This is a genomic window from Inconstantimicrobium porci (assembly GCF_009696465.1).
Classification (GTDB): Bacteria; Bacillota; Clostridia; order Clostridiales; family Clostridiaceae; genus Inconstantimicrobium; species Inconstantimicrobium porci.
In genome coordinates this window covers 1-57,671 of sequence record NZ_VULX01000012.1, presented here as the reverse complement: position 1 = coordinate 57,671, position 57,671 = coordinate 1, and the positions used below count along the sequence as shown (strand labels likewise).

Below are 57,671 nucleotides of genomic sequence, written 5' to 3'. Positions count from 1 at the left end.
TTTAAAATACACCTTTCTATTTTTCTTAATAAGATTAATACATAAGCCGCTTAAACCATAAAAAATAAGGAAAATTGATATTATTGCCAAAGCAGCTGCAATCTTTAAATTCTTACTCTGCATATCTCTGCCTGTTATCTTTACCAGGTAACATTCAGTTGCTATAAATGCTATGCCGAGAATAAAAATGATAAATGAAACAGCATTTTTTTTAATCTTCATTTCCTCATTTTTTCTTGAAGCATTAATCATATCTATAAGTTTGTATTTTGATATCATAAATGAATTAAAGATTATTACAAGTATGAAAATGATAGCAAAGTACAGTGAAGTCTTGATAAGTGCTTTTATAGAAAATACAAATTTATACGCACTCATATCAATCTGAAACATCTTGATTGTAAAAGCTGAAAGCCCCTGTGAGATAAATATGCCTATAGCTAGTCCTGCTACCAGCGATAAGATACCTACAAGAAATGTCTCCATAAAAAGTATAATGGATATCTTTTTCTTTGGCATCCCTAAAGTAAAATATATACCAAATTCCTTTTTGCGCTTTTTAATGAGGAAGTTGTTAGCATAAATTATCAGGCAGCCTAAGATTATTGATACAAATACAGATACAATATCTATGATACTCATCATGCTCTGCATTATCTTGTTTTGGCTTTTACCAAGTTCAATGAACGCTTTCTGCGCTTCAATAGAATTAAAGCTGTAAAAGATACAGACTGCAAATGAAAGTGTCAGAAAATATATTGCATAATCCTTAAAACTCTTTTTAACATTACTCAATGCTATTTTATAGTACATTTTCTGAGTCACCTCCAAGAAGGGTTACCACTTCGATAATCCTGTCAAAGAATTCTTTTCTTAAGTCATTGCCTCTTACTACTTCATTAAATATTCTGCCATCTTTAATAAATAGTATTCTGTGAGCATAGCTTGCAGTAAATGCATCATGTGTAACCATTAAGATAGTTGCTGATAATTCCTTATTAAGTTTCTCAAATGACTCAAGCAGCATTCTTGATGATTTGGAATCAAGTGCTCCTGTAGGTTCATCTGCAAGAATAAGTGAAGGTGATGTTACTATTGCTCTGGCACATGCTACCTTCTGTTTCTGGCCTCCAGAAATCTGGTATGGATATTTTTCTAAAATATCTTCTATGCCAAGCCTTAAAGCAACTCTCTTAACTTTTTTGTCTATCTCTGAGTGCTGCTCACCTTTTATAGTAAGTGCTAAAGCTATATTTTCATATGATGTTAAAGTATCAAGGAGGTTAAAATCCTGAAACACAAATCCAAGCTCATCTCTCCTGAATTTTTCAATCTGTTTAGCTTTCATTTTAGTAATATCAGAACCATTTATATTAATGCTGCCTGTTGTTACTTTGTCTATAGTTGATATACAGTTTAAAAGAGTTGTCTTGCCGCTTCCTGAAGGCCCCATTATCCCAACAAACTCCCCTTTGCGCACATTAAAACTAATATTGTTGATTGCCTTTGTTATAGACCCTTTATTACCATAATACTTATCTAAATTTTCTACTTTTAATATATTATCATTCATTATTTTTCCTCCATCACATGTCTTTTATCATTTTCCTTTATAATTTTAACAGAATAGGTTCATATTACATATTGATTTAACTTTCTGTAAACTTACGAATTTGTAAGTTTGAATACAAAATATACTTATGTCATAAGCATAAAACTCTCATATTTTTCTTATTAATTATAAAAGCCGATACATAAAATGTATCAGCTTTTATGAAAATATCTCATCTATTAAACATGACTTTGGAAAGATAACCACTACCCTGGTTCCTCTGTTTTCTTCAGATGAAATCATTATATTAAGTCCGAGCTTATCACATAGCTTCCTGCATAAATAAAGACCTATTCCTGTAGACTTTCCTGTCTTTCTGCCATTATCCCCTGTAAAGCCTTTTTCAAATACTCTATCTATATCCTTTTCATTTATGCCTATACCGTTATCTTCAATTATAAGTTCAACGCTGTCTTTCTTCTTATGAGAATATATCTTTATAATCCCATCATCTTCATGAGAGTACTTTACTGCATTAACAAGTATCTGATTAATGATAAATATTATCCATTTTTCATCACTATATATCTGCTCACTAATTTCACCAAAGTCCAGCTTTATCCTTTTATTAATAAAATATAGCGAATTACTTTTTATGCATTTCATAACTGAACTGCGTAAATCAAACTTTCTTACAACATAGTCTTTCTCGGTATCACTGCTCTTGGCATAATAAAGTACCTGCTCAACATATCTTTCTATACGCTTTATTTCATAACTTATCTTTAAATTGTAAGGATTATCATCACTGTTAGCAACAATCAGCTCTATTGATGAAATAGGTGTTTTTATCTCATGAATCCATGTCTCTATATACTCTTTGTATTCCTTCTGCTCATTTTCATATATTTTCACTTCTTGATGCATAGACTTGTCAGCATCTCTTAAAATGCTGCATATTACCTCTGCTTCCATAAAATCTTCTTCATCTATAATCTCAGGAAGAAGATATTTTCTATCAAGATCTTCGCTGACTGCAACAATATTATCAATATACCTCTTAAACTTTAAGCACTGATAAATCATGTATGTAATCAGCGGTATAAACCAGGCACAAACTAGAGAAACTACAGCAAAATAAGAAAACCCTGCAATAATCATCGTTGCTGAAACAATTATGCATAGTACAACATTAAGAATTATAAAAGGCAGCCTTTCTTTAAAATATCTATTTATACTCATGATATAATGTACCCCAGTCCTCTTCTTGTATCAATGATATTGCTTACACCAATGCTTTCAAGTTTCTTTCTAATTCTTGTCATATTCACAGATAGAGTGTTATCATCAACAAACATCTCACAATCCCATAAATACGTCATCAGAGATTCTCTTGAAACTATTTTCCCTTTGTTTTTAATCATATATGATAATATCTTAAGTTCATTCTTTGTTACTTCAATACTTTTATCATTAAATGATACAGTGCCGTTAAGTACATTAACCTTTATACCATTATATGTAATAACGTCACTCTGCATATTGCTTCTTTTACATCTCTTAAGTACTGCTGATATCCTTGCTAAGAGGATCTGCAAATTATAAGGCTTGGTTATAAAATCATCTGCACCAATATTCATGCTCATCAGTTCATCAAGATCGCTATCTCTACTTGTAACGACTATTATTGGCACATCTGAAATCTTTCTTACTTCCCTGCATACATAATATCCATCAAACATAGGAAGATTTATATCAAGCAATATCAAATCGGCATCAGCTTCTTTTATATAATCAATAATACTGCTGAAATCATCTGGTTTTTCAACATCATAGCCATTTCTTTTTAAAAAAGTATATAATTCATTTCTTATATTTTTATCATCTTCAACAATAACTATTTTAACCATTAGCACACCGCATTTCCTTCGTATATTAAATTTATTTATCTTGATTACCTATAATTTTTGTTATTTTACTCTCTCTAAGAAGTATAAAAGTAGGAATTAAATATATAGGAATAGTAATAAGCTTTATTAGTCCATATGATGATATAGACCCTGTAACTGACTGCATTGTAGATGCTCCTGCCACAAGAAAGGCTGCGAAATCATTTAATCCATGCAAGAAAGCCATTGACCATATATTTCTGCATCTTACATATACAGCTGCCAAATATGATCCTAATGCCATTACACAAATTACCTGCACTATTGTTCCTTGAAAAGACGCTCCTGCTAATATATTAGTAAGATGTATTAGTCCAAAAATAATACCTGCTGTAAATACAGTAATATAAATTTCCTTCTTACTATCCCCATACTTTTCTTTGAGTATGTTTACAACTATACCTCTGAAAACAAATTCTTCACATAACCCCACAGATACAGACATAATTAAAATATTAAATATCTCTGTAATTCCTATTTTATCTGAAAACACACTCATTATAAGTCCAATTGCAAATACATATAATGATAAACAAAGCAAAAACATACCTGTAAACAAACCTTTAAAGAACCCAGTTCCTTTTTCTTTTAAAAAATTTTTCATTTTAAGTTTATACATAATAAACACAGCAAATCCAATACATATCAGTTCTACAAGGGATTGTGACATCATGCTATCAAGCTTTAGAAAAGCTACTGCCAAGCCCACTAAATTAAAAAGTACCATATAAACAAATGCAAATAATACACAGAATACTATGCTGTGATTCTTTCTTAAATTATTTATTAACTTCACAAAGCCGCCCCCTTTTTCCTATATTTTACCATCTAATTGCTATATGCGCAATAGACTTAAGAAAGAGGGAGCTTACTATCAACACTAAATTTATGCAATTACCTGTTTCTTATTGAAAACATGACATAATACTAACATTATAATTATTGCAACAACTGCAAATGTTATTATTATATAAGGATAGATGACTGCTTTTCCAAAAACAGCAAATGAAAGATAACCTCTAAATATTTAGTAGACTTAGTGCTAGTGTATATCCATAATACTGATTCACACTCATATTAAAAATATTATATTCACCAAAACTGTTCATGGCGGCACCACCATTAGGCAGTCCAAGAATCATTGTACTTATCCTATTTATTACAGTTACGAAAGCAAAGATAATTATCGTATATAAAAGCGCTGCTATTATTTTCGCTGTATTTAATGATGTTCTTCCTTTTTTGGTACTCAAATTCAAATATGATACTCTAGTCGTATATTCCTTTGAATATATTGACGCTAGTCCTAATACAAGATATAATCAATAACAAATTTTTCATCTCTGCTTAACTTATCCTCATTTAGCCTTTTTTCCTGTGCTGACTCTAACAATTCCTGACTCTGCGCTGGTGAATATGCACTATTCTTATACTTTTCAACAACAGACAAAAATGTATCCTTACTGCCGAAATACTCATTTATTTTATTGTTGTCCTGATAAAGATTAATCAATATTGTTACACAGAGTGCTGCCATGACTATATAAATAAGCTTATTGCTGAATATCTTTTTAAGTTCAAACTTTATTAGATCTATCGCAGTTTCTCAGCTACCTCTCCAAAGTAATATAAAAACATATCTTCTAAAGTTGGTTTCTGTTCTACAGCTGATGCAGCAGGCTTTTCATCACTTACAATTCTAACTGTCACAAAGCCATTATCCATTGATGTTTTAGATATTTTATATTTATCCATAATATCGCCATACTTTTGTTCATCCACTATTAATGACCATACCTTCCCACGCATTTTATCAGTAATACCAGAAGTAGTATTTTTCTCAACGAGACTGCCCTGCTTCATGATAACGATTTCATTAGCAAGAAATTCTACATCAGAAACTATATGAGTTGAAAGTATAACTATCTTATCCTTAGACAGCCTTGCAATCATATTCTTAAACCTTATGCGCTCATTAGGATCAAGGCCAGCTGTAGGCTCATCAAGAATAAGTATTTTAGGATCATTTAAAAGTGCCTGTGCTATTCCAAGTCTTTCTTTCATTCCTTCTGAAAAACCTTTGATTTTTCTATTCCTGCCATTAATCATTATTATCCCTTCAGTAGGCTTAACAACATCAGCAATCATTCTCATAAGAGTTGTCTTACCAGAACCATTTGGTCCTAAAAGCCCATATATTCCTTCAAAAAGTGTAACATTAAAATTATTTACTGCTGTCTTGTCCTTAAACTTCTTTGTAATATTTTTTATCTCTAACTCCATAATATCTCCCCCTCATATCTGCTGTTAGTGTAAAGTTTCTTCACACTTTTTATTTTAAAATCTATTTATTAATCAAGGTTTCGGAAGTTTTTTTGCAAAAAAACAACGACCCCCTAATTTCATGTTACAATTGAATCGCTACAACCAAAATCCAACATGAAAGGATGTCGTTATTGTGGATTCAATTATAACTTATTTACTACTATATAATCAATATTTAATTAAAACTATTTATCAGCTTATAGGATTTATTGCTCAACATATTCCTCTTAAGCAAATGCAATTTGATGATTCAAACAGTCCTATATCAAAAGTTTAAAGTTGATAAACTGCCTATAATCAAGCGTTTTGAGCAGGTTGATTACAAACTGCTTTTAGCGTATTACAAGCATAAATATAATAAAATTATCAAGCCCGTCCAAAGATGTAACGGTAAAACTATTCCAGACAAAATTATCTGCCCTAAATGTGGTGCCACTCATGAATACATCTATAATAACAATGGTAGTAAAGACCAGTATCAATGTAAAGTCTGTGGCACTTCATTTCAAGAGTCTAATTTTGTTACAAAACCATTAGTTTTTAAATGCCCATACTGTGGTTCGACACTTACGGAACGTAAGGAACGAAAACACTTTAAAGTGCATAAGTGCACTAATGATAAGTGCTCATATTATCTTTCAAATTTAAAGAAACTTGATAAAAATATAAGTCATGCTGAAAAGTCACAATATAAGCTTCGTTATATTTACAGAGAGTTTACTATCAACTTCTTTAAGATGGATTTATACTCACTACCTAAGCGTGCTACAAACTTTAGCTTTAAGAAGTTTAATCCTCATATAATGGGCTTGTGCCTTACTTATCATGTGAATTTAAAACTTTCTACAAGACAGACTGCTCATGCTCTAAAAGAAGTTCACGGCATAGATATATCTCACACCATGGTTGCCAATTATGCATTAACAGCTGCTGCTGTTATAAAGCCGTTTGTAGATACTTTTGACTACAAACCATCAAAGATTCTATCTGCCGATGAAACCTATATCAAAGTTAAAGGTATTAAGCACTATGTGTGGATTGTAATGGATGCTTGTAAGAAATCTATTCTTGGATACCAAGTATCGGACACACGTGCCGTAGGGCCGTGTATTCTTGCTATGCGTATGGCTTTTGACAAGTTTAAAAACTTCCCAAACAAAACTCTTAAGTTCATTGCTGATGGTTATAGTGCATATCCACTTGCAAAACAGCAATTTGAATTAGAAGAAGAGAAATTCTTCGACTTAACTCAAGTCATTGGATTAACAAATGACGATCCTGTTTCAACAGAATTCAGATGGGTAAAACAAGTTGTAGAACGCCTAAACAGAACTTTCAAATCATCCTGTCGTGTTACTTGCGGATACAGCAGTGATGACGGTGCCCTTTACGGTTTTTCTTTATGGACTGCGTATTACAACTTTTTAAGACCTCATCCTTATAATTACTGGAAGCCCTTAAATGAGCTTAAAGAATTAGAGTTTGCCGAAAACATGCCTGCTAAATGGCAGATACTCATTAGCTTAGGTCAACAGACAATTCTTCAAATGAAAGATTAAGTTCATATTTCTAAAATAAGTAAGAAATATTTCTTCTTTATTTTTTCATACGAAACTTTACACTATCATATCTTTTATTATTCTGCTTCAATTGAAATAAATTTAAACTGTGTTACATCAAATAGTCCCATGTCAGTAAGTTTAAGTTCTGGAATTACAGCAAGTGACATAAAACATAGAGTCATCACAGGTTCAACACTTAAATTAACTTTAAGTACTTCATGAGCTATTTTATGGATGTTTCTAAGCTTCTCATCTACATATTCACCACTTTGGTCACTCATAAGTCCACCTATTGGCATCGGCATACTTTCTAATACTTCCTTATCTTTAACAAGTATCATTCCGCCGCTCTGATTTATGAGTTCATTTACAGCAAACTCCATATCATCATCATTTACACCAACAACAATTATGTTGTGAGAATCATGAGCTATTGAAAGCGCTACTGCTCCTTCCTTGATTCCATATCCCTTAAGAAGTGCACAGGCAACATTACCTGTATTCTGATGACGTTCAACAACAGCCACCTTTACAACATCTTCTTCCCGATTGTAAATATAGTTATTATCTTCATCTCTCTTAACTGTAACAACTTCCTTGCTTGTAACAACACCGCCTGGAAGAATATTAATAGCATAAGCTTTATCTGAATTGATAGTTAACTTAAGCTTTTCCTTAGAAAAATCCTTCACATGGAAACTTCCCTTAGTAGATGAGATATCATACTTATTTATTGGTAATCTATACTCACCATTTTCAGCTGCAAGCTTTCCTTCAATAAATACACTGCTTACATTAAAGTCTTTAAGATCATCTAGAAGTACTATATCAGCTCTTAACCCTGGTGCTATAGCTCCCCTGTCCTTAAGTTCATAACATTCAGCTGCATTTAAAGTTGCCATCTGAACTGCAGCAATAGCATCTATATTTTCTTCAACACACATTCTTAAGCTATTATCTAAATGTCCCACGCTTAAGATGGTCTTTGGCTGACAGTCATCAGCACAAAGAAGACATCTTCTGCTATTAGATGGAGTTACACCTTTAGCAAGATTTCTAAGATCATGGCATGCTGAACCCTGACGAAGCATAACATATAGTCCTCTGGCAATTCTGTTATGCATATCCTCCACTGTTGCACATTCATGATCAGTTCTTATTCTAGCTGCTGCATATGCATTAAGTTCATTTCCAGAAAGTCCAGGACTATGTCCATCAATAACTCTGTCTTCATTTTTAGCCGCCAGAAGTTTATTTAAAACTTCATCATCAGCACCAACAACTCCAGGAAAATTCATAAATTCGCCAAGACCATGAAGTTTGCCTGTTCGTAGTGGCTCCTTCATATCTTCTGAACTTATCACCGCTCCTGAATGTTCAAATGGTGTAGCTGGAACACATGATGGAAGCATCATCTTGATATCAAGTGCTGTTCCTTTAGCTGCATTAACCATATAATCAATACCTCTAAAACCACATACATTTGCTATTTCATGAGGATCGGCGATTATCGTTGTAGTACCATGTGGCACGATTAATCTTCCAAGTTCTTCAGGACTTACATAAGAAGATTCTATGTGTATATGACTATCGATAAAACCTGGTGCAGCGTATCTTCCGCATCCATCAACTTCCTTATTACCATGGTACTTTCCAACACCAGCTATTAAGTCATCACTTATTGCGATATCTCCTTCAGATACTGTACCGCTGTATACATCAATAACTTTGCAGTTTTTTATGACTACATCAGCAGGAATTCTTCCTGCTGATACATCTATTAACTTCTTAAGCTTGTTTTTTTCCATGTTAACTCTTTCCCCCTAAATAACTAATTTTCCATAAGTTCTAAAATAGGATCAAATGTATCAAGTGCTATACAGTCTACTGGTCCTACATCTGTAATTGCATAGTCTGGTATAGCTGTAATAGGTAAAAAGAACATGTACATTAATGGTTCTGGCAGTTCACAGCCAAGTTCGTTTGCCGCCTTATTAATAATATTTTCTAATCTTGCAATTTCTGCTGGTTCAAGGTCACTGGCAATTCCCCCAACTGGCAGTGGTAAAAACTCCATAACTTTTCCATCTGCAACAACAACCTGTCCACCACCATTTTCAATAAGGTGATTTACTGCTATTGACATATCTTCTGCATCTGCGCCCATTACGATAATGTTGTTATCATCAGGAGCAGCTGATGATGCCATAGCACCTTTTTTAAGCTTCCATCCTGAGCAGAATGCTAAAGACTTGTTACCATTACGTCCAAAACGTTCTAAAACAGAAACCATTAACACATCTTTATTAATATCAGGCTGAACAATTCCATCCTTAACATCAAGTACAACATCTCTTCTCTTACGCACAAATGGTCCCTTTACGTTCATTGATAATACTTTAGCTTTACCATCTTTAATGTCTACCTTGTATTCAAAGTCTTCCTTAGTAGTCTTCTTGCATTTAAGCTGGCTAGTTAAAACACTGCTTCTCTTAGGAGCTCTCAGTTCGTAACTTAATCTGCCATTTTCAGCTACAAGTTTTCCGTTTGTGATTACTTTTTCTACATTAAATGTATTTATGTCATCAACAAAAAGTATATCTGCTATTCTTCCAGGTGATATAGAACCTACTAAGTGGTCTATTCTATATGCTTCAGCACTATTAATAGTTGCCATCTGGATTGCAGTCATCGGCTCTACGCCTTCTTTTATAGCTAATCTTACAAGATTATCTAAATGACCTTTTTCTAAAACATCTGTTGCAGTCACATCATCTGTACAGAAGCTTACACGTCTTGCCAGATAAGGATTCACCTCTGTAACCGCTCTTATATTTTCTTTAAGGAAATGTGTTACTGAAGATTCACGGATAAGCATATGCATTCCTTTACGCATCTTCTCCACTACTTCTTCATGATCATAGCTTTCATGATCAAGTCTTACACCTGAACAAAGGTAGCCATTTAATTCTTTACCTCTTGCCATTGGTGCACATCCAAACACTGGCAGACGGTTTTTTGAAGCTTCTACAATTGCACCTAATGTATTTTCATCTTCTTCAGTTACTGCTTCACGCACTGTTTCCCATACCCCGAAACACTCTGGCCATTTCTGGACATTTTCATGAACTTCTTTTGTAAAATTATATGATACTGTTGATTGTGGAAATGTATATGGAGTTTTGTAAGGAGCACCCCAGAATACTTTAAGTGGACTTGCTTTGACTTCTTCGAATATTTCGTTAAGCCCTTCTAGACCTGATACTGATATGTATTCATCAAGATCTGATATCATGCTTGTTGTTCCACATGGAACTACTGCCTTTGCAAAGCTTGTTATGCTAAGTTTACTGCATTCGCTGTGTATGTGACCATCGATAAGCCCAGGAACAAGATACTTATTATCTGCATCGATAACTTTTGTATCTTCACCAATATAATCTTTGACTTCTCCTACAGCTACGATTGTATCTTCATAGATAGCAACATCAGCTTTATAGATTTCGCTTGTCATAACATTTACTAGATTACCATTTACTATTACAGTATGAGCCGGAACGATTCCTCTTCCAGCACGGATAAGTTGTTTTAGATTAGTCATTGTTTGTTTCATTTTTTTCCTCCAATAAATATGTAATTAGATACCCCGGCTAATTTAATAGCGAACCAGGTTTCCCGTCCTGCAGTTTGTATCCTGACGAATTTAATGGATTAAAATCAAATAATGAGAAAGAAAAATAACTTCCTATATAACGTTCGTGTTTTTGCTTTTTTTTAATTTTTTACAGTAAATATTTTTATAGATATTACGTATTGCTTATTTATATTTACGATAATTATTAATTTTATAAAGCTTAACATTCGCATTATTTGCTGCTATGATTTTTGCATAGATTATACTCTTATACAACAATTATTTTGTAAAAACTCAAATGTAGTACTTTTTAGTACGGCTTAAGCTCTTAATATTTTATACTTATTTATTTTCTCTACCTTCTAATATAATTCAACAGTGAAAATTAATTTAAAAATAAAGCAATTCATTTTTAACAATATTCAGATGATTCCAAATAGGTTTGCAGCAATATTTTCATTAATATATAATAATGTTGTTAAAATACATAATTTTAGGAGGTAGTTCATTTTGGATAATAATTTTAAACTCAGCACTATTCCTTATAAAAGATTTACTATAGAAGAATTTAAAAAAAGAGGCAGAGAGATTCTTAAGGAATTTAAGGAAGCTTCATCTGGCGAAGAACAATTTTCAGTTCACAAGAAATACTATCAACTGATTCAGGAAATGATGACAACTAAGATACTTGTACAACTTAGACATGACGGTGATGTTACTGATAAGTTCTATGAAGAAGAACAGGACTACTATGATGAGATCTCTCCAAAGGTCGAATCATTTGATACTGAATATAAAAAGCAACTTTACAATTCAAAATTCAGACCATATCTTGAAGAAAAGATAGGCAGCATTGCTTTTAAAGATATAGAATTTAATTTAAAATCATTCAATGACTCAATTATCTCTTTAAAGCAGGAAGAAAACTCTCTTACATCTCAGTATGCAAAATTAATAGCTCAGATAAAAATCGATTTTAGAGGTGAAAATTTAAATCTATCTCTTCTTTCAAAATATAAAACTTCAAAAGATAGAAATGTAAGAATAGAAGCAACTGAAGCCAGAAACAAAGCTTTATCAGAAATTAAGGATAAGTTTGATGACATTTATGACAAACTTGTAAAAAACAGAACAAAACAAGCTCAAATGCTTGGATACAAAAACTATGTAGAACTTGGCTATTATAACATGGGTAGAACTACTTACGGCATCAATGAAGTTCGCAAATTAAGAGACCAGGTAAAAAAATATCTTGTTCCATTTGCAGACAAAATTCATGAAGAAAGAAAAAAGAGACTTGGACTTAACAAACTTGATGCTATAGATGAAGGAATATACTTTAAGGAGGGTAATCCAGCTCCCTATGGTACTGCAGATGATATATTCAAAGCAGGAAAGAAAATGTACAGCGAATTGTCTCCTGAAACTAATGAATTTTTCAATTTCATGTTAGATCATGAGCTTTTTGATGTGCTTGGCAGGACAAACAAAGCTGCTGGTGGATATATGGATATGCTTTTCACATATAAAGCTCCTATAATCTTTGCTAACTTCAATGGTACAAATCATGATGTACATGTTATAACTCATGAAAGCGGCCATGCTTTCCAGGGTTATATCACTAGAAATGATGAAATCATGGAACATAACAATATTAAAATGGAAACTGCAGAAATACACTCAATGTCAATGGAATTCTTTACTGATAAGTGGGCTGAACTGTTCTTTAAAGACAAAGCTAATGACTTTGTAAAACTTCACTTTGAAGATTCTATTACATTTATTCCATATGGCTGTATGGTAGATGAATTCCAAGAAACAATCTATTCTAAGCCTGAGCTTACTAAGGAAGAAAGAAGATCTGTATGGCAGGACCTTGAAAGACAGTATCGTCCATATTTAAACTTTGAACATGATACATTCTCTGGGGAAGGCAGAAGATGGCAGCTTCAGACACATATATTTATGTCACCATTCTATTACATTGATTATGCAATTGCCCAAACTTGTGCACTGCAATTCAAAATCAAAATGGATGAAAATTATGAAGATGCATGGGCAAAATATCTTGCATTCTGTAAGGAATCTGCAAAAGACAGCCTTCAGAACATGCTTCGTAACGTAGGACTTAATAGCCCGTTTGATGAAAACTACATTAAAAATATAATTTCAGTATTAGAAAAAAATATAAAATAAAAAAGGCTCCTCATACAAGGAGTCTTTTTATAATATAGATATATTAATTTAAAGGTATTGTTATTTTGCCAACTTTTTGCCCGTTGTTCTTAACTATAACCTTAATGTTTTTACTATCTGTTGTAATTCCATAAGCCTGTGAAGCCTGACATTTACCACCAACAGGAATTCCTTTCATATGTCTATTGGTATCTGATATAGGGTATGTATCCAAAATATTTCCTTCATCGTCCATAATCTGAAAAGCGCTTGAACCTACGTATAAATCTCTTCCTGACATATCATAACTTTTGTTTTCATAAGTATAATCAAAATAAATAACCTTTTTTACATTTTTCTTGCTGAATTTGTTTCTTTCTTCAGTAGTTCGCACACCATCAAGAGTGAGGTTATAAACACCATACTTAGTTATTACCGCAAAAGGCTTTTTTAATGATATTTCAGTCATTGGAGTCTGAGAATAATCATTAGAAAAAGTACTATTCCTATTTGAATTTCCATAAGAACTACTTAATCCTGATCTTGTTTTACTTTTAATTGAATCTTCTAACTTTTCTATACTAGATGAATCAAAATTTAATACTAATTTAGTAAGCTCATCATTATCCTTTATCTCCCATTTCTTGCCATTCTTTATTAAATTAATATCCATTGTTCTTTCTTTAAATTTCGCTTCCCCTATAACTTCAGCAAAAACTTCATCAAACTTTTCATTTTTTTCTGATATTGTCATGTTTTTACCAAGTATTTGCATAGATAAAGCCTCAGAAAGCATCTTTTCAATAAACTTAGATAACATATTTTCTAAATCTGGTCCTTTTATCGTAACATTAACTTTAGCATTATCCCCATCAATAGTTTCTGAATTAATTTTGTAAGTTATTTTATTAACTGTTTGTACAAGTTTTACTGATGATTCTTTATATTTATCTACGAATTCACTTCCCTTTGAATCCTTATAATTATTAGAACCAAGAATTTCTGTAATATTTTCTTTCTTTAATTTCTGAATACTTTTTAGCCTTTTATCAACTACTCTCTTAGGACTAAGTGTCCCGCATCCTGCAAGCATTACTGTAAATATTACTACAGATAAAACTGCTACTATTTTTTTAGTAATTTTCATTTTTTAAGTTCCCCCCTTTAAAATACCGGCTAAATTAGTATATCATTCTCTTTTTAACCTCTCAAGCAAAAAACATCCATATATTACATTATTATTTCATTAATATGTTCCTGTAAAAAATAAAAAATGCAGAAAATTCAAAGTTTCTGCATTAAAAAAATTATTTTTTATTTTAGTATTGTCAGTTCTACCCTAGCCCCTCCAAGATACTCTGAGTTTGACAGATTAATAATTCCACCATGCTTATTCACAAAAGTCTGTGCTATGTAAAGTCCCATACCATAATGGTCTCTAGAATTTCTGCTTTTATCTCCCTGATAGAACTCTTCAGTTGCCATAGTCAGTTCTTCTTTCGAGAATCCTCTTCCTGAATCTTCGATTATAAAATGCATATATTTATCATCATTATATACAGAAAAAAGAATTCTGCCTCTCTTTGGAGTATACTGCACTGCATTTGATAACACATTCATGACAGCTCTCTTGACACATGAAATGTCTCCATTAAATGTTTCAGATACTTCTTTAACATCACTTGCAAACTTTACATTTTTGTTAAGGCACAGGAACTCTCCCTGCTTTATAATGTCATTGATGAATTCATACGAATTTATACTTTCTTTAACAATAGACTGTGACTGCTGTGATTTATTAATATCAATCAGCAATTTAATGTAAAATTCTATATTGCCTGACTCTTTTAATATAGAATCATTAAATTCCTTCTGTGTCTCAGTAAGATCAAGTTCATTTAACAGTTCTGAATTTCCTTTGATTATAGTAAGCGGTGTTTTTATATCATGAGCCAGTGCTGAAATCTGACTCTTTCTAGCCTCTTCTATTTTCCACTGTTTTTTAAGCGAATCGCTAAGCTCTTCCTTCATCTTATCAAGTGCAGAAATAACGTCGTTGATTTCTGTAATACCTGAGTACTGCACGTTAAAATCAAGGTTTTCCATAGCTACTTTTGCTGTAGTCTGTTTTAAAATATCCATTTCTTTATTAAGTCTTTTCCTGAATAGTCTTGATATAATAAATATTTCTATAATAAATACAACTATAAAACTATAATTATACATAACTTCACAATTTGGCAGATATCTGCGCAGTGTCTCATTAGCAAACTCTGCATTAAGTCTGTACTGAACAATACAAATGCCGTCTTTTCTTTCAATGTATTTATAAAGCTTCTTGCCATCAATTGTCTTATTGTTTTTAATCCTGTTCATCATATCAGTAGCTTTATCATCTGATACATTTGTTTCCATAAGTTTTCCTTTTGCATCATATACAGCATAACTACAACCACTAGGCATTACATCACTAACCTTATCAGCCTTTGAAATAGCCTCACGCTGAGTCTCAATGCTACGTTCGTAATAATTAGCTGGAAGTATCAATCCTGAATTGATAAACATTATAAACATAATAGAATAAAAGCCAACTAAAACAGCTGTAATAACACAGAACAAGATAATATATCCTGCAAATATTTTAGAAATACTTTTCTGCTTTCTTATTCCTGCCATTTGTATCCTATTCCCCATACAGTTTCTATTGGATTTATACACACACTCTTTAGCTTGCTTCTGATATTTTTGATATGCTCAACAATGGCAGAAATATCACTTTCTCCATCAAATCCATAAACCTTCTCGTAAATTCTGTCTTTTGAAAAGACCTGCCCATGATTTATAGCAAGAAGTTCACAAATAATATATTCACTTTTAGTAAATGGCAAAAGTTTATCATTATAATACGCTTCCTTAGCTAATAAGTTAAACTTAACTCCGCATGATAAAAAGACATTCTGCTTTTCTCTATGTTCACGTCTTAAATGTGCATTTACTCTTGCTCTTAATTCATTAATACCAAATGGCTTTGAAATATAGTCATCTCCACCTATGCTGAGACCTGTAACTATATCCTCTTCCATTGTCTTTGCTGTTAGGAATATAATCGGACAGTCTACAATATTTCTTATTTTTCTACATACTGAATAACCGTCAATTCCAGGCATCATCACATCAAGCAGGATAAGATCATATTTTAAATACTTTCCTTCATCAATAGTTAATGGATCAGTAACACATGTAACTTTGTGTCCTTCTCTTTCCAGTGCATGTTTTATAATAGTAAGTATTCCTTTTTCATCATCTATAGCAAGAATATCTGCCAATTTAATCACCTCATATTTTACAGTTAAACTTCTCCTCTTCCTTCAAAATAATTAAACCATATAGCCAGGAAAATTCCAACAACAATTGTAAATATAACACAATTAATAACTGCAGTATTATTTACACTTATGATGCTTCTTAAATTAAGTTTTACCGTATACTTACTAGGATAATTAATAATAAAATAGTTTTTAACAAGTCTTGACGCGAACCCGCAGGGTATATACTGCCAGATTCCTTCACCAAGTCCTGTATCAAGCAGTGTTGCAAAAAGACTTTCAAATACACCCATTCCAACTGAAGCACCGACTCCAAACTTGATGCTGAGCCATAAGTGAAAAATATAGAAAAATATCATAACTGCAAATACAATTAAAGATACTTTCATAAATAATCCAAGGTTTATAATTACCTTTTTATATACATACTTAAGTCCAGTATAAAAAACAAATACAGAAAGATAAAAAGAAATAAAACCGCAACTTACTAAAACAAGCAGCTTACTTAAAAGGCATTTAAACTTTCCATACTTTGAAGAAAGCATTTCTTTAAACCTTCCAGCTGCTACTTCTTTCTCAATAACTAATGAACATACAACTCCTATAATCAGTGGAAACCCCATTGATATTGTTTCTAAAAAACCAATTGCTGATCCAACGCCATCATTAGGCTTTGTTCCATAATAAATTACTAACATAGTTGCTACCACTACAGGTACAAGAGCATGAATATAATAATAAGATGTATTTTTAACTTTCAAGAGATCAGCTCTCATCAATCTAATTAAATCCATATTATCTAGCCTCCTGGTTCTCATACCACTTTGCTGTTAAAAATGAAAATAGAACAAATAGTATAATTGATACTGTTATGCCAAGAAAAATTGCATCTTTATTTAATAGTTCCTGCGAAAATGTAGCACTTTCAGGCACTGCCAACAGTCCATTAGGTAATATTTTGATAACTGGACACATAAGTCTTGCTGTATAAGATGTAGGCAGAAAACACCATGTTTTTTTTACTGCAATTATTATAGATACAACATCAAGAGCAAAACTGATAAGTATAGTAGGAAACATACCAATCTTTTTACCTGCAAACATTAATACTGGTATCTGCCACATAGTTGTTATAATCATAATTACTGCTGATGCAAATCCAGATAATAGTGGAATGTCAGATGCTGATTTAAACGGAAGCAGCGTTCTTGATAGCTGGCCAAATAAGAAAATTATAAAGCATGCTGCTGCGAGATTTTTTATTTCTACTAATATCTTTGACATCCAGACTTTTTTAAGGTCAACAGGAAGTCCAAGCACCGCCCTGTTTTTCTTTAGAACATCTATTCTCACAAGTAGACAGCAGCCTATAGAAAGTACAGCGGTTATGCCGGTAGTATACCACCAGTTATATATATCTACCTGAAAATAATCAACACAAAGAAAAATTGATAATACTATTATAATTATAGGTGCTAAATAAGTCATCTTATTAATAAATGTACGTTTTGTCTTTAAATTCTCTGACTTGAAATACTTATACATGACTATGCCTCCTTCCTGTACTTCTTTGCTACGCTCATAAATGTTTCTTCAAGGTTTTCACCTTTTCTTAGTTCAGATTCATAGCCTAATACTCCGCCAGAAATTATGCCGATATGGTCTGCAACCTGTTCTACTTCACCTAAAATATGACTTGATAAGATTACTGTTATTCCTTTCTTAGGAAAAGAACGTATAAGTTCTCTAAGCTCCTCTATCCCAAATGGATCTAGTCCATTTGTAGGCTCATCGAGAATCAGCAGTTTAGGACTGCTTAAAAGTGCTATAGCAATTCCAAGTCTCTGCTTCATTCCCATCGAAAACTGTCCTGCTTTCTTCTTTCCTGTATTTGTGAGGTTCACAATTTCAAGCACTTCATCTATTCTTAAGTCTGGAAGGTCAAGGACGATTGTCCTTATTTTAAGGTTTTCTCTTGCTGTCAGATTATCATATAATGGAGCTTCCTCAATTAATGATCCGATGTTTCTAAGATCATCTCTGCTCCATTTATGTCCATCAAAGATAATTTCTCCAGATGTTGGTCTGAACATGCCAGTAAGCATTTTAAGAAGTGTGGACTTACCAGCGCCATTAGGTCCTAAAAGTCCATAAATAGAATTTCTCCTAACATGGATAGATACATCTTTATTGGCATCCTGTCCTTTAAATCTCTTACATAAATCTCTTGTTTCTAAAATAATATCACTCATTTTGTATCCTCCTCATAACTTATGTTTAAATGGTAAAACTAAATTATAAGGATTTTATAAGGATTTTATTTCTACACTGAACTATAAGTTTAGTATAATTGCCCAGATTTTTCTCAACAAACTGAGCATCTCTTTCATTCCACATTCCCAGACTCTCAAAATTAGTTCCTTTTAATATATTGGTTATCTTTGGTTCACTGCCACTCCATAAAGGTCTCTCAGTCACCCTGCATTTCTGAAGGCTACTGCTTATAATAATTATGATAAGTAAATAAAGATAAATACTTAAAACATAAAATATCATGGCTATATTTTCACCGCAAAAAACAGCTGTATATGTTATAAAAGTTGGAAACAAACTTGCAATTATCAAAGCCGCCATAGATTTTTTCTTATTTTCAAACAAAATATCAGCTATTAAATATACTATAAAAACTGTTACTGTACTAAATGATATATTGATCATTTTCATTATTAGAATATTATGATATGGTGCAAGAAATTTAATAAACAACATATACTTGACAGTAAAAGTAAGATGAGGAAATCTTGCTATATACCCTAACCCCTTCATACCAGAAAAATCTCCTTTAATCATATCACCAGCTATATCGTACATCACCTTGAAATCTGAATTAGGATAACTACATGTATTTATATTCCATATAATCTTTAAAATCACTGATACAAAATAAATTTAATTGATTTGTCCAGCATTTTATTAATCACATGACTAAAATCACTCATTTTTTACTCCTTTATTAATTAATATAAAGACTCTCTCCTTATACAATTAATTTTAGAGCTCCATGTTATCAATACATATCGATTTTACTTTCTACAAGCTTACAATATCGTAAGAAAAAATCCAGAGTAAACTAATACTCTGGAATCAAAATTTATTATGTTTATTTAATACTATTAAACTCTATAATTCTTTCTCTCATATAAGGTTTTAAATCTGGGCACTGAAGTGCATATCCCAGCCACCTCCTGCTTTTAGCAGTTTCACCTTCATCCTGCAGAAATACTCCCATAAGATAGCATGCAGTCTGCAGTTCAAGACTGTTGCCAACTGGAAATTCTTCATTATTATAGGCAATATCAATATATTCAATAAACATTCTCCTGAATCTTGACATTTCCTCTTCATTCCCAACCAGCTTGTACAGCCAATATAACCTTAATGCAATAATAGCAATTTCCCCATACTTCTTGCTGTTTATGCATTTCTTATTTAGAAGAATCAGCTTATGCACTCTGATTGCAAATTCTGGCGAATACTCCTCAGGTATTTCCCAACCTTTCCAGTTTAGTTTATAAAGAGCTTCATAAAAGGCTTCATTTTCTGTAGGCTTATTAAATAACTGTACTGTATTTGCATATCCGCAGTGGTTGCAAAATCTTGCTTCATAAAGTAATGGATTTATCGTTTTATAATGTCTATATAAATCATAATCTACTTTACTCACTCTAAACGATGATGCTTTGTAATAAGGTTCTTCTGTTTCTTGTCCACAAATTGGACAAACTTCTTTTCTAATCAATATATCTTTGTTCATTTGTATCCCTATCCCTTCTTGTGAAGAATAAATCTTTTATTTTATGAAAAGAAAAATATTGAATTTTTCATAAATACTTCAATATAACTTCAACTAAAATTTTACAACATAATATCGTAAAATAAAAGTCATCAGCTAACTATTACAAATCAGCTGACGGCTTAATTATATATTTAATATTTTTATGATGTTATTTTATAATACTTCATTAAACAAATTATTATTTTTCTTGATATTTTCTTCATTTCCTACTACGCAACATATATTTTTATCCATAATTTCTTTCATCATAGGCGCATAGCTTTTTATTTCTGCAAGTGTAGTACTTAATATTTCATCTTTTTCTTTTTGCTTATATTCATCAGTTATTCCTGTTATATAATCTGTTACTGCTGCTAAAGCTTTCATTTCAGGAGTAAGTGGTTTATAGTTACTTCCAATAGTTCCAATAATGAAGTTATCCATATCATCTTTAGAAAGCTCAAGGTTTTCAAGGAATTTATAAGTTTCATTATAAACTTCAAAAGTCTTCTTTAAATTAGGATCCCTATATGAAGTAACACCTATGTTACCATTTCTACTTAGGAAAGTATAGCATCCATAAGCCCCCCCTTCACGACGAACCTTTGGATAATAATATTCACTATTTAATATATTGCATAATACACGCATACTACCACAGTATTTTCTACCAAGCTTAACTATATTATAACCTTTAACTACATACTGAAGACTGCTTTGTGTAATCACAGCATGAGAACCTGCTTTGCCTGTCTTCTTTATTAAATCATCTTTTAACTCACTAGATTGTAAACCTGTAAGTGCAGAATCTATGTTATCAATAACAGCCTTATTATCTTCCTTTTCACCGCATACAGAAACTATGAGATTCTTTTTATTAAACACTTTTTCAAAGATTGAAGAAAGTTTATTTATTACATCCTTACCACTTGTTTCATAATTCTTGACAATATCAGATATAAAATTAAAATAAGTCATTCCTTGAGTTTCTTCTACAAACTGTGATCCTAAGCTTACCATTGAACATATTCTCTTGATTCCAAATAAATTTCCGTTCTCAATTACACTTAACTCAAGCTTAGATTTAATTTCTCTTAAAACTTCCTTAAGTCTTACTTCATTATCAAATTTAGTTAATGTTATTATTTCATTAACAAGATTTAATGTTTTATCAATGTTGCTGCTTATTGTTTTGGCTCTTACTATAAGCTTTGGAATATACTCTGTATAGCTATCATGCTTCATATATACATCTACATATGATTCTATACCACCTGTAACTTCCGCCACTTCAGCGGATAGCTTAGAGTAATTCTTGTTTTCAGTATCTAGTTCTCCAAGTACATTACATAATAAAGCAATATACTTTACATCATCTTCAGAAAAGCCGCTTATATCAAACAAGAAGTCAATATATTCAATCTTACCAGTAAATAAATCATGACTTAAGAATGTAATATCATCCTTCTTAAAAATACTCTGAGGAAGTTTTTCAATATTCTTATCTACTTCACTTAAATCAAGTTTTGGCAAAGTCTTTTTATCTTCTTCACTATCTTTTCTACTCTGCTCTTTTCTTAAAGTTTCATTCTGAAGCTTTATCTTGTTCAATTCTTCTTCAGATAGGCTGTTCTTATATGCTTCAAGTTTATCTGCAAGCCTTTTTGCGTTTTTAGCAGCTAGTCCTTTTTTAGCACTTAATACAACAAGTGAGCAGTGTTTATTTTGAAGCATATTTTTCTTAATGAAATCTTCAAAATATCCATTCTTAACTTCTTCTTTAAGATGATTAATTACGCTGTCATATTTAAGAAGTGCTGTTGGATCACCATCATAAAGCCAGCTTTCAAGCACAAGTTCATTATATTGAAGTCCCTTGTATGGAGTAATTTCTCTTAATCTAAACTCAATAGTATTTATACATGAAGATAATAAGTCTCTATCTATCCCATCCATTACAAGCTTTTCTAAAGTGCTTAATATAACTTTCTTAAACTTCTCTTCATTTCCTTTAGCTGAATTCTTAACAACTATAGGCATTAAAAGCTGTTTAGTTGGATCCATGTTCATATCATCGCCTGTAACTAGTGATTCACCTATTCCTGCATCAAGAAGTGCCCTTTTTATTGGTGAAGCAGGTGATTCAATGAACATATTGTATAAAATCTTATGAGTAAGATATTCTAAAGGATTGCAGCTCTTGCCATAAGCAAAGTTTAATGCTAAGAATTCCTTATTATCATCTTCTTCATCTTCATTTATTGAATATGAGTTTCTCAAAACAACCATCTTATCACATGCTTCTGCATCATCTATAGCTGAAGACACTTCTATTTTGTCAAATTCATCAAGGTATTCCTCATTTATAAACTTCAGACATTTATCAAGATTCATATCACCATACAAATAAATATAGCTGTTTGATGGATGATAAAATCTGCTGTGGAATTTTTCAAAGTTTTCCTGTGTAAGCTGTGGTATTATATTAGGATCTCCACCAGAAATATTGTCATAAGTAGTTCCAGGGAAGAGGCTTGAATAAATATTATTGATGATTGTTTCTTCTGGAGAAGAAAGTGCTCCCATCATCTCACTATAAACAACTCCTTTGTATGAAAGTGTATTATCATCATTTAATTCATATCTCCAGCCTTCCTGCTTAAGTATGTTGTGATTTTCGTATATTTTTGGATGAAGCACTGCATCAAGATAAACATCCATAAGATTCATAAAATCCTTGTGGTTTCTGCTGCCTACTGGATAAATTGTCTTATCAGTATAAGTCATAGCGTTCATAAATGTATGTAGTGAACTCTTAGCTACATCACTAAACGGGTCACTTGTCCTAAATTTTCTTGAACCACATAGCACTGAATGTTCAAGGATATGTGCAACTCCTGTGCTGTCAAAAGGTGTTGTCCTGAATCCTATTGAAAATAGCTTATCATCATCGCTGTTAGCCAAATTTATCAGTCTAGCACCACTCTTTAAGTGTTCAAATATTTTTACAGTTGATTTTATTTCATCAATTTTTTCTTTTCTTAATAATTTAAATCCATGATATAAATTTCCTATAGTATATTCCATGTTATCAGCCCCCTTTTTTATTCTCAAAATCCAAACAATGGAATATATAAATTATAGATTAAAGGGTATTTTAATGTCAATTAAAATACCCCTCTTATAATTATATACTTTTCTTAAAATAACTAAAATAACTTACTCTTCTATAAATTCAATTACATCTTTATCAAGCTTAGAAATTCTAGCAAGGGAACATATATCATATCCCTTTTCTTCAAGTATTTCTCTTCCTGGCTGAAATGACTTTTCTATTACTATACCAATGCCAGATACCTTAGCTCCAGCTTCCTCAACTAGCCTTGCAGCACCTTTTGCTGCTTCTCCATTTGCTAAAAAGTCATCTATAATAAGCACCTTATCATTGCTATTTATATAATCTTTTGAAAGTGTAAGCTCATAATCACTATCCTTAGTAAATGAATGTACTGTAGTCTGATAAACTTCACCATTAAGTATTTTTGAAGTCTTCTTTTTTAAAGTAACCATTGGTAAATCCATCAAAAATGCTGTCATAACTGCTGGTGCAATACCAGAACTTTCAATAGTAAATATTTTTGTTATATTATGATTTTCAAAGTATTTCTTAAATTCCTCTCCTATATCATACATAAGCTTTGTATCTACCGCATGATTTAAAAAAGAATCAACTTTTAGAACTTCTTTTGAAAGAGCACGTCCCTCTTTTAATATTCTTTCTTCTAACTTTTTCATCAGTAATTCCTCCTACTTTTCTTTATCCTTTAATACAAGATTTAAAACTAAAGCTACAATAGTACCTGTTGATATTCCAGACGAGAAAATCATTTTTATTCCTTCTGGAAGCCCATTTAAGATTTCAGGCCTAAATGTTACGCCTAAACCCAATCCAATTGCAGTTGCAATAATAAGCATATTACGATTTGTCATCTTTACTTTACTTAATGTGTGTATTCCTGCTGCTGCAACAGTTCCAAACATAACAACACCTACTCCTCCAAGTACTGGATTTGGCATTATAGTTATTAATGCACTGAACTTAGGGAAGAATCCTAGAATTATTAATATAATACCAGCCATTACAGCAACAGCTCTGCTTGCTACCTTTGTAAGTGGTATTACTCCTACATTTTGACTGAATGAAGTATTTGGAAATGTTCCAACACATCCAGCAAGAAGACTTCCTATACCATCTGCAAGAACTCCTCGTCCAATAATATCATCATTGTGTTCTACCTTTGATACCTGACAAACAGCCTTAAGACATCCTACTGTCTCAATTGTTGTAACAAGATATGCAGGAATAAATGGAATAACATACTTTGGATTAAAATTTACACCATGTCCAAAGATTTTTGGCATTGAAAACCATGCTGCATTCTTGACAGCTGAAAAATCAACGATACCAAGAGGTATACATACTATGTATCCAACAACCATTCCTATAAGTATTGATGCTGTACTTGTTATTCCCTTTGAATAATGATTAAGCAAAAGTGTAAAAATCATAACTCCAATAGCTATCAAAATATTCATCATACTGCCATAATCAGCTGCACCACTTCCACCTGCTGCCCAGTCAATAGACACAGGAATAAGTGTAAGGCCTATAAGGGTTACTACTGTACCAGTAACTAATGATGGGAATAGCTTCATTAATGGTTTGATAAAGAAGCTTAATATAATTTCTATAAATGATCCTAAAATCGTAGCACCTAAAATTCCCGGAAGTCCTGCTGCTTGTCCAACGGCAATGCTTGGAGATACAAACGTAAAGTCTGTTCCCATAATACATGCAAGCCTTGAGCCTACCCTTCCTATACCTCTAGCTTGTATAACAGTTGCAATACCTGCAGCAAGTATTGTTGCACTCATAAGTGCAGTTGATGTTGCAATGTCAAATTTTAATGTACTTCCTATAACAATTGGAACTACAATTATTCCTCCAAAAGCTGCAAAAATATGCTGCATTCCAAGTAAGATAAGCATTGATAAACCTGGCTTATCATCAATACCATACATAAGTTTGATTTCATCTTTAGGGATTCTTGGTTTTAATTCTGATTCCATTTCTAAGTCTCCTACATTTTATATTACATAAAAAACTTTCACTAATTATTAAAATTTCACCTTTTTCAATGCACTTTCCTATGTAATAAAAAAGCACCTCATTCCTGAGGTGCTATCAATAAATAATCTTTTAATTATCTACTATATCGATTTCCTCATAGTCTGCTATTGTGGCTAGCAGGTAGAAACTTTCCGAGCCATTGAATCGGAATATATACGAAGTTTTATTATGTTAATGCAATTATACCATTGTAATTTTTATTTGTAAAACATAACTGTAGCACTTCAAAAAATTACAATAAATCTTAAGCACAGCTTATACTCAAAAATAATTTTTCAAGGAGTTCAAAATAAAAAACTGCTTACCATTGATTAAAATTCATTAAAATAATATACTTATATTTAGTGAAAATACTCATAAAATGAGAGGTCTAAATATGAATAAAAGAGAAGTAATGGAACTAAAAAAACGTTTTAAAAAAGACGATTGTACTTTTACAAGAATGTCTGGATGTTATGTAAGTGGCGAAAAACATATATTATTAAATTTTAATAGAACTTTTTTAAATCTTGATGAAGATGAATATTTCAAATACCTTGAAATAGCTAAAAAAGTTTTATCAGGTACTGTTGGCAATAACCTTCTTGAACTTGAATTCCCTAACTCTGAGGAAGCTGAAGGCGGAAGACAGCATTCACTTATGGCATTAAAAAGAAGTGCTCTAAAAAATGAAGCTCTCCTAGACAGTTTTTATCAAACAATAATAGATAGTTACGACTATGCTGGCAACTATCTTATAGTATTATTCCATGATGTTTATGATGTAATGACAAAGACAAGTGATAACTCAAAACTTGATGAATCTGAAGAAATATTTGAATATATACTTTGTGCAATATGCCCTGTAGAACTTTCAAAGCCTGGTCTTAGCTACTTTGAAGATGATAACAGAATAGGTGCACGTGTAAGAGACTGGGTAGTCGATGCCCCTGTTAATGGATTCTTATTCCCTGCATTCACAGATAGAAGTGCAGATATTCATTCTGTTATGTATTACACAAAAAATGCAAAAGACTCACATCCTGAATTTATGGAAGAAGGCCTTGGCTGCATATCAAGACAAACTGCAACTGAACAAAAAGAAACATTTAGCAACATAGTACGTACTGCTGTTGGCGGAGATGAAAAGCAGACAGAAAAAGTCCTAATGGAGATTCAGGAAAATATCAGCAACTTAATTGATGAGCATAATACATGTCATGATAAAGATAGTGAACCAGCAGTACTTACTAATGACAAAATAACAAGCATCCTTACTGATGCGGGACTTCCTGAGGAAATAAGTGATAAAATTGAAAAGAGCTACACAGAAAAGTTTGGTGAAATGCCACCAGTAGCAGAGCACTTAATTGATTCAAAAGCGCTTGCTGCAAATGAACAGAAGAAAAAAGAGCAACATCTTGTTCAACAGGTTCAAATCCTACAAGACAAACTAGAAAAAACAGCCATTGAAGCTAAGGAGCATATGGAAGCTGCTGCAAAGATTGAGAATGAAGTTTCAATTCAAGAAGATGTAAATGGTGAAAATGAAAACACTGATACTTCTGCATTAAATTATGATGTTGTAGTTAAAGTAAAACCTCAAAAACTTTCCGAAATAAAATCTCAGGTAATAGACGGAAAGAAATGCATCGTAATCCCAATGGATGAAGACGAACAAGCAAACGTAAATGGCGTAAACACTGTACTTTAAAATATTCATTATAGTTAAAATATTTTTCTTACGCTATAAATAAACATCTAGTTAACTGTTAATTTTGAAATTAGTTCAGAAAGCAGAACGAAGAATGCAGAGAATATGAATGCAACAACATCAACACACATAATCTTTTCTAAAGTTGATGTTAATACAGACATAGATTCATTTAATTTTTAAAATAAAAACAAGCAGTCCAATAATATATTATTGTAACTGCTTGTTTTTTTTACATTTCTATATTACTTTTTAACTCTGCTAATTTAAAACAGCAGCCTGTGCCATCTTTATAGCACCTTCCTTTGTTTTATTCCCACATATAAATAATGCCGGATGACAGAATACACAGTCATTAATTCCTGTTTCTCTGCTTAAATCATCATCCCTAAGTCCTCCCCATGACTTAGGAAGATCCTTTCTTGCTGCAAAACTGTCCTTATCTTTTAAAGTTGTCTGTACACACCATGATCCAGTTATATTGGGATAGACTACAAAAAGAATTTTTTCTTCTTTATCAAATTCAAGAACTGCATCTTTCCATGGAACTGAATTTTCAAGTACAAGCATATGAGTATTATCCACATCCTGCTTTTCGATTTCAGCCTGTATCAGTCTTAAATTATTGTAATGTTCTGCGTACTTTTTAGTTTTTCTAAATAAAATCATCTTTGCAAAATCTACTGCTTCAAAAAATGACTTCTCAACGTCCTCTTCAGTTCCACCAAATGGTACATAGCTTTTGATTATTTCTGATAATGTAGTAATAGGCACTTCGCTCTGCATTACATCAACACCATTATCATTAGCATCTATCTGTTGTATAAAATTGCTGTCTATTTTATCTGCAATCTCCTTTTGCTCACTTTCATCAGTTACTGACGGAAACTGTGTTTTTACATACTCAACTCCATAATCCTGCCATAACAGCCCAAATGCGCAGTAAGGAATACCATTTTCTCTTAATTTCTTTTCTACATCATGATGATCATACTTTCCGTTACCTACATCTGCTACTATATCGCATTCATCAAGCAATTTCTGATCTCTTGTTCTTATAACCTCAACTTCTCCATATAATGACTGCATAAGTGCAATGCAGAATACATCATCTGCATGAAAAGTTCCATTATGTATTCCAATTTTCTTCATAATAATTTCCTCGTCTTCTTTCATTATTAGTTAAATGATATTTCTAGATATAATTATAGTTTATTTATTAACACTAAATCAATGATATACTATACTCACCAAATTATTCACACAGTATTTCAAGTTTTACAAGTGTCATTTCATCACCTTCTTTATTTACTCTTAAAAGTATGGCTTTTATCCTTTAAACAGCAACATTAGATTTCGTGTATGACTTTACATCAGCTACAAACTTTACTACGATTAATGATAAAAATTCTGATGATAGCAAGCTTATCCATACACCATTAACCCCCATAAGTTTTACTAACACAAAAACACTTATAGGTAAAAATATCACTGACCTTAATACACACAATAAATTAGAATACTTTGGATCCTCAACAGCCTGATAATATACTGTAGTTGTCAAATTAAGTCCCACAATAAAAAATCCTATGTTAGTTATGTTAAGACCATTATATGCTATCTCTAAAATCTCTGCATTTGATGTAAATATGCCTATCAGTGTTCTTCCAAAAATGAAACATATATCTGTAAAAACAATATTTATAATTATAGAAACTATATTAGAAATCCTATAAACATCTAAAATATTCTTAACATTCTTAGCACCAAAATTATAGCTTATTAGCGGCTGTGCTCCAAATGTCACTCCTAACAACACCATGTAGATGTTTGTTGTTATGTAGTTTATTATGCTGTATGCAGACAGTCCTGCTTCTCCCATAATATTTACGACTGCTATGTTCTGAACAAATACTATAACTGAGAATGCTGCTTCAGCAAAAAATGAAGGCAGTCCTATATTAGAAAACTTCCTTATTAGTTCCTTATCAAGTGATACATTTCCAAAGCTCAACTTACCCTTCTTTAATATAAAGTGTGGCAGTACTACTAATACAGTTACTATCTGTCCAAGCCCTGTTGCAATTGCAGCACCCTTTATACCCATTCCTAAAGGAAAAATGAAAACATAATCTAATATTATGTTTGTCACAGAACCTGTAATAGTAGACACCATCGCAAGTTTTGGCCGGTTGTCATTTCTTACAAAACTGTTTAATGATATACCTATTAAATTAGGTACGCAGAATATAGCATAAAATCTTAAGTACTCTCCTGCTAAATATTTTATGCTTTCCGTTGCTCCTAAATTTATTACTATAGTATCTGCAAAAAGTGCCAGCACTAAACTTATTGATATACTTATTATCAACAGGAATTTAAACACCTGTCTGAATACATTTAAACCTTTCTCATCTTCTCCTGCTCCAAAATTCTTTGAAACAAGTGCTCCTCCTCCTACTGCAAACATCATTGCTATACCAAACAGCATTATTGTAAGCGGCATAACTATTGTAACTGCAGCAAGTGCACTATCTCCAACACCCTGTCCTACAAATATGCCATCGATAATTGTGTATAGTGATGAAACAAACATGGCAAGTGCTGAAGGTATTGCATATCCTAAAAACTTTTTCGTCATTTGTAATCTCCTTATGAACTTATTTTCACTTTAATAAGTATAAACATTATACTAAGTATAATGTCAACAAAAAATTATATAAAAAAGCCACGACATTACATCATGGCTTTTGCTCAACTTTTATACTAGATTTATTACTTATTACTATTATCTGCAGGTTTTTCACTGCTTCCTGGATTCTGATTACTGCCTGTACCCGAACCTGGTTCACTAGATTTATTCTGTGATGGTTCAGTATTTCCGCCAGATGCTGGTTGATTTTTACTGCTTTCATTACTACCTTTCTCATCTCCAGTATTTTTGTTACTGTCACCAGTAGTACTTTCTTCCTGCTTACTCCTACTACTCTCACTTTTGCTGCTGCCAACATTTTTACTTTCTGAACTGCTGCCATTGTTTTTTGTGTTCTGGCTTGCTGACGTATTCTTAGTATTATCAGCCTGTTTATTATTATTTTTTGAATTAACTGGTGATTTATTTTCTGCTGACTTTATCTTTGTTTCCTGTTTAGGCTGAGAAACTGTATTCTGAATCACACCTGCTTTATTACTATTGTCTGTATTTATCTTTGCATCTGCTTTCTTTACATAATATTCACCACCTAAAATTCCTATATATACAACAATCAATATAGAAATTATTGATATAATAGTCTTCTTATGATTAAATAGCGAATTCAGCATCTCTGATAATGGACTGTTATCTTTATAAGAACCTATTTCCTTAAAGTTTTCAGGAGATCTTAAAGTTATAACAGGCTTTTTTGCCTCGCTGCCTGTTATAGGTAGAAATATCTTTGCTTTAAATTCATCATCCCTGCTTAAAAAAGGTATGCTTATATCATATTCTTTTCCTTCATGCTCAATATCATATTTTAACCCTTTTGTAATTCTCATATTATCTATTTTTAAGTTATCAGAATCTCCCTGCAGATTAACATTAAGATTATGAAGAGTTTTATTTGAGGTATTTTTTATTATAAGACTATATACTTTAATATTTTTATTGTTATATGTCTTTGATTTAATTCTCATAATTGTACAAAGTATTCTTGGTGCATAATTCTTATAATAATCAAGTAGTACTCCTGATATAAATGAAATTATTATAGTTATTATTGCTGTTTTTATCACACTCATCATATTAATATCGCTTCCTTATCACATATATTTCAAGTTTGCCATTATAAATTATATGAATAAGGCTCAACTATATTACTATCGTAATACATTCTTAATATGTATTTAATAATTCGAATGAACAAATACTAAAATAAAAAAATGATTTAAGCGAGGTGTGATAATGAATAATCATACAGAAATCAGGTTCAGTATCAATACACAACAAAAACTTTTCCTACCTTCTTTATATTAACTTTGGTCATTTAATATACCCATCTCCCTAACAATATAAGTATCAAACAATCAAAATAGTACTATTCATCCTAATATTGTAACATATTGCAATTAATCACAAAAAAACAACATGCATGGCTGTTTTTAATCAAAGCTGATATCAGCTTTTCTTCTCTGATTTTTTTCTTACTGGTACAAATTCTGAAGTTGGATCTTCAGGATCAATCAAGATATAATCTCCATTTGCATCTTTTCTTAATCCTAATGATGCCATTTTCTTTTTAGTATTTTTAAACTTAGTAGACATACTGATCACCTCAGTAATTATAGTTACCATTAAGAATCAGATTATTCTTTTGATACTTTAACAAGTTCTACTAATGTATCTGCTATTTCTTTCATATACATTTTTCAACTATGTTACAGCAACCAAAAAAGGGCTGAGTTTTTGACAACAAATCAGAAACCCTAGCCCTAGAATTTGCAGGTTTATTTATTCTTTTTAAAAATTGATTTTAATGATCGATTTAATACTTCGAAGAAACCTAAAGAACGAACGATACGATCTGGATCAATATAATTCCTAATAGCACGAAGTACTCTTTTTGCATCTTTAGAAGCAAAAATATATGTACCATTTCTCTTTGTTTTTATTGCATAACGTGGAATCCATTTACCTTTAAATAATACTGATACTATAACGCAATCAACTTCTTCCCATGGAATCTGAATATTCTTACGGGGATCCTTAGTATTATAAAATTCAAAACTTTTATCACCAATCATTATCTTTCCGTAATCAGTAAGTCCAGTAAAAGCTGTTGCATCTATTGCTAAATCCACATGTGTATTAAGTGACTGAACCATTTAATCTACCTCCGTTCTCTCTCTATATACTCACTAATTATATATTTAAAACTTCTCTCTTGCAATTCTTAAACAAACATCACCAATCAATCATTATTCTTACTTTAGTCGATCTTTAGCAAAAGCCCAGGCATAAGCCTGAGCTAATTTATAAAATTACATTAATCCAATTAAGTGGAATACGATACCTAATGCAAATAATCCAAGTATAATAACTATTGGAGATACCTTTTTCTTTAATAACCACATACAGATAAATGTAATTATTAATCCTGCAAGTCCAGGTATTAATGAATCTAAGTTGTTCTGTAATGTTGTAACTTTTGTAGGAGTTAATGATAATCCAGCAGCTTGTTGCTGTAAAGCTGACTTGATTCCTTCTGCTCCAGCAGGAAGACTAGCCCAGTCTATATATGCTCCTTTTGCTAAAGCAACTTCAGATACCTTTGGTGCAAAGTTTACAGATACCCATCTGTTAACTAGAGAACCTAGTATGAACATACCAAGGATAGATGCACCTTTTGTAATATCCTGTAACATACTGCCTGATAAATCATCACTGATACGAGATCCTGCTTTGTAACCAAATTCCTGAGTATACCATGTAAATGCCATACGAATTGCATTCCAAGCAAGGAAGAAGATAATCGGACCAAGAATATTTCCTGTCATTGCAAGAGAAGCACCTAATGCTCCAAGTATTGGTCTAACAGTGAACCAGAATACTGGATCTCCTATACCTGCTAAAGGTCCCATCATACCAACCTTAACACCTTGTATAGTTACATCATCTACAGATGCACCATTAGCACGTTCTTCTTCTAATGCTAAAGTAACGCCAAGTACTGGTGATGCTACATATGGATGAGTATTGAAGAATTCTAAGTGACGCTTTAAAGCTTCAGCTCTATCTTCTTTAGTCTTGTATAACTTTTTGATTGCTGGTATCATTGCATAAGCCCAGCCACCGTTCTGCATTCTTTCATAGTTCCAAGAACCTTGAAGAAAAGTTGAACGCCACCAAACAGAAAGACGATCCTTTTTACTTAATTTTATATCTTGATTAGCCATTATATATCCTCTCCTTTCTTAATATCTATCAATAATATCGCCTACAGGATCTCCAACATTTGAGCTTCCGCCATTACCTGCTCCGCCTTTTTTAGAAAGAGTTAAGTAAATGAATGCTAAAGCTAAACCTATTGCTCCAAGTCCTATAAGTGTAATCTGTGTAACAGTTGCTAATACAAATCCAATTGCAAAGAATGGCCATACTTCTTTTGTAGCCATCATATTGATTACCATTGCATAACCAACAGCTACTACCATTCCACCACCAATTGCTAAACCATCTGTTAACCATGCTGGCATAGAGTTAAGTAATGATCCAATTGGACCTGCTCCTATTGCTAATATTAATGCTGCAGGAAGTGCTATACGAATACCTTGTAAGCATATAGCAGCTAGCTGCCAGGCTTCAACAGCTCTAAGATTTCCTTCTTTTGCTGCTGAATCCATAAAGTGAACGAATGCTGTAGCTATTGTACGACAGATTATAGTTAATAATAAACCTGCAACAGCTAGTGGAACTGCAATAGCAATTGCTGAAGTAACTCCTGCTTTACCTTGTCCTCCAAGAACTAGGATAATAGCAGATGCTACAGATGCTAACGCTGCATCTGGTGCTACGGCAGCACCAATATTTGCCCAGCCTAAAGCCATTAATTGAAGAGTACCACCTAAGATTAAACATGGTACTAAATTACCAGTAACTAAGCCGATTAATGTACAAGCTATTAGCGGTTGATGGAACTGGAATTCATCTAGTATACCTTCTACACCAGCTAAAAATGCTACAATAATGACTAATATAATTTGAACTATATTTAAAGTCATGATATTAATCCTCCTTTTTTATCTAATACTTAAATTATTTTACTTTGTTTAATTCTTGTTGAGCTTTATTTAATATTTCATCCATATTTCCCTTTGAATCGCTTGGTACTTTACGAACATCAAAAGTAAGTCCTGCTTTTTCAAGTTTCTTAAATGTGTCAATATCGTTTTGATCAAAAGCAAGAACCTTATTTGGCTGTACTTTTCCTATAGAATGAGCCATAGAACCAACATTAATAGTCTTTAGTGGAACACCACCTTCAACTGCTCTTAGAACGTCCTGTGGATTTTCAAAAAGTAAAAGTGCACGTTGTCCACCAAAATGCTGGTTATCCTTTGCAAGTTTAATCATGTGGTCAACCGGAACAACATGAGCTTTAACTCCTGGAGGAGCTGCCTGCTGAATTAAGTTCTTACGTAACTTATCTTTTGCAACATCATCTGATACTACGATTATTCTTGTTGGCTGTACAGTCTTTGTCCAAGCTGTTGCAACCTGTCCATGAAGTAAACGTGAATCAATACGAGCTAAAACATATTCAAATGATCCAGGAGTTCCTGCATTAGACACATTATCTGATGCTGATGGAGTATTGCCAGTAGTTTCTGGTTCTAATGTTTCAGGTTTTACTTTAACTCCTTCTCTTCCTGAGTTTAAAATCTGTGCTGCAATTTCCTGTGCAGATTCTGTAGCAAGTCTAGCACCATAAGCTTCGATAAGCATTGGTAAATTCATGCCAGATACTATTGCCCATTTGTCTTTATGTTCTTCAAATAAAGTATTTGATTGATTAAATGGTGTACCGCCCCAAAGATCAGCTAAGATTAATACTTCTTCCTGGCTGTCAAATGATGCAATTGCTTCTTTTAGTTTTGCTCTAAAATCATCAGGTCCTTCGCTTGGCATAAGTGTAACAGCTGCAACATTTTCTTGTTCTCCGAAAATCATTGAACCTGACTGCATAATACCTTTAGCAAATTCTCCGTGACTAGCAAGTATAATTCCTACCATTTTTATACCTCCTATTTTTTATTTGTTACAAATATAAAAGGCACGAGCTTGAAACAATACAATATACTTTGCTTACTAGATATAGCTTGTACAAAAATTAGATTTTAAAATAATATAATTTCTTATAAATCTGTACAATGCAATACTAATAAAACAATTATATAGTTATCTTTCAAAGCTCATGCCTAATTGAATCAGTAACACGCTAAATATTTTTATCTTTAATAATCATTTTAGGAAATCTTTCTTGTTTTCCATCTGACTACGTTTTCATTATAACATTTTCTTAAAAAATTTTAAAGAGTTTTTTAATATTTTTTTAATATTTTTTTTAATATGGGGTTTACAATCTCTTCATCAATAGCCATTCTTGCAGTTTTTAAAGGATCTACTACCTGACTTATTTCAAGGTTTGCATACAACCCACATAAGAAACCAGCGTCATAGAAATCCATATCATCATTATCACAGAAAAATTTAACTAATTTTTCCATAGCTATTGTAAGTGCCTCATCAGTAGTCTCTGCTGTAGCAATTGATGCAAATTCCTTTAATCCTCCAAAGTCATCAACCCCAACAGTATCCATATGGCCATGTAACATTATTGTTTTTCCTGTATTATTGTTTTCACCTTTAATATAAGCAAATACATTTCTACGGTCTAATTTATCATCTTTAAGGCTCTGAATTATTACATTGTTACTGTGTTGCTTAAAATAAGGAATTTCTCTTAAATAGCTTTCAATAAATTCAGCTATTTTTTTCTCTCCACTAGTTCCATTAACACTGCTGATTGAAACTAAATCTTTTGTAAGCTGTTCCATCTCCATTGATAAAGCTTTATTCATCACCTATCACATACTCCTTTATTTACTATTCCAAAAACTTTTTCATAATTCTTTGTCATATAACAAATAATGTTTTCACATGAAATTCTCTGCAATTCTTTAATTGATGTTTTTGAGTAAAATGCAGCATGAGGTGTAAGGTAGACATTTTCATACTTTGTAAGAATGTTATTTTTCAAATCAGGGTTTTCTTCCCTCAAAACATCTAACGCAGCGCCCTTTATAAATCCGTTATCAAGGGCCATTACTAGAGCATCTTCGTCTACACATTCTCCTCTTGCTATATTCAAGAAATATGGTTTTCTTTCCATCATCTTAAACTCATCAAAAGAAAAGTAGCTTTTGTTCTCCATTGTCTGATTCATGTGATTACTGATTATATCTGCTGTTTTTAAGGCCTGTTCCTTAGATACAAGAGTAAATCCAAGACTATCAGGTATTTCTTTAGGTATATATGGATCTACAGTGATTACATTAATATCAAATGCTTTTGCCCTCTTTGCTACTGCCTGTCCAATTCTTCCAAAACCAAATATAGCCAAAGTCTTTCCTGAAATACGTTCAATTTCTGATGCACTTTGATAATTCCATATGCCCTCGTCTACTTCTTTACCATAATGCTTTAACATCCTTAGCATTGACAACATTAATGCCATTGTGTGTTCTGCTACTTCTTTAGTGCAGTATTCTTTAACATTACATACTGCGATATTCCTTTTTGTAGCTTCATCAACATCAATATTTCCATAACCAGTTGCATTTACTGATATGCACTTAAGATTTAATGCACAATCTAAAACTTTCTTATTAATAGGAATAAACGCTGTTAATAATACATCAAATTCTTTAATCTTTTCACATAAGTCTATTTCATTCAAATCTTCTATTAAAGCTTTATCTGCTATGCAGTAACCAATATGAGCTCCTGCTAAGTTCCTTGACTTAGACATTGTATGTACTACTATAAGATTTTTATATTTCTTGATTAATGGTACGCATGACTCATTTTCAATATCATAATCAATATAAGCCTCATCTATTACTACAAGCCTTTTGCTGTCTGATTTAAGCATTCTTTCAATTTCAGAAACAGGAATTGAATAACCTGTTGGTGCATTTGGATTAGCTAAAACAATGTGTCTTCCACTTTCTATATATCCATCTACATCAACTGTAAAATCGTCTTTTAATGGCATCTCCATTGCATCAATAGCAAATGACTTTGAAAAAGTTCTATAAAATCCATATGTTATATCAGGAAAAGCTATCTTCTCTTTATCATCAAAAAATGCAAGGAAAATCACTGATAAAACTGCATCTGATCCGTTTCCTACAAACACTTCATCTATATCTACATCATATCTTTCTGCAAGTGCTTTTCTAAGCTCTATTGCATCAGGGTCTCCGTAAAAGCCAAGCCTGTCCATTCTACTACTTTTTAACACTTTCATTACATTTGGTGAAGGAAGCATTGATGTTTCATTAGCGTTAAGCTTTATATATTGCTTATCTTTTGGCTGTTCTCCTGGTACATAAGGTCCTAAATTATCATATCTGCTACATAAAAATTCACTCATTCTATATCTGCTCCAATCTGAACTATAATAAAATTGATATAAAAACATCAATTTGATTTTTATGCATAATATATTGAATTCTGTATTTATAAACACGATGATGTATGCAAAAAAAATGAATTTAAAAAAACTCAGCAAAACACTTCTGTAATGCTGAGTTTCTATATAATTATTGTAATAGATATCTATTATATTCACTTGTATGAAGAAGTCTATTGGCATTTTCTATTCTTTCCTTAGTAGGAGGTTCAACATCCTTTAAAGGATATTCCTTACCAAGCTGTTCCCATTTAAAAGTTCCAAAAGAATGATAAGGAAGCACTTCAACACGTTCTACATTATTTAAAGTCTTGATGAATTCATCAAGCTTAATAAGTTGTTTATCATTATCAGTTCTACCTGGTACAAGCACATGACGAATCCATACAGGTTTGTTGATTTCTGATAAATACCTAGCCATATCAAGAATATAAACATTACTCCAACCAGTAAGTATTTTATGTTCTTCATCATCAATCTGCTTAATATCAAGCATTACAAGATCAGTCACCTTCATAAGCTCATTAAATTTACTAATAAACGGTTCATCTCTTGTAAATGAATTTCCAGAAGTATCAAGAGTAGTATGAACACCTTTAGCTTTCGCTTTTGTAAAATATTCAATCAAAAAATCTAACTGAAGAAGGGGCTCACCACCACTTACAGTGATGCCGCCTCCCTTTTTCCAGTAAGCTTTATATTTTAAAGCCTGAGACAAAAGCTCATCTGCAGTTTTTGTCTCTCCTCCAGTCATGTCCCAGGTATCAGGATTGTGACAGAACTGGCATCTCATATGACAGCCCTTTAAAAATGTCACAAAACGAATCCCTGGTCCATCAACAGATCCAAAACTCTCTGTAGAATGGATTCTACCTATATTTCTGTTTGACTTACATTCTGTCATGACAAGTTCTTGCGATAACATCAAGCTGCTGTTCTCTTGTTAAATCAATAAACTTAACAGCATATCCTGATACACGGATAGTAAAGTTAGCATACTCTTCTTTTTCTGGATGTTCCATAGCATCCTTTAATTTTTCAATACCAAATACATTAACATTTAAATGATGTGCTCCTTGATCAAAGTAACCATCTAAAACTTGTACAAGCTTATCTACTCTTTCTTCATCATTATGTCCTAATGATCCTGGATTGATTGTCTGTGTATTTGAAATACCATCTAGAGCCCATTCATATGGAAGCTTAGTTAATGAGTTTAATGAAGCTAATAATCCGTTCTGTTCAGCTCCATATGATGGGTTACCACCTGGTGCAAGCGGAGTCCAAGCTTTACGTCCATCTGGCATAGCTCCTGTATATTTACCGTATACTACATTTGAAGTAATAGTAAGAATTGAAGTTGTAGCTTCTGAATTTCTGTATGTATGTCTCTTCTTAATCTTGTCAAGGAATGACTTAAGAACATATACAGCAATGTTATCAGCTCTATCATCATCGTTACCGTATTTAGGGAACTCTCCTTCAACTTCGTAATCTACTACAATACCTGCTTCATTTCTAATTGTCTTAACTTTTGCATATTTGATAGCAGAAAGTGAATCTACAACATGTGAGAAACCTGCAATACCTGTTGCAAATGTACGTCTTACTTCAGTATCTATAAGAGCCATTTCTGCTGCCTCATAGTAATACTTATCATGCATATACTGAATTAAGTTTAGTATATTTACGTAAAGACCAGCTAACCAGTCACTCATAACTTCATATTTTGCAATAACTTCATCATAATCAAGATATTCAGAAGTAATTCCTTTAAATTCAGGTGCAACTTGTACGCCTGACTTTTCATCTACCCCACCATTAATAGCATAAAGTAAACACTTAGCAAGGTTAGCTCTAGCTCCAAAGAACTGCATTTCCTTACCTGTCTGAGTTGCTGATACACAGCAGCAGATTGAATAATCATCTCCCCATACTGGCTTCATTACATCATCATTTTCATATTGAATTGAGCTTGTAGTAACTGAAATCTTAGCTGCATATTCCTTGAAGTTTTCTGGAAGTGCAGAAGAATACAGTACTGTAAGGTTTGGTTCTGGTGATGGCCCCATGTTCTCTAATGTATGTAAGAAACGAAAATCATTCTTTGTTACCATGTGACGTCCATCAACACCAATTCCAGCAACTTCAAGAGTTGCCCAAGTTGGATCTCCTGAGAATAATTCGTTGTAAGAAGTTACTCTTGCGAACTTAACCATTCTGAATTTCATTGTCATATGGTCAATTAATTCCTGAGCTTGTTCTTCTGTAAGTGTTCCATTGTCAAGATCTCTTTGTATATAGATGTCAAGGAAAGTCGAAATACGTCCTACTGACATAGCTGCACCATTTTGTGTCTTTATTGCTGCAAGATATCCAAAGTATAACCATTGGCAGGCTTCTGTAGCGTTCTTAGCTGGCTGAGATATATCAAAACCATAGCTTTCAGCCATTTTTTTCATACCTGCTAATGCTCTGTATTGCTCAGTAATTTCTTCTCTTTGACGAATAACTTCATCTACCATGGTTCCGTCGCCACAGTTATTGAAGTCTTTTAATTTTTCCTCCATAAGTATATCTATACCATAAAGAGCTACTCTTCTGTAGTCGCCAACTATACGTCCACGTCCATATGTATCAGGAAGTCCTGTAATTATATGACTACGACGAGCCGCTCTCATTTCTGGTGTATAAGCATCAAAAACTCCCTGATTATGAGTCTTATGATATTCTGTGAATATCTTATGTAATTCTGGATTTGGCTCATATCCATAGTTTCTACATGATTCTTCAGCCATCTTAATTCCACCATAAGGCATGAATGCTCTTTTAAGAGGTTTGTCTGTTTGAAGACCTACAACTTTTTCAAGATCTTTCAGCTCTTCATCAATATAACCAGGGCCATAAGCAGTAAGACCTGCAACTACTTCTGTTTCCATGTCAAGTACGCCGCCTTTAGCTCTTTCTTGCTTCTGTAATTCTTGTAATCTTCCCCAAAGCTTATTTGTAGCATCTGTTGGAGCTGCTAGGAAACTTGCATCACCATCATACGGTTTATAGTTTTTCTGGATGAAATCTCTAACATTAATCTCTTCTTTCCATAGTCTTCCTTCGAAGCTGGCCCATTGTTCTTTCTGAAACATGTCAGTTCCTCCTTTGATTTTATATACATATACTTACAATATATTTTATCTTTTTTAAGTTCTATTTTAAATATGCATTAATTCGCAAAGGTTGTCAACTTTTTATATAGAATATCCTATAGATTCCCCTGCTCTACTTTTAAATTCGTTACCACTAAGTACAACTTTAGACTCTACTGCATCTACAACCATAAGTTACCCATTATTTTCATAAATGGCCACCATTTCTTTTATATCCCAATTATATAGACCCATGAATACCAAAATAATGATTTTCGTGGGTTTTGATACATGTACTTTTAAATCCACAAGAACTACATTCATTATATCCAATAAGATACGCTATTTCTTCATTTCCAAATTCTTTTACCTCCATACGTATAGAATTTCATATTGTCTTAGTATATAGAAATATAGATTTATATTATTGAATGCTTAATAATAATTCTCTAAGAATTTTACAAGCTATTGCCGTTGATGCTCCACTTTGATCATATATTGGACTTAATTCAACCATATCAAAACCAACTATATTTAACTTTCCTACTTCAATTATAGCATTAAGTAATTCTGTAAAACTTACTCCTCCTGCTTCTGGAGTTCCTGTTCCACAAAACTCTGATGGGTCTAAAACATCTAAATCTATAGTAAAATAAACTGGTTTTCCCTGTAATAATTTTACTGCTTCTTCCAAACCATTAAAATTAAACTTATTTAAATTAGTATGTTCCTTTGCCCAGTAAAATTCTTTTCTTTCTCCAGAACGAATTCCAAATTGATGTATTTTATTATCTCCAACTATATCATGTATTCTTCTCATAACTGTTGCATGAGATAAAGTTTCTCCTAAGTATTCTTCTCTTAAATCTGTATGTGCATCAAAGTGTATAATATTTAAATCTGGATACTTTTTAACTGCTGCACGTACTGCTCCAAGAGTAACTAAATGTTCTCCCCCCATCATTCCAGGTATCTTTTCATCATTAAATATAGTATCTGCTTGTTCTTCTATATCTTTCAAAACTCTTTCTGTATTTCCAAAACATAGCTCTAAGTCCCCATAATCAAAAATCTTATAATCTTCTAAATCCTTATCTTGATAAGGGCTATAAGTTTCTATCCCAAAAGATTCACTTCTAATAGCCTTACTTCCAAATCTAGTTCCTGGTCTATAAGAAGTAGTTCCATCGAAAGGTGCTCCAAATAAAACTACATTTGAATCTTCATAATTACTTTCACATCCAATAAATACTTCTACATTATTATTCATCTTCATTAATCACCATCATTTCATTCACGTAATTTGGTAGAGCAAAAGCACCTCTGTGTAATTTTGTATTATAGTACTTTGTCTGCAAATTAAGTTTATTCCATTCCTCTTCTTTAAAATCTCTTAATGGATTAAATTTCTTTGAAGCAAACCCAAAAAGCCAATGTCCTGAAGGATAAGTTGGAATATGTGCTTGATATATTTGACAAACTGGAAAAATTTCTTGTATTCTTTTATGCGCTCTTTTCATAGAATTTGCATAATCAGTATAATAGTCACTTTCATGTTGATTTACTAAAATACCATCTTCAGTTAATGCTTTATAGCAGTTTCCATAAAACTCTTTTGTAAATAAACCTTCTCCTGGCCCAAATGGATCTGTTGAATCAACTATGATTAAATCATATTCATTTTCTTTTGTTCTAACAAATCTCAAACCATCCTGATAAAATATTTTCACTCTTTCATCATTAAGTTTGCATGCTGTTTTAGGAATAAATTCTTTGCAAGCTTTTACTACCTCTTCATCAATTTCAACCATATGAATTTCTTCAATAGTTTTATATCTAGTAAGCTCACGAACACATCCTCCATCACCGCCACCTATAACTAAAACCTTTTTTATATTAAGATTAACAGCCATAGGAATATGAGTTATCATCTCATGATAAATAAACTCATCTTTTTCAGTAACCATAATTAATCCATCTAGAGTTAATATTTTACCAAACTCTTCACTTTCCAATATATCTATCCTTTGAAACTTACTTTCTTTAGTATAAATTTGTTTATTTACCTTTATAGAAAAACGAACATCTTTTGAATGTTCTTCTGTATACCATAAATCCATAATCTCTATCCTTTCACAACATTAATAAATTCAATTTTTTCATCCTCAGTTCCTGTAAGAGAACATCCCTTAAGTTTTGCATAATCTATATATTCTAGAATTTCTTTAGTTATTCTTTCACCTGGAGCAAGTATAGGTATTCCAGGAGGATAGCACATAACAAATTCACTACATATATTACCTTCACTTTTTTCTATTGGTATAGACTCTTTTTCACTGTAAAATGCTTCCTGAGGAGTTAGTACTACCTCTGGATTTATATATTCATGATCAAGCATTCCTGCTCCATCCTTGGCATATAAACGCTTAACATCATATAATGAAGACACTAATCTTTCTATAGCTAAATCTTCATCACCTACAGATATTATTGCAAGAATATTACCTAAATCTCCAAACTCTATTTGTATATCATAATCATCTCTAAGTATTGAATATACCTCTATACCAGCTAAACCTATTCCTAAAGTACAAATTGATAACTTTGTAATATCAAAGTCATATACAGCATCATTATCTATAAGTTCTTTAGAATAAGCATAATATCCACCAAGCTTATTTACCTCTTCTCTTGCATATTCTGCAAGTTCTATTATTCTATCTACTATTTTATCTCCATTTAATGCTAAGTTTCGCCTAGATATATCTAAAGATGAAAGTAAAAGATAAGAGGCACTTGTTGTCTGCGTTAAATTAATTATTTGATGAACATATCCCTTATTAATATCATTATTTATTAATAGTAAAGAGCTTTGAGTTAGAGAACCACCAGTTTTATGCATACTTACAGCAGCCATGTCAGCTCCTGCTTCCATAGCAGACATAGGAAGCTTATCACTAAAATAAAAGTGTGTTCCATGTGCTTCATCTACTAACACCTTCATTCCATATTTATGAGCAAGATCTGTTATAGCTTTTAAATTTGAACATATTCCATAATAAGTTGGATTGTTTATTAAAACAGCTTTAGCATCTCTATTTTCTAAGATAGCCTTTTCTACATCTTTAACTGACATACCAAGTGGAATTCCAATTTCTTTATTAGTTCCCGGATTAACATATACAGGTGTAGCTCCACTTAATATTAGTGTATTTATTGCACTTCTGTGTACATTTCTTGGCATAATTATCTTTTCACCTTTTTTACAAACACTCATTACCATTGCCTGTACAGCAGAAGTTGTACCATTTACCATAAAAAAAGCATGCTTAGCGCCAAAAGCCTTTGCTGCTAGCTCCTCAGCATCCTTAATTACAGATACAGGATGACATAAATTATCTAAAGGTTTCATAGAGTTTACATCAATAGTTAAACACTTTTCACCTAAAAACTCTGTAAGTTCTGGATTTCCCTTTCCCCTTTTATGACCTGGCACATCAAAAGGAAGCACCCTCATAGACTTATATCTATTTAATGCTTCTAATATAGGTGCATCTTCATTCCTCAAGTCTTTCATCTTAAGCCTCCTTTATTAATAAATATTTCTCCCACTAAATATCTCTATCATTTCTCTTCTTAAATTAGTAGATATCGCGAGTCTTGTCTTTGGATTTATTTCATAAACATCCGTATTAAACAAATAATTTTGTAAATCTATCTCTTTAATAAGCATCTTTGTATGAAACATGTTAGCCTCGTATACATTAATATCAACAGCATCATACTTCTTTAATGTTTCATCAGATATATAATCTTGAATAGAGGTTATTTTATGATCAATAAAAAGTTTATGACCATCAATACTTCTAGTAAATCCTCTTACTCTATAATCAATAGTTATAATATCTGAATCAAAACTTCCAATTAAATAATCTAGTACATTTAAAGGAGAAATTTCTCCACAAGTAGCTACATCAATATCTACTCTAAAGGTGGCAATAGAATTACCTGGATGATACTCTGGATAAGTATGTACTGTTACATGACTTTTATCTAAATGTCCCACTATAGAATCTCTAGTTGATATAATCTTAGCTTCTGCCTCTGTTCCATCATCTGCACCTGAATACTTTCCAAGATTACATGACTTATCTATAAGTTTTGCTGGTAATGCTTTTTCTGTTATTAAAAGAGTTACACTAGCACCTTGAGGATCATAATCCTGTTTTGAAATATTAAGAACATGAGCTCCTACCATTTCAGTAACTTTACATAATATCTTTGTTAATCTGTCCGAATTATATTGTTCATCTATATAAGCTATATAATCCTTTTGCTCCCTCTCACTTTTTGCATAACAAACATCATAAATATTAAAACTAAGAGTTTTTGTAAGATTATTAAATCCATATAGTTTTAATTTATCACCCAAATCTCTGACCTCCTTTTTACTTTTATACATTGTAAAAAGTGGGTAAAACCTTTTTACTATTAAAATTACTTTTACCCACCTTAATTTATCTATATTTCCCTATAATTATTTATCCTTATTTTTATAAACGTCTTTTAAAATCTTCATAATTAAAAGTCTTTATTATCTTAGCTCCATCTTTTCCCCAAAGAACTATATCAGGTAAGTTAATTCCATTAAAAGTATTATTCTTAACCATTGAATAATGAGCCATATCACAAAATACTAGTTTATCTCCAGGTTTTAATGGCTCTTCAAACGAATAGTCTCCAATTATATCTCCAGCAAGACAAGTTGGTCCCCCTAATCTATAAGTATACTTTTTTTCATTAGGCATTCCTGAATTTATAATATTAGGTCTATATGGCATCTCTAATACATCTGGCATATGACAAGCTGCTGAAGTATCCATAATCGCTAAATCCATATTATTTTTTACTACATCTAAAACCGTAGATACTAAAAAACCTGTATTTAAAGCTACTGCTTCTCCTGGTTCTAAATATATTTTAATGTCGTACTTCTCTTGCATATATGATATACATTTTATTAACTTTTCAACATCATAATCTGTTCTTGTTATATGGTGCCCTCCACCAAAATTAAGCCATTTCATACCTTTAAGGTACTCTCCAAACTTTTCTTCAACTACTTTTAAAGTACGTTCTAGCGTATCTGAATTTTGCTCACACATAGTATGAAAATGTAATCCATCTATACCTTCTAAATCTTCTTCTCTAAAATTATCTAGTATTGTTCCAAGTCTTGAATTTTCAAAACAAGGATTATATATATCAGTTTCAATTTCTGAATATTCAGGATTAATCCTAATTCCACATTCTATGTGTTTCGTTGAATTTTTAATCTTATCTTTGAACTTATTCCACTGACTGAAAGAATTAAATACAATATGATCTGAATATTTCATTATTTCATCAAATTCATCTTCTTTATAAGCAGGTGCATAAATATGTACTTCCTTTCCCATCTCTTCATAACCTAATTTAGCCTCAAAAAGAGAACTAGAAGTAACACCTTTTAGATACTTTCCTACAAGAGGATAGACAGAATACATAGAAAATCCTTTTTGAGCTAAAAGAATGCTACATCCTGTTTTATCTTGTACATATTTTAATAGTTCAAGATTTTTAATTAATAAACTCTCGTCTACTACATAACATGGTGTCTTTAATGAATTAAAATCTATACTCATATCTTTTTACCTAATCTATTAAATTTGGTGAAAAGCTTTCTTGCCAAGGTAATCCTTGCTTATTTAATTGCTCCATAAATGGATCAGGATCAAATTCCTCTATATTATGCACACCAGGTTTGTTCCACTTCCCTGTCATTAACATCATTGCACCAATCATTGCTGGAACTCCAGTTGTATAAGAAATTGCTTGTGAACCTACTTCTTTATAACATTCCTGATGATCACATACATTGTAGACATAATAAGTCTTTTCCTTACCATCCTTAATGCCCGTAAATATGCATCCAATGTTTGTCTTACCTTTAGTTCTAGGACCTAATGATGCTGGATCTGGTAAAACTGCTTTTAAGAATTGTAATGGAACTATTTGTTTTCCTTCAAATTCTATCGGTTCTATAGATGTCATTCCTACGTTTTCTAGTACTTTTAAATGATTTAAATAACTTTCTGAGAAAGTCATCCAAAATCTCATCTTTTTAATGCCTTTTATATTTAATGCTAAAGATTCTAATTCTTCATGATGAAGTAGATATATATCCTTTGGTCCTATTTCCGGCAAATCATATACTCTTTTTATTGACATTGGTTCAGTTTCTATAAACTTACCATCTTCAAAATAACTTCCTTTAGCTGTTACTTCTCTTATATTTATTTCTGGATTAAAATTAGTTGCAAATGGATATCCATGGTCTCCAGCATTTGCATCTACTATATCTATAGTATGAATTTCATCAAAATAGTGTTTTTGTGCATATGCACTAAATACTCCTGTTACCCCTGGATCAAATCCACTTCCTAATAATGCTGTTATTCCTGCTTTTTCAAATTTTTCTCTGTAAGCCCATTGCCACTTATACTCAAATTTTGCTGTATCAAGAGGCTCATAATTAGCTGTGTCCATGTAATTAACACCAGTTGCTAAACAAGCATCCATGATAGTTAAATCTTGATATGGTAATGCCACATTAATTACTATATCTGGTTTGAAGTTGTTAATTAATTCAATTAACATTTCTGTGTTATTTGCATCAACCTTTGCAGTTTGTATTTTAGTCTGTCCACCTTCAAGCTTTGCTTTTATTGCATTACATTTGGAAATCGTTCTACTTGCTATACATATCTCCTCAAATACTTCTGGATTTTGACAACACTTGTGAATAACTACATTCGCTACACCACCAGCGCCAATTATTAATGCTTTTCCCAATGATCATACCTCCTACTATAAAGTACCATTTTTTTATATCCATAGGTAATTATATATAATTTCTTCAAAATTAGCAATGCTAAAATCAAAATTTAGTATTACTAAACATACTAAGTAATTAATCACATTTTAACACTCCCATTTATTTTTCTTAATGTCAACGTGATTCTTATCTTTAAAAGATACACCTTCTTCTAGCACCAATCACAGCAATATAGTTATCTGGCATAGTAATTAAATATCCTGCATCTAATTTTATCTCTTTTTTCTTAATTCGTTTTCTAATATTCTAAATGGGTTTTCAGGCATGCCCCCATAAGTAGCCAATGCAAATGTATATTTTAATTTTATAGATACCATCTTATCAATTATCCTGCCAATTATCTTAGGTACTCCTCCAAAATAAATAGGAAATACTAATCCAACAACTTCACAATCAATTTCTATTGTTTTTTCTTCAAGTAAATCTACAACACTTATTAATTTAAGTTCTATTTTCCGTGCTACCTTTTCCGCTATCTCAAATGTATTTCCTGTTCCTGAAAAATATAAAATACTGTTTTCATTTATAACCATTCATCCTACCTCCACAAAATTTATATTTTGGGTTAAAATAGTGAAAATAAGTTTGGAGGTGATTGATATTAACCAAATTGAAAAAGCTTATATTGCTGGAATTGTTGATGGTGAAGGTAGTATAATGCTCCAAAAATTTCATTCAAATGAACATCCTTCTCCTTGTGTCTCTATTGCTTCAACTACTCTTGAATTATTTCAATGGATAAAGAGTACCGTAGGAAATGGACGTATTACTAAAAAGAAAAATTACAATAATGAAAAACATAAGGATTGTTATAGCTATAAAATAAACTTTATAAAAATAAAATAAGCTACGAAACAAATTAATTATCGTAGCTTTCATGGTGGAGGCGAAGCACGACCTTTGAAATCCACCATATATTATGATTAACTAATTATTGATTTTATCCAATCTGGCAATACCTCCTCTTTCCAAACTAATTTACCTTGCTCAACGCAAGCTAATAATTTAAATATATCAGTATTATCATAAATATTAATTTCATCACATATTGATATAATCTTATTAAGATTTTCTAATGATTCAAAATATCTTCTATCAATATCTTCATGTGGAATTCCATGTCCACCTTTTTTCACTCTTAAATCCACTCTTTCTTTGGCAATTTCTGGCGTATCAACACCGATATAATTTAAAATAATAGTATATCCTTTTTGTTTTGCTCTTTTAATATTATTAATAATACTTCTTCCACTTAATGTAGTTTCCTGATTAAATGATATTTCTTCATCAATATAAGTTTTTATTAATTTAACAGCTTCTCTTGCACACTTCATTTGCAAATTGTTATCTTTCCATGACCCTATTCTTGCCACCATTTCATCAGTATTTATTCTTTTTTCATCTTTATTCTGCTCATAATAAGTTGACTTATAAATTGAAGTTTTTCCAGCACCATTAACACCTGCAAATATTGTATATGTAGCCATGTTATTTACCTATAACCTTTTTAGCTTCTCTTTTAAGTACTAAATTAGATAACATTGCATAAAAATCCTTTTCTTCTTTAGTTTTTGCTTTCTTTAATAAATCCAATAAATCACTATAAGAATAATTTAAAAAAGCATCATATAACTTTTTACTATTATCCATTACTATACCTCCATATAAATAAAAGTATTTTCTTATTTATATTATAGCCTATTATTATAATTTAACCATACGTATTTTTAGAGAAATAATAATCATCAATATAGATACAGCTTTATATACCTTACAATATCTAGTTTCCTTTATCACTTTTCTTTCTTCTTTAACTACTACTTTCTTTTCACCTTTTGCCATAGTAATTAAACTCCCTTCAACTTTCGATTTCATTAAAAATCAATTTGCGGATAATAGAAAAAATGATATCTAAAGTTTCAATTATGACTTTAAGTGTCATTACTTATTGCTTCTTCTTTCATTCTATTTTTCACATCTGATTCAATAGATTTTCAGTCATAATTTCAAAAGGTATTATTAATGATATAGAATAATCATTATTGCATAATACTAATGAATTTGTATATACTTTTCCATTGCTATATTCAATCAAATCTATATATTCCACTATTACATTATCAATATTAATATTTGTACTATTCTCTATTTCTTTAAAATCATCTTTTTTCTCAACAACAATTACGTATCATCCATCATCATTCTTACTTCTATCTTCTCCATATGCTTCATCTAGTATAGTTAATATATCTTTTATATTATTTTGAACTTCATTAGGGAACATAGAAACTTTCTTCAGTTCTTTTACATTTACCAATTCTATCATTATATTTACTCCTTAAATCTTTATTGCTTATTTAATTCATCTCTAAGTAACTTTACAAATTCATCTGAAAATACCTTTCCCTCAATAGCTTTCCTAATAAGCTCTAGTAGTTGCTTTTCAGTTAAATCCAAGCTTCTAGGTATGAACTGTCTTTGCATTTTGAATGTATCTTTATATACCTCACAGTATTTTGTTTCTTTTATTATTTTTCTTTCTTCTTGTATTAATTTCTTCTGCTGCTTTGCCATCTAATTAGCTCTCCCTTCTTAGTAATATTCTTTATATAATAGAAAAAGTGATGACAGATTTTCTCCATCATCACTTTTTATGTTCCTATAGGGATTATCTATCCGATATAGATATCCTATTTCAATATAATAATATACATTTATAATCTTTTTAAATTCAGTATTTTACTTACAACTAGATATTCCAATATAAATCTACTTTTTAGCTTCATTATAAAGCTTTTCTGCAAAATAATTAATCATGAAGTTTTCAAGATTATTATTGGTTAGTATTTCTCTAACTAATCTATCATTTCCACTCTTAGCTTTAACTATTCCTCTTTTGAAATACATTCTGGCAAAGACATCAAGTAAATCTTCATAGCTGTTATTTTTAGCCACTTCCATAAGCTTATCATTCTGCTTGAAAATTTGTTCAAATCCATCTATATGAATTCTATCTTCCTCTGTAAGACCAATTCCAAACACATCATTTATTCTGCTTATAATATCATCAAGATACTCTCCATCCTCTTCATTTATACGACTTACAGCATTTTCTGATATTCCTGTAAGAACTCCATCTCCAGATGATAATGATATATCTACTCCCTTTTTATCATCTTTTCCAAGCTTCTTAAGTTTATAATAATCAAGGGTTAAAATATCATCTAAATCAATTCTGTCTTTACTCTTTTTAGGAAGCTTCTTTAGAAGTGCTACAAGGTATATTTGAAGTCTTAAAAGATTTAAATTCTTAAGTGGATAAATCTGTAGTAAAAAGTTATAAAATGTTATATACTTCTGGCATTTTTTCTTGAATTCATCTGCTTCTTCTTCACTACTTGCTTCTAAATAGCAATATCTCTCCACAGCCTTATCTATGATATTACTCATCTTTGCATCCTGTGCATTAGTTCTTTTATCCTTATAATATAAAATAGCAAAATCATTTATTTCTTCATCAGTATAAATTCCATAACTATGAAGCTGATACCATAAATCATTTACCACATTAGGGTTAGTTATCTTATCTATATTAGTCATTTCAAAATATGGTTTATATGCTTTTTGTATATCTTCAACTGAATTTTGAAAATCTAATACAAAAGTCTGCTTGTTTGGATAAGTCCTGTTAAGTCTTGATAATGTTTGTACAGTCTTTACACCATCAAGCTTTTTATCTACATACATTGCACATAATTTTGGTTGATCAAATCCTGTTTGATACTTTTCTGCAACAATAAGTATTTTAAATTCATCCTTATCAAATATTTCAGAAAGATTTGATTCCTTAATATCTGGTGCATCCTTTTTATTCATTTCAACTTCTGTGTATTCAACATCTTTGTCATCATCTTTAACTGTTCCTGAGAATGCCACAAGTGTCTTAATATTATATCCCCTTTCCTGTATGTACTTATCTATAGCAAGCTTGTATCTAACTGCATGAAGCCTGCTTGCTGTTACAACCATAGCTTTTGCATTACCTTCAATCCACATGCTTCTGTTATCCATAAAATCTTCTACAATTGTTTCAGATTTTGTTCTTATATTGTATTCATTTAAGCTAAAAAACTTATTTATTGCTCTCTTAGCTTCACCCTTATCAAATTCAGGATTGTCTTCAATCTTCTTACCTATTTTATAGTATACGCTTACTGGCATATAGTTTTTAAGTACATCTAATATAAATCCCTCTTCAATCGCCTGTTTCATTGAGTATAAATGAAATTCATGAGGAAGATTATCTTCTCCCATTCTTCCAAATATCTGCATAGTCTTATTCTTAGGAGTTGCAGTAAAAGCAAAGAAACTTATGTTTTTAAGCCCTGTTCTCTTTGCAATAAGTTCAGTCATTTTATCCATACTTGACTTTTCATTCTTTTCAGCAGCTTCCTGTTCTTTAGCTGCTTCTTCAAGTGTCTTTCCTGCTAATGTTTCTTTTAATTTGCTCATATTTTCACCAGATGTTGATGAATGAGCCTCATCAATAATTACAGCATACTTTCTCTGCTCAAGTTCTTTTATATGATTAATAGCATAAGGGAACTTCTGAATTGTTGTAATTATTATCTTTACGTTACCTTCTATAGCCCTTGCAAGATCTATAGACGATTTATCATCATCTATTTTAAGAACTACACCACTTTTATGATCTAGCTGATATACTGCATCCTGAAGCTGTTTATCAAGAACCTTTCTATCAGTAACAACTATAACTGCATCAAAGATAGGATTGTCATTTTCATCATAAAGCGAAGCAACTCTATGAGCTGTCCATGCTATTGTATTAGTCTTTCCACTACCAGCACTATGCTGAATAAGATAATTAAGACCAGCTTTATTTTTTCTTAAATCTGCAACCATTTTTCTTACTGCATCTAATTGATGATATCTTGGGAATATAGCTCTTTTACTTTTCTTTTTCTTATCTTCATCAATAAAATAAAATCTCTTTATAATATCTAAAAGACTATCCTGTCTTAATATTTCTTCCCATAAATAATATGTCTTAACTTTTCCCTCTGGTGCTTCTGGATTCCCTTTACCACCCTTATTTCCTTTATTGAATGGAAGGAAATAAGTCTTATTCTTTTTAAGCTCTGTAGTCATGTAAACTTCATCTGTATCAACAGCAAAATAAGTTAGAACTCTTGTATTAAATCCAAACATCTTTTCCTTTGGATCTCTGTCTTCTTTAAACTGCTTTATTGCATCATATACATCCTGATTTGTAAATGGATTCTTAAGCTCCATAACTACAACTGGAAAACCATTTATACTGAGCACTACATCTAAAGTATTGTTATTTTTAGTGCTGTATTTAAGCTGTCTTGTTACTTTAAATATATTTTCTCTATACTTTTCTAAATCACCTTTATTTAAATTAGAATTAGGCTTATAGTATATTAGATTGAAAGTACCATCCACCATGATATCTTCAATTCCATGCCTTAATACATCAATAAGTCCTCTTCTTTTAACACTAGAATCAACTAAATCTAAAAATGCTTTTCTCCAAGAAGCTCCCCTTGTTTCTTTAAACTCATCTAATTTATCCTTTTGAGTAGCTTCTAAAAATCTAAATAAGTCTTCAGTAAATAGACAGTATTGCAGGTCAAAATCCTGACTTACTCCTTGCTCATATCCTGAAGATACTAAAAAATTCTCAATGCTTTCCTCTAAATTAATCTCTTTTGGTAACATTTTATCCCCTCCCCAGCTTGAATAGCTTATCCTATTTAAAGGCTTTAAGTATAATAACTTTCCTTCTAATATATTATATACTTTATTACTCTATCATTTTAATATTTCCAACTTATGATAAATCACCCTGATTAAAAAACTTCAGGATGATTTATAACTAATCTAAAATTTCAATTTTTCCTGTAACTGCTTCGGTAATTAAGGATTGTTTGGCTTCTTTTAGTTTTTGTATTTCAGATTTTATTTTTTCAATAATATTATTAATTGTGCCTATTTTGTATTCCAACCCCCAATATATGTTTTCTTGTTCTTCATATGTTGGTAACACTACTGATAGATTATTCAAAAGATTCTGAGATAATGATGCCCTTGTAACTAAATTCATCTCTTTTACAAAATAATTTCTATTTAAGATACATCTAAAATAATATTTTGAGAATCCTTTAAACAGTAGTTTGTTATTTGGTCTAAATCGTATTAAAAACCCTGCAAACGTTGCTTCTGGTATTGTTTCTAAACATACAGAAGAAATTCCTATTTCATCTATTGTTTCAGATGTTCTTGTAAAGAATACATCACCTTGTTTTACTGAATATATTTTACGATCAGTAACCGATGAATTTACTAATCCACTAACAGATTCAGGCAAATTCATATTTCTATATACATCTCCATAACTTACAAAAGGAAAACCATATCCAAATTCCTCTGAACTTTTACTGATTCCATTCTGTAATGTACCTAAAAATCTTAATCTTTTCACATCCCACTCTTTAGGCACTAATCCCAGCCACTCAACTCCACTATCCTTCATTTCCTCACTACTTCTTGGAACAACATCATATCCCTCTTCAGTTTTTACTATCTTAACCTTACCAGTTACAACTTCACTTATAAGGCTTTTTTTAGCTTCTTCTAATTTTTCTATTAAAGCTTCCTTTTTTAAAATTATTGAATCAAATTGTGATACTTTTTCATCAAGAAAATTTGCTATTATTTCTTGTTCTTTTTTTTCATTCGCTACAACATTCATTTCAAGTAAATCGCTACTATTTAGTGACGACCTAACTCCTACACTTCCAAGAAAATTAAAAATATTTTTTTTGTAATAACAAAAATAATTATAATAATAAAATTTTGTATATATATCCTGTATTTTTTCCAACCTAATATATGCAGGGCTCATTAACCCCTTTTTATGAACATATCCAACTCTACTTGTACTTATATTTTCTAAATCAATTAGTTTAAATACTAAATTATCTGGGTAAAATTCTTGGTATCCATCAAAGTTTTCTGGTTGAAGCCCTTCAACATTATTTATGTCTCTGTCAACAACGCCTTTTAACGTTAGCGAAAGTAAATTATCTATTTTTCCAGTATTTTTTATTTTACTATTTAAAAATAAATATTTCCCCTTGATTATATTCCACGAATTAGGAATTTTCCCAATCCATTCAACTCCACTATCTTTCATTTCCTCATCAGTTCTATATCTATACTTCATTATTCTAGCACCTTCTTTATTTCCAGTGTTAATTTCTCTTCAAGCTCTGCAACTTCCTTCATTATTTCTGTAAAAGATCTAAACTCTACATATTTATAAAAATATCTTGTAAATGGTATTTCATAACCAATGTTAATAAATGTAGATTCATCCATATATGCATCTTCTATATGTGGCTTTACTTCTCTATCAAAATACTCTTGTATATCTTCTTTTAATGGAATTGTTTCAGTATCTCTAAGTGTTGTATCACTTTCTACGTTGCCTTTACTGTCTCTGCATATTTCAGCTTCTTCATTTCTTTCACCTATGGCATTTACTATAGCTTTTAAAAGCGATGCTCCAAGTTTTAAGTTATATTCCTTAGCTTTAGATTTAATATCTTTCAAAAATTCTTCTCTACTCATGTATTTTTTATTAGAATCAAATTCTTGAAGCATTTCTATTATTTTATCCTGTTCTTTTATGCCTGCTTCTTCTTCACTAAGTTTTACATCTTCATCTTTCTTTTTAGATACTGCTAAATTTATAAATTGATTAGTTTCCTTAACCTTTTCTATAGCTTCATCATTAACTAAAAAACTTAATTTTAAAGGTCTTTCTACAGTTATTTTTCTATATCCAAAATCCTTATTATCAAAAATCTTACACTTTTCATTTGGTTCAAAATTTTTATATAGTTCTTTTATTTCTGCTATTTGTTCATCTGAAATTTCTTTTCTTTTATTACCCAGGCTCTTTCTCATTGGCACAAAATAATCTACAGCATTTACAAGCTGAATCTTTCCTTTTCTTTCATTAGATTTTCTATTAGTAAGAACCCATATATATGTAGCAATTCCTGTGTTGTAGAACATATCTGTAGGAAGTGCAATGATTCCTTCTAATAAATCATTTTCTATAATCCATTTTCTTATGTTAGATTCTCCACTACCTGCATCTCCAGTAAATAATGGTGAACCATTAAATATTATTGCTATTCTACTTCCTTCTTCATCGTCATACATCTTGCTTATCATATTTTCAAGAAAAAGCAATGAACCATCACTAACTCTTGGAGTACCTGCACCAAATCTTCCATCAAAGCCAAGGTCACTTTCTTCCTTAACCTTCTTTTCTTCATCCTTCCAAGTTACCCCAAATGGAGGGTTAGATATTAAGAATCTCATGTGCTGACCACTAAATCTATCTTCTGTAAGTGTATTTCCAAGTCTTATATTATCAGGATTCTGCCCTTTCATAAGCATATCTGCCTGACATATGGCAAAAGACTCATCAAGAAGCTCCTGTCCATATACATCAACAATTGCCTTATCATTAATAGCTTCAATATATGCTTCACCTATAGAAAGCATCCCCCCAGTACCACAACAGAAATCTGCTATAGAAATTACTTTTCCTTCTTCATGTAAAAATTCTTCTTTTCCTAGAAAAAGCATTTCCATACAAAGCCTTATTACTTCTCTTGGTGTGTACTGTTCCCCTGCTGCTGAGTTTTCAGTAAATCTTCTAAGCATTTCTTCATATATATAACCCATTTTATTATTTGAAATACTATTTATATGTAAATCCACTTCATACATCTTTTGAAGAACTGCATAAAGCTTATTCTTTCTATTTAATACTTCAATTTCACTTCTAAATTTGAATCTATTTATTATTTCCTTAACATTATTAGAAAATCCATTAAGATATGCTTCAAAGTTACTCTTGATATTTTCACTATCATCTAAAATCTTTTTCCATGTAAAGTCTGATACATTATAAAACTGTATATCCATATTATGATTTTCTTTTAAATCAGCAAGAACTATTTCATCCTTATCCTCTTCTGGCAGATAATCATAACTATTATAAACTTCCTTTATTACTTCCTTATCATAATCATCTAAAAGACAGTCAAATCTTCTTACAACTATCATAGGAAGCATTACTTTTCTGTAATCTTCTTCTTTATATGTTCCTCTTAAACTTTCTGCTATGTTCCATAAAAATGAAACATGATTAAAATTACTATCCATATCTGTTCTCCTATTAGTTTCTTTTATTTATATTTATTATCCAAATCTTATTATAACTATTTTATCATATATAAAGTCTCTATTTATTACCCTTCTGTACTTTTTTCTATGTGTATTAACTTTTTGTATAATAATATCTTTGCCTATCCTTATATCTGATTATTAGATTTTATAAAAAAAATAAACCCACGAAAATCCAATAAAATGATTTTCGTGGGTTTTGTGGTGGAGGTGACGGGTATCGAACCCGTGTCCGAAGGTAGGCCCACCCAACTTTCTCCGAGCACAGCCTGCTGATTTAACATTCCCTCCATAAGTCTCCCAGAGGCAGGATACTTACTTTAGTAGCTTCATAAATTCCGTTCTTAAGTCAAAGCTTTCATAAGCTCGGTTCCCCACTAATCGACGCCCTATCCTAAGTCGTGGGACTCTCAGGTAGAACGAGCTGCCTAGGCAGCTAATGCAAAATTATTATCTTCTGCGTTTACATTTAATGCATAGAGATTCATAGGGTTCCATGCGTTCCCTAGCTCGCTTATCGGACCAGCCTTACCCCCGTCGAAGCCAAATCGCCCCCATGTTTAAGTAAGATGTCCAATGTAATAAAACATCTATATTCAATTTTAAAAGCTTAAATTCTAAGCTCATGTTATTATAACGCTTTTAATTTTTCTCGTCAAGTCAGATATTTGTTACGTTTGTGTCAAGTAAATGTTGGCAAAAATATATCTTTTTAAACTTTTTATTAATTATCCATTATTTTACATATAAATTGTATTTTTTCCCTTCCCTATAAATCTATTTTATGTATATGATAAATCTC

51 protein-coding genes, 1 other RNA gene, 2 pseudogenes and 1 riboswitch (1 of these 55 running past the window's edge) are annotated in these 57,671 nt (G+C 31.5%); of the genes and pseudogenes, 4 read left to right on the top strand and 50 right to left on the bottom strand.

Annotated features, from left to right (window positions below):
- From FYJ33_RS09345 to FYJ33_RS09310, 8 genes are all read right to left on the bottom strand, one after another.
- A protein-coding gene (locus FYJ33_RS09345; RefSeq protein ID WP_154531483.1) for an FtsX-like permease family protein crosses the window boundary here: on the bottom strand, positions 1–813 show its 5' end (the start). It extends 1,200 nt beyond the left edge of the window; 813 of the gene's 2,013 nt are visible here — the first part of the coding sequence; the start codon lies at positions 811–813; its stop codon lies off the left edge, out of view.
- A complete protein-coding gene (locus FYJ33_RS09340; protein ID WP_154531482.1) occupies positions 803–1,573 on the bottom strand; it encodes an ABC transporter ATP-binding protein in 771 nt (256 codons plus the stop codon). The genes FYJ33_RS09345 and FYJ33_RS09340 overlap by 11 nt, the downstream gene beginning before the upstream one ends.
- 198 nt (positions 1,574–1,771) lie before the next feature.
- The gene (locus FYJ33_RS09335) at positions 1,772–2,794 is read right to left on the bottom strand and encodes a sensor histidine kinase (RefSeq protein ID WP_154531481.1); all 1,023 of its coding nucleotides are present in this window, start codon (positions 2,792–2,794) and stop codon (positions 1,772–1,774) included.
- A complete protein-coding gene (locus tag FYJ33_RS09330; RefSeq protein WP_154531480.1) occupies positions 2,791–3,462 on the bottom strand; it encodes a response regulator transcription factor in 672 nt (223 codons plus the stop codon). Before FYJ33_RS09330 ends, FYJ33_RS09335 begins: the two co-directional genes overlap by 4 nt.
- A gap of 31 nt (positions 3,463–3,493) precedes the next feature.
- On the bottom strand, positions 3,494–4,297 hold the full coding sequence (locus FYJ33_RS16870; RefSeq protein WP_154531479.1) for a CPBP family intramembrane glutamic endopeptidase: 804 nt from the start codon (positions 4,295–4,297) through the stop codon (positions 3,494–3,496).
- A 223-nt stretch (positions 4,298–4,520) separates the two neighbouring features.
- Complete coding sequence (locus FYJ33_RS09320; protein ID WP_154531478.1) at positions 4,521–4,754, bottom strand: hypothetical protein; 234 nt, start codon at positions 4,752–4,754, stop codon at positions 4,521–4,523.
- A gap of 53 nt (positions 4,755–4,807) precedes the next feature.
- Positions 4,808–5,038 (bottom strand): hypothetical protein, encoded by a 231-nt coding sequence (locus FYJ33_RS09315; protein ID WP_154531477.1) that lies wholly within the window; start codon positions 5,036–5,038, stop codon positions 4,808–4,810.
- Between the two features lie 56 nt (positions 5,039–5,094).
- A complete protein-coding gene (locus FYJ33_RS09310; RefSeq protein WP_154531476.1) occupies positions 5,095–5,784 on the bottom strand; it encodes an ATP-binding cassette domain-containing protein in 690 nt (229 codons plus the stop codon).
- A 175-nt stretch (positions 5,785–5,959) separates the two neighbouring features.
- On the opposite strand from FYJ33_RS09310, the pseudogene FYJ33_RS09305 reads away from it, so the two are divergent.
- A pseudogene (locus FYJ33_RS09305) lies at positions 5,960–7,385 on the top strand (DDE-type integrase/transposase/recombinase).
- Positions 7,386–7,462: 77 nt separating this feature from the next.
- Here the strand turns inward: FYJ33_RS09305 and ade are convergent.
- Both ade and FYJ33_RS09295 read right to left on the bottom strand, forming a co-directional pair.
- Positions 7,463–9,196 carry an adenine deaminase gene (gene ade / locus FYJ33_RS09300; RefSeq protein WP_154531475.1) on the bottom strand — a complete coding sequence of 578 codons (1,734 nt, stop codon included), beginning with the start codon at positions 9,194–9,196 and terminating at the stop codon, positions 7,463–7,465.
- A gap of 23 nt (positions 9,197–9,219) precedes the next feature.
- Positions 9,220–11,001 (bottom strand): adenine deaminase, encoded by a 1,782-nt coding sequence (locus FYJ33_RS09295; protein WP_154531474.1) that lies wholly within the window; start codon positions 10,999–11,001, stop codon positions 9,220–9,222.
- Between the two features lie 531 nt (positions 11,002–11,532).
- Between FYJ33_RS09295 and FYJ33_RS09290 the strand changes: the two genes are divergently transcribed.
- Positions 11,533–13,218 (top strand): M3 family oligoendopeptidase, encoded by a 1,686-nt coding sequence (locus FYJ33_RS09290; RefSeq protein WP_154531473.1) that lies wholly within the window; start codon positions 11,533–11,535, stop codon positions 13,216–13,218.
- A 43-nt stretch (positions 13,219–13,261) separates the two neighbouring features.
- On the opposite strand, the gene FYJ33_RS09285 is transcribed toward FYJ33_RS09290, so the two are convergent.
- The 11 genes from FYJ33_RS09285 to FYJ33_RS09235 form a co-directional block, all read right to left on the bottom strand.
- Entirely contained in the window at positions 13,262–14,344 is a 1,083-nt protein-coding gene (locus FYJ33_RS09285; protein ID WP_154531472.1) for a hypothetical protein, read from the bottom strand.
- 167 nt (positions 14,345–14,511) lie between these two features.
- The gene (locus FYJ33_RS09280) at positions 14,512–15,873 is read right to left on the bottom strand and encodes a HAMP domain-containing sensor histidine kinase (protein ID WP_154531471.1); all 1,362 of its coding nucleotides are present in this window, start codon (positions 15,871–15,873) and stop codon (positions 14,512–14,514) included.
- Positions 15,861–16,523, bottom strand: a complete 663-nt coding sequence (locus FYJ33_RS09275) for a response regulator transcription factor (protein WP_154531470.1) — start codon at positions 16,521–16,523, stop codon at positions 15,861–15,863. The genes FYJ33_RS09280 and FYJ33_RS09275 overlap by 13 nt, the downstream gene beginning before the upstream one ends.
- Positions 16,524–16,546: 23 nt before the next feature.
- Entirely contained in the window at positions 16,547–17,317 is a 771-nt protein-coding gene (locus tag FYJ33_RS09270; protein WP_206046660.1) for a lantibiotic immunity ABC transporter MutG family permease subunit, read from the bottom strand.
- Position 17,318: 1 nt separating this feature from the next.
- Positions 17,319–18,068 (bottom strand): lantibiotic immunity ABC transporter MutE/EpiE family permease subunit, encoded by a 750-nt coding sequence (locus tag FYJ33_RS09265; RefSeq protein WP_154531468.1) that lies wholly within the window; start codon positions 18,066–18,068, stop codon positions 17,319–17,321.
- Between the two features lie 2 nt (positions 18,069–18,070).
- The gene (locus tag FYJ33_RS09260) at positions 18,071–18,775 is read right to left on the bottom strand and encodes a lantibiotic protection ABC transporter ATP-binding protein (protein ID WP_154531467.1); all 705 of its coding nucleotides are present in this window, start codon (positions 18,773–18,775) and stop codon (positions 18,071–18,073) included.
- 43 nt (positions 18,776–18,818) lie between these two features.
- Positions 18,819–19,457, bottom strand: coding sequence for a hypothetical protein (locus FYJ33_RS09255; RefSeq protein ID WP_154531466.1), 639 nt, complete (start codon positions 19,455–19,457; stop codon positions 18,819–18,821).
- A 226-nt stretch (positions 19,458–19,683) separates the two neighbouring features.
- Positions 19,684–20,337 (bottom strand): DUF2225 domain-containing protein, encoded by a 654-nt coding sequence (locus FYJ33_RS09250; protein ID WP_154531465.1) that lies wholly within the window; start codon positions 20,335–20,337, stop codon positions 19,684–19,686.
- A 195-nt stretch (positions 20,338–20,532) separates the two neighbouring features.
- Positions 20,533–23,445, bottom strand: coding sequence for an insulinase family protein (locus tag FYJ33_RS09245; protein WP_154531464.1), 2,913 nt, complete (start codon positions 23,443–23,445; stop codon positions 20,533–20,535).
- A 132-nt stretch (positions 23,446–23,577) separates the two neighbouring features.
- On the bottom strand, positions 23,578–24,153 hold the full coding sequence (locus FYJ33_RS09240) for a xanthine phosphoribosyltransferase (RefSeq protein ID WP_154531463.1): 576 nt from the start codon (positions 24,151–24,153) through the stop codon (positions 23,578–23,580).
- Between the two features lie 12 nt (positions 24,154–24,165).
- Positions 24,166–25,488 carry a uracil-xanthine permease family protein gene (locus FYJ33_RS09235; RefSeq protein WP_154531462.1) on the bottom strand — a complete coding sequence of 441 codons (1,323 nt, stop codon included), beginning with the start codon at positions 25,486–25,488 and terminating at the stop codon, positions 24,166–24,168.
- 138 nt (positions 25,489–25,626) lie between these two features.
- Positions 25,627–25,728, bottom strand: a riboswitch (purine riboswitch).
- A gap of 197 nt (positions 25,729–25,925) precedes the next feature.
- Between FYJ33_RS09235 and FYJ33_RS09230 the strand changes: the two genes are divergently transcribed.
- Entirely contained in the window at positions 25,926–27,242 is a 1,317-nt protein-coding gene (locus FYJ33_RS09230) for a DUF4317 domain-containing protein (RefSeq protein ID WP_154531461.1), read from the top strand.
- A 261-nt stretch (positions 27,243–27,503) separates the two neighbouring features.
- Here the strand turns inward: FYJ33_RS09230 and FYJ33_RS09225 are convergent, their stop codons facing one another.
- From FYJ33_RS09225 to FYJ33_RS09140, 20 genes are all read right to left on the bottom strand, one after another.
- A complete protein-coding gene (locus FYJ33_RS09225) occupies positions 27,504–28,394 on the bottom strand; it encodes an MYG1 family protein (RefSeq protein WP_206046659.1) in 891 nt (296 codons plus the stop codon).
- A gap of 184 nt (positions 28,395–28,578) precedes the next feature.
- On the bottom strand, positions 28,579–29,883 hold the full coding sequence (locus FYJ33_RS09220) for an MATE family efflux transporter (protein ID WP_154531459.1): 1,305 nt from the start codon (positions 29,881–29,883) through the stop codon (positions 28,579–28,581).
- A gap of 134 nt (positions 29,884–30,017) precedes the next feature.
- The gene (locus FYJ33_RS09215; protein ID WP_154531458.1) at positions 30,018–31,025 is read right to left on the bottom strand and encodes a hypothetical protein; all 1,008 of its coding nucleotides are present in this window, start codon (positions 31,023–31,025) and stop codon (positions 30,018–30,020) included.
- A 373-nt stretch (positions 31,026–31,398) separates the two neighbouring features.
- A complete protein-coding gene (locus FYJ33_RS16060) occupies positions 31,399–31,545 on the bottom strand; it encodes a hypothetical protein (protein ID WP_206046658.1) in 147 nt (48 codons plus the stop codon).
- A 182-nt stretch (positions 31,546–31,727) separates the two neighbouring features.
- Positions 31,728–32,105, bottom strand: a complete 378-nt coding sequence (locus FYJ33_RS09210) for a DUF956 family protein (RefSeq protein WP_154531457.1) — start codon at positions 32,103–32,105, stop codon at positions 31,728–31,730.
- 156 nt (positions 32,106–32,261) lie between these two features.
- On the bottom strand, positions 32,262–33,176 hold the full coding sequence (locus FYJ33_RS09205) for a PTS system mannose/fructose/sorbose family transporter subunit IID (RefSeq protein WP_154531456.1): 915 nt from the start codon (positions 33,174–33,176) through the stop codon (positions 32,262–32,264).
- An 18-nt stretch (positions 33,177–33,194) separates the two neighbouring features.
- Positions 33,195–34,001, bottom strand: a complete 807-nt coding sequence (locus tag FYJ33_RS09200) for a PTS mannose/fructose/sorbose transporter subunit IIC (protein ID WP_154531455.1) — start codon at positions 33,999–34,001, stop codon at positions 33,195–33,197.
- Between the two features lie 34 nt (positions 34,002–34,035).
- The gene (locus FYJ33_RS09195) at positions 34,036–35,013 is read right to left on the bottom strand and encodes a mannose/fructose/sorbose PTS transporter subunit IIA (protein ID WP_154531454.1); all 978 of its coding nucleotides are present in this window, start codon (positions 35,011–35,013) and stop codon (positions 34,036–34,038) included.
- A 308-nt stretch (positions 35,014–35,321) separates the two neighbouring features.
- A complete protein-coding gene (locus FYJ33_RS09190) occupies positions 35,322–35,864 on the bottom strand; it encodes a hypothetical protein (RefSeq protein ID WP_154531453.1) in 543 nt (180 codons plus the stop codon).
- Complete coding sequence (locus FYJ33_RS09185; RefSeq protein ID WP_206046657.1) at positions 35,861–37,438, bottom strand: aminotransferase class I/II-fold pyridoxal phosphate-dependent enzyme; 1,578 nt, start codon at positions 37,436–37,438, stop codon at positions 35,861–35,863. Before FYJ33_RS09185 ends, FYJ33_RS09190 begins: the two co-directional genes overlap by 4 nt.
- A gap of 169 nt (positions 37,439–37,607) precedes the next feature.
- A complete protein-coding gene (gene pflA / locus FYJ33_RS09180; protein ID WP_154531451.1) occupies positions 37,608–38,402 on the bottom strand; it encodes a pyruvate formate-lyase-activating protein in 795 nt (264 codons plus the stop codon).
- On the bottom strand, positions 38,368–40,620 hold the full coding sequence (pflB, locus tag FYJ33_RS09175) for a formate C-acetyltransferase (protein WP_154531450.1): 2,253 nt from the start codon (positions 40,618–40,620) through the stop codon (positions 38,368–38,370). Before pflB ends, pflA begins: the two co-directional genes overlap by 35 nt.
- 241 nt (positions 40,621–40,861) lie before the next feature.
- A complete protein-coding gene (locus tag FYJ33_RS16665; RefSeq protein WP_268891458.1) occupies positions 40,862–40,996 on the bottom strand; it encodes a hypothetical protein in 135 nt (44 codons plus the stop codon).
- A gap of 48 nt (positions 40,997–41,044) precedes the next feature.
- Complete coding sequence (gene speB, locus FYJ33_RS09170; protein WP_154531449.1) at positions 41,045–41,890, bottom strand: agmatinase; 846 nt, start codon at positions 41,888–41,890, stop codon at positions 41,045–41,047.
- Positions 41,883–42,740, bottom strand: a complete 858-nt coding sequence (speE, locus tag FYJ33_RS09165) for a polyamine aminopropyltransferase (protein ID WP_154531448.1) — start codon at positions 42,738–42,740, stop codon at positions 41,883–41,885. The genes speB and speE overlap by 8 nt, the downstream gene beginning before the upstream one ends.
- Positions 42,741–42,745: 5 nt before the next feature.
- Entirely contained in the window at positions 42,746–44,197 is a 1,452-nt protein-coding gene (locus FYJ33_RS09160; RefSeq protein ID WP_154531447.1) for an aminotransferase class I/II-fold pyridoxal phosphate-dependent enzyme, read from the bottom strand.
- Positions 44,198–44,212: 15 nt separating this feature from the next.
- Positions 44,213–45,082: an adenosylmethionine decarboxylase gene (speD, locus tag FYJ33_RS09155; protein ID WP_154531446.1), complete on the bottom strand. Its 870-nt coding sequence runs from the start codon at positions 45,080–45,082 to the stop codon at positions 44,213–44,215.
- A gap of 91 nt (positions 45,083–45,173) precedes the next feature.
- The gene (gene nspC / locus FYJ33_RS09150) at positions 45,174–46,304 is read right to left on the bottom strand and encodes a carboxynorspermidine decarboxylase (protein ID WP_154531445.1); all 1,131 of its coding nucleotides are present in this window, start codon (positions 46,302–46,304) and stop codon (positions 45,174–45,176) included.
- 10 nt (positions 46,305–46,314) lie between these two features.
- Positions 46,315–47,514, bottom strand: coding sequence for a saccharopine dehydrogenase family protein (locus tag FYJ33_RS09145; RefSeq protein ID WP_154531444.1), 1,200 nt, complete (start codon positions 47,512–47,514; stop codon positions 46,315–46,317).
- A gap of 255 nt (positions 47,515–47,769) precedes the next feature.
- Positions 47,770–48,090 carry an EFR1 family ferrodoxin gene (locus tag FYJ33_RS09140; RefSeq protein ID WP_154531443.1) on the bottom strand — a complete coding sequence of 107 codons (321 nt, stop codon included), beginning with the start codon at positions 48,088–48,090 and terminating at the stop codon, positions 47,770–47,772.
- A 67-nt stretch (positions 48,091–48,157) separates the two neighbouring features.
- On the opposite strand from FYJ33_RS09140, the pseudogene FYJ33_RS09135 reads away from it, so the two are divergent.
- A pseudogene (locus FYJ33_RS09135) lies at positions 48,158–48,388 on the top strand (LAGLIDADG family homing endonuclease); the annotation flags it as partial.
- 92 nt (positions 48,389–48,480) lie between these two features.
- Here the strand turns inward: FYJ33_RS09135 and FYJ33_RS09130 are convergent.
- The 9 genes from FYJ33_RS09130 to ssrA form a co-directional block, all read right to left on the bottom strand.
- The gene (locus tag FYJ33_RS09130) at positions 48,481–49,044 is read right to left on the bottom strand and encodes a zeta toxin family protein (RefSeq protein ID WP_154531442.1); all 564 of its coding nucleotides are present in this window, start codon (positions 49,042–49,044) and stop codon (positions 48,481–48,483) included.
- 1 nt (position 49,045) lies between these two features.
- Positions 49,046–49,207, bottom strand: coding sequence for a hypothetical protein (locus FYJ33_RS16055; RefSeq protein WP_206046656.1), 162 nt, complete (start codon positions 49,205–49,207; stop codon positions 49,046–49,048).
- Between the two features lie 54 nt (positions 49,208–49,261).
- Entirely contained in the window at positions 49,262–49,399 is a 138-nt protein-coding gene (locus FYJ33_RS09125; RefSeq protein ID WP_154531441.1) for a hypothetical protein, read from the bottom strand.
- 346 nt (positions 49,400–49,745) lie between these two features.
- On the bottom strand, positions 49,746–49,883 hold the full coding sequence (locus FYJ33_RS16345; protein ID WP_235900817.1) for a hypothetical protein: 138 nt from the start codon (positions 49,881–49,883) through the stop codon (positions 49,746–49,748).
- Positions 49,884–49,903: 20 nt separating this feature from the next.
- Entirely contained in the window at positions 49,904–50,131 is a 228-nt protein-coding gene (locus FYJ33_RS09115) for a hypothetical protein (protein WP_154531440.1), read from the bottom strand.
- A gap of 195 nt (positions 50,132–50,326) precedes the next feature.
- Positions 50,327–53,320 (bottom strand): type I restriction endonuclease subunit R, encoded by a 2,994-nt coding sequence (locus FYJ33_RS09110; RefSeq protein ID WP_154531439.1) that lies wholly within the window; start codon positions 53,318–53,320, stop codon positions 50,327–50,329.
- Positions 53,321–53,477: 157 nt separating this feature from the next.
- Positions 53,478–54,827: a restriction endonuclease subunit S gene (locus FYJ33_RS09105; RefSeq protein ID WP_154531438.1), complete on the bottom strand. Its 1,350-nt coding sequence runs from the start codon at positions 54,825–54,827 to the stop codon at positions 53,478–53,480.
- On the bottom strand, positions 54,827–56,848 hold the full coding sequence (locus FYJ33_RS09100) for a type I restriction-modification system subunit M (RefSeq protein ID WP_154531437.1): 2,022 nt from the start codon (positions 56,846–56,848) through the stop codon (positions 54,827–54,829). The genes FYJ33_RS09105 and FYJ33_RS09100 overlap by 1 nt, the downstream gene beginning before the upstream one ends.
- 223 nt (positions 56,849–57,071) lie before the next feature.
- Positions 57,072–57,425, bottom strand: a transfer-messenger RNA (tmRNA) gene (ssrA, locus tag FYJ33_RS09095).
- Positions 57,426–57,671: the final 246 nt, after the last annotated feature.

Excerpts from the sequence above, each read along its gene's own strand:
- FYJ33_RS09310 (WP_154531476.1), bottom strand. The coding sequence starts at position 5,784 with ATGGAGTTAGAGATAAAAAATATTACAAAGAAGTTTAAGGACAAGACA.
- FYJ33_RS09250 (WP_154531465.1), bottom strand. The coding sequence starts at position 20,337 with ATGAACAAAGATATATTGATTAGAAAAGAAGTTTGTCCAATTTGTGGA.
- FYJ33_RS09115 (WP_154531440.1), bottom strand. The coding sequence starts at position 50,131 with ATGGCAAAGCAGCAGAAGAAATTAATACAAGAAGAAAGAAAAATAATA.
- FYJ33_RS09110 (WP_154531439.1), bottom strand. The coding sequence starts at position 53,320 with ATGTTACCAAAAGAGATTAATTTAGAGGAAAGCATTGAGAATTTTTTA.
- FYJ33_RS09210 (WP_154531457.1), bottom strand. The coding sequence starts at position 32,105 with ATGGTTCAGTCACTTAATACACATGTGGATTTAGCAATAGATGCAACA.
- FYJ33_RS09265 (WP_154531468.1), bottom strand. The coding sequence starts at position 18,068 with ATGTATAAGTATTTCAAGTCAGAGAATTTAAAGACAAAACGTACATTT.
- FYJ33_RS09240 (WP_154531463.1), bottom strand. The coding sequence starts at position 24,153 with ATGAAAAAGTTAGAAGAAAGAATATTAAAAGAGGGACGTGCTCTTTCA.
- FYJ33_RS09280 (WP_154531471.1), bottom strand. The coding sequence starts at position 15,873 with ATGGCAGGAATAAGAAAGCAGAAAAGTATTTCTAAAATATTTGCAGGA.
- speE (WP_154531448.1), bottom strand. The coding sequence starts at position 42,740 with ATGGATTTATGGTATACAGAAGAACATTCAAAAGATGTTCGTTTTTCT.
- FYJ33_RS09260 (WP_154531467.1), bottom strand. The coding sequence starts at position 18,775 with ATGAGTGATATTATTTTAGAAACAAGAGATTTATGTAAGAGATTTAAA.
- FYJ33_RS09315 (WP_154531477.1), bottom strand. The coding sequence starts at position 5,038 with ATGGCAGCACTCTGTGTAACAATATTGATTAATCTTTATCAGGACAAC.
- ade (WP_154531475.1), bottom strand. The coding sequence starts at position 9,196 with ATGGAAAAAAACAAGCTTAAGAAGTTAATAGATGTATCAGCAGGAAGA.
- FYJ33_RS09105 (WP_154531438.1), bottom strand. The coding sequence starts at position 54,827 with ATGAAGTATAGATATAGAACTGATGAGGAAATGAAAGATAGTGGAGTT.
- FYJ33_RS09340 (WP_154531482.1), bottom strand. The coding sequence starts at position 1,573 with ATGAATGATAATATATTAAAAGTAGAAAATTTAGATAAGTATTATGGT.
- FYJ33_RS09285 (WP_154531472.1), bottom strand. The coding sequence starts at position 14,344 with ATGAAAATTACTAAAAAAATAGTAGCAGTTTTATCTGTAGTAATATTT.
- FYJ33_RS09140 (WP_154531443.1), bottom strand. The coding sequence starts at position 48,090 with ATGGTTATAAATGAAAACAGTATTTTATATTTTTCAGGAACAGGAAAT.
- FYJ33_RS09220 (WP_154531459.1), bottom strand. The coding sequence starts at position 29,883 with ATGACGAAAAAGTTTTTAGGATATGCAATACCTTCAGCACTTGCCATG.
- FYJ33_RS09200 (WP_154531455.1), bottom strand. The coding sequence starts at position 34,001 with ATGACTTTAAATATAGTTCAAATTATATTAGTCATTATTGTAGCATTT.
- FYJ33_RS16060 (WP_206046658.1), bottom strand. The coding sequence starts at position 31,545 with ATGTCTACTAAGTTTAAAAATACTAAAAAGAAAATGGCATCATTAGGA.
- FYJ33_RS09185 (WP_206046657.1), bottom strand. The coding sequence starts at position 37,438 with ATGAGTGAATTTTTATGTAGCAGATATGATAATTTAGGACCTTATGTA.
- FYJ33_RS09330 (WP_154531480.1), bottom strand. The coding sequence starts at position 3,462 with ATGGTTAAAATAGTTATTGTTGAAGATGATAAAAATATAAGAAATGAA.
- FYJ33_RS16665 (WP_268891458.1), bottom strand. The coding sequence starts at position 40,996 with ATGGAGGTAAAAGAATTTGGAAATGAAGAAATAGCGTATCTTATTGGA.
- FYJ33_RS09230 (WP_154531461.1), top strand. The coding sequence starts at position 25,926 with ATGAATAAAAGAGAAGTAATGGAACTAAAAAAACGTTTTAAAAAAGAC.
- FYJ33_RS09125 (WP_154531441.1), bottom strand. The coding sequence starts at position 49,399 with ATGGCAAAAGGTGAAAAGAAAGTAGTAGTTAAAGAAGAAAGAAAAGTG.
- pflA (WP_154531451.1), bottom strand. The coding sequence starts at position 38,402 with ATGTTATCGCAAGAACTTGTCATGACAGAATGTAAGTCAAACAGAAAT.
- FYJ33_RS09205 (WP_154531456.1), bottom strand. The coding sequence starts at position 33,176 with ATGGCTAATCAAGATATAAAATTAAGTAAAAAGGATCGTCTTTCTGTT.
- nspC (WP_154531445.1), bottom strand. The coding sequence starts at position 46,304 with ATGAGTATAGATTTTAATTCATTAAAGACACCATGTTATGTAGTAGAC.
- FYJ33_RS16055 (WP_206046656.1), bottom strand. The coding sequence starts at position 49,207 with ATGGATAATAGTAAAAAGTTATATGATGCTTTTTTAAATTATTCTTAT.
- FYJ33_RS16345 (WP_235900817.1), bottom strand. The coding sequence starts at position 49,883 with ATGATAGAATTGGTAAATGTAAAAGAACTGAAGAAAGTTTCTATGTTC.
- FYJ33_RS09225 (WP_206046659.1), bottom strand. The coding sequence starts at position 28,394 with ATGAAGAAAATTGGAATACATAATGGAACTTTTCATGCAGATGATGTA.
- FYJ33_RS09295 (WP_154531474.1), bottom strand. The coding sequence starts at position 11,001 with ATGAAACAAACAATGACTAATCTAAAACAACTTATCCGTGCTGGAAGA.
- FYJ33_RS09270 (WP_206046660.1), bottom strand. The coding sequence starts at position 17,317 with ATGGATTTAATTAGATTGATGAGAGCTGATCTCTTGAAAGTTAAAAAT.
- FYJ33_RS09195 (WP_154531454.1), bottom strand. The coding sequence starts at position 35,013 with ATGGTAGGAATTATACTTGCTAGTCACGGAGAATTTGCTAAAGGTATT.
- FYJ33_RS09100 (WP_154531437.1), bottom strand. The coding sequence starts at position 56,848 with ATGGATAGTAATTTTAATCATGTTTCATTTTTATGGAACATAGCAGAA.
- speD (WP_154531446.1), bottom strand. The coding sequence starts at position 45,082 with ATGTATAAAAGTAAAAAGGAGGTCAGAGATTTGGGTGATAAATTAAAA.
- FYJ33_RS09235 (WP_154531462.1), bottom strand. The coding sequence starts at position 25,488 with ATGGAATCAGAATTAAAACCAAGAATCCCTAAAGATGAAATCAAACTT.
- FYJ33_RS09130 (WP_154531442.1), bottom strand. The coding sequence starts at position 49,044 with ATGGCTACATATACAATATTTGCAGGTGTTAATGGTGCTGGAAAAACT.
- FYJ33_RS09160 (WP_154531447.1), bottom strand. The coding sequence starts at position 44,197 with ATGAAAGACTTGAGGAATGAAGATGCACCTATATTAGAAGCATTAAAT.
- FYJ33_RS09335 (WP_154531481.1), bottom strand. The coding sequence starts at position 2,794 with ATGAGTATAAATAGATATTTTAAAGAAAGGCTGCCTTTTATAATTCTT.
- FYJ33_RS09215 (WP_154531458.1), bottom strand. The coding sequence starts at position 31,025 with ATGATGAGTGTGATAAAAACAGCAATAATAACTATAATAATTTCATTT.
- speB (WP_154531449.1), bottom strand. The coding sequence starts at position 41,890 with ATGAATAATAATGTAGAAGTATTTATTGGATGTGAAAGTAATTATGAA.
- FYJ33_RS09245 (WP_154531464.1), bottom strand. The coding sequence starts at position 23,445 with ATGGAATATACTATAGGAAATTTATATCATGGATTTAAATTATTAAGA.
- pflB (WP_154531450.1), bottom strand. The coding sequence starts at position 40,620 with ATGTTTCAGAAAGAACAATGGGCCAGCTTCGAAGGAAGACTATGGAAA.